The sequence below is a fragment of the Roseomonas sp. CECT 9278 genome, from assembly GCF_918698155.1.
In the GTDB taxonomy this organism is placed as follows: domain Bacteria; phylum Pseudomonadota; class Alphaproteobacteria; order Acetobacterales; family Acetobacteraceae; genus Neoroseomonas.
In genome coordinates this window covers 54,451-112,121 of the sequence record NZ_CAKKLX010000009.1, presented here as the reverse complement: position 1 = coordinate 112,121, position 57,671 = coordinate 54,451, and the positions used below count along the sequence as shown (strand labels likewise).

At 71.3% G+C, this 57,671-nt stretch carries 47 protein-coding genes (2 of these 47 only partly in view); 27 read left to right on the top strand and 20 right to left on the bottom strand.

Annotation, left to right across the window (positions count from 1 at the left end; genetic code table 11):
- Positions 1-96: the 5' end (the start) of a tripartite tricarboxylate transporter substrate binding protein gene (locus tag LQ222_RS08645; protein WP_230165802.1), read on the bottom strand. It extends 867 nt beyond the left edge of the window; only the first 96 of its 963 coding nucleotides appear in the window; it begins with the start codon at positions 94-96; the stop codon falls past the left edge of the window.
- Positions 97-226: 130 nt separating this feature from the next.
- Complete coding sequence (locus LQ222_RS08640) at positions 227-1,156, bottom strand: threonine/serine dehydratase (protein WP_230165801.1); 930 nt, start codon at positions 1,154-1,156, stop codon at positions 227-229.
- 118 nt (positions 1,157-1,274) lie between these two features.
- Between LQ222_RS08640 and LQ222_RS08635 the strand changes: the two genes are divergently transcribed.
- The 12 genes from LQ222_RS08635 to LQ222_RS08580 all read left to right on the top strand — a co-directional run bounded on the left by LQ222_RS08635 (position 1,275) and on the right by LQ222_RS08580 (position 11,558).
- Positions 1,275-1,706 carry an HPr kinase/phosphorylase gene (locus tag LQ222_RS08635; protein ID WP_230165800.1) on the top strand — a complete coding sequence of 144 codons (432 nt, stop codon included), beginning with the start codon at positions 1,275-1,277 and terminating at the stop codon, positions 1,704-1,706.
- A 5-nt stretch (positions 1,707-1,711) separates the two neighbouring features.
- Entirely contained in the window at positions 1,712-2,659 is a 948-nt protein-coding gene (gene rapZ / locus LQ222_RS08630; RefSeq protein ID WP_230165799.1) for an RNase adapter RapZ, read from the top strand.
- Entirely contained in the window at positions 2,656-3,090 is a 435-nt protein-coding gene (locus tag LQ222_RS08625) for a PTS sugar transporter subunit IIA (RefSeq protein WP_230165798.1), read from the top strand. The genes rapZ and LQ222_RS08625 overlap by 4 nt, the downstream gene beginning before the upstream one ends.
- Positions 3,087-3,419 (top strand): HPr family phosphocarrier protein, encoded by a 333-nt coding sequence (locus LQ222_RS08620; RefSeq protein ID WP_230165796.1) that lies wholly within the window; start codon positions 3,087-3,089, stop codon positions 3,417-3,419. The genes LQ222_RS08625 and LQ222_RS08620 overlap by 4 nt, the downstream gene beginning before the upstream one ends.
- Positions 3,409-5,235 (top strand): phosphoenolpyruvate--protein phosphotransferase, encoded by a 1,827-nt coding sequence (gene ptsP / locus LQ222_RS08615; protein ID WP_230165795.1) that lies wholly within the window; start codon positions 3,409-3,411, stop codon positions 5,233-5,235. Before LQ222_RS08620 ends, ptsP begins: the two co-directional genes overlap by 11 nt.
- A gap of 78 nt (positions 5,236-5,313) precedes the next feature.
- Positions 5,314-5,598, top strand: coding sequence for a hypothetical protein (locus tag LQ222_RS08610; protein WP_230165793.1), 285 nt, complete (start codon positions 5,314-5,316; stop codon positions 5,596-5,598).
- A 226-nt stretch (positions 5,599-5,824) separates the two neighbouring features.
- Entirely contained in the window at positions 5,825-6,019 is a 195-nt protein-coding gene (locus tag LQ222_RS08605) for a hypothetical protein (protein ID WP_230165791.1), read from the top strand.
- A 198-nt stretch (positions 6,020-6,217) separates the two neighbouring features.
- A complete protein-coding gene (gene ahcY / locus LQ222_RS08600) occupies positions 6,218-7,621 on the top strand; it encodes an adenosylhomocysteinase (RefSeq protein ID WP_230165790.1) in 1,404 nt (467 codons plus the stop codon).
- A 127-nt stretch (positions 7,622-7,748) separates the two neighbouring features.
- On the top strand, positions 7,749-8,780 hold the full coding sequence (locus tag LQ222_RS08595) for an alpha/beta fold hydrolase (RefSeq protein ID WP_230165789.1): 1,032 nt from the start codon (positions 7,749-7,751) through the stop codon (positions 8,778-8,780).
- The gene (locus tag LQ222_RS08590; RefSeq protein WP_230165788.1) at positions 8,777-10,045 is read left to right on the top strand and encodes an aconitase family protein; all 1,269 of its coding nucleotides are present in this window, start codon (positions 8,777-8,779) and stop codon (positions 10,043-10,045) included. The genes LQ222_RS08595 and LQ222_RS08590 overlap by 4 nt, the downstream gene beginning before the upstream one ends.
- Positions 10,042-10,584, top strand: coding sequence for a hypothetical protein (locus tag LQ222_RS08585; protein ID WP_230165787.1), 543 nt, complete (start codon positions 10,042-10,044; stop codon positions 10,582-10,584). Before LQ222_RS08590 ends, LQ222_RS08585 begins: the two co-directional genes overlap by 4 nt.
- Entirely contained in the window at positions 10,581-11,558 is a 978-nt protein-coding gene (locus LQ222_RS08580; RefSeq protein ID WP_230165786.1) for a tripartite tricarboxylate transporter substrate binding protein, read from the top strand. Before LQ222_RS08585 ends, LQ222_RS08580 begins: the two co-directional genes overlap by 4 nt.
- Before the next feature lies 1 nt (position 11,559).
- On the opposite strand, the gene LQ222_RS08575 is transcribed toward LQ222_RS08580, so the two are convergent.
- Entirely contained in the window at positions 11,560-12,762 is a 1,203-nt protein-coding gene (locus LQ222_RS08575; protein ID WP_230165785.1) for an acetyl-CoA C-acyltransferase, read from the bottom strand.
- Between the two features lie 46 nt (positions 12,763-12,808).
- Complete coding sequence (locus tag LQ222_RS08570) at positions 12,809-13,234, bottom strand: PaaI family thioesterase (protein WP_230165784.1); 426 nt, start codon at positions 13,232-13,234, stop codon at positions 12,809-12,811.
- A gap of 57 nt (positions 13,235-13,291) precedes the next feature.
- On the opposite strand from LQ222_RS08570, the gene LQ222_RS08565 reads away from it, so the two are divergent.
- The gene (locus LQ222_RS08565) at positions 13,292-13,897 is read left to right on the top strand and encodes a glutathione S-transferase family protein (protein ID WP_230165783.1); all 606 of its coding nucleotides are present in this window, start codon (positions 13,292-13,294) and stop codon (positions 13,895-13,897) included.
- On the opposite strand, the gene LQ222_RS08560 is transcribed toward LQ222_RS08565, so the two are convergent.
- The 13 genes from LQ222_RS08560 to mutM all read right to left on the bottom strand — a co-directional run bounded on the left by LQ222_RS08560 (position 13,898) and on the right by mutM (position 31,085).
- Positions 13,898-14,878 (bottom strand): tripartite tricarboxylate transporter substrate binding protein, encoded by a 981-nt coding sequence (locus tag LQ222_RS08560; protein ID WP_230165781.1) that lies wholly within the window; start codon positions 14,876-14,878, stop codon positions 13,898-13,900.
- Positions 14,875-16,977 (bottom strand): hydantoinase/oxoprolinase family protein, encoded by a 2,103-nt coding sequence (locus LQ222_RS08555; protein ID WP_230165779.1) that lies wholly within the window; start codon positions 16,975-16,977, stop codon positions 14,875-14,877. Before LQ222_RS08555 ends, LQ222_RS08560 begins: the two co-directional genes overlap by 4 nt.
- On the bottom strand, positions 16,974-18,620 hold the full coding sequence (locus LQ222_RS08550; RefSeq protein WP_230165777.1) for a hydantoinase B/oxoprolinase family protein: 1,647 nt from the start codon (positions 18,618-18,620) through the stop codon (positions 16,974-16,976). The genes LQ222_RS08555 and LQ222_RS08550 overlap by 4 nt, the downstream gene beginning before the upstream one ends.
- Before the next feature lie 43 nt (positions 18,621-18,663).
- Positions 18,664-19,800, bottom strand: coding sequence for an MFS transporter (locus LQ222_RS08545; RefSeq protein ID WP_230165776.1), 1,137 nt, complete (start codon positions 19,798-19,800; stop codon positions 18,664-18,666).
- A gap of 17 nt (positions 19,801-19,817) precedes the next feature.
- Positions 19,818-21,215 (bottom strand): aminotransferase, encoded by a 1,398-nt coding sequence (locus tag LQ222_RS08540; RefSeq protein WP_230165774.1) that lies wholly within the window; start codon positions 21,213-21,215, stop codon positions 19,818-19,820.
- Between the two features lie 48 nt (positions 21,216-21,263).
- The gene (gene gyrB / locus LQ222_RS08535) at positions 21,264-23,693 is read right to left on the bottom strand and encodes a DNA topoisomerase (ATP-hydrolyzing) subunit B (RefSeq protein ID WP_230165773.1); all 2,430 of its coding nucleotides are present in this window, start codon (positions 23,691-23,693) and stop codon (positions 21,264-21,266) included.
- A gap of 66 nt (positions 23,694-23,759) precedes the next feature.
- The gene (gene recF / locus LQ222_RS08530) at positions 23,760-24,914 is read right to left on the bottom strand and encodes a DNA replication/repair protein RecF (RefSeq protein WP_308071578.1); all 1,155 of its coding nucleotides are present in this window, start codon (positions 24,912-24,914) and stop codon (positions 23,760-23,762) included.
- A gap of 50 nt (positions 24,915-24,964) precedes the next feature.
- Entirely contained in the window at positions 24,965-25,513 is a 549-nt protein-coding gene (locus tag LQ222_RS08525; protein WP_230165771.1) for a TerB family tellurite resistance protein, read from the bottom strand.
- A gap of 24 nt (positions 25,514-25,537) precedes the next feature.
- On the bottom strand, positions 25,538-26,668 hold the full coding sequence (gene dnaN, locus LQ222_RS08520) for a DNA polymerase III subunit beta (RefSeq protein ID WP_230165769.1): 1,131 nt from the start codon (positions 26,666-26,668) through the stop codon (positions 25,538-25,540).
- Positions 26,669-27,246: 578 nt separating this feature from the next.
- A complete protein-coding gene (gene dnaA / locus LQ222_RS08515) occupies positions 27,247-28,683 on the bottom strand; it encodes a chromosomal replication initiator protein DnaA (RefSeq protein ID WP_230165767.1) in 1,437 nt (478 codons plus the stop codon).
- A 268-nt stretch (positions 28,684-28,951) separates the two neighbouring features.
- Entirely contained in the window at positions 28,952-29,230 is a 279-nt protein-coding gene (gene rpsT / locus LQ222_RS08510) for a 30S ribosomal protein S20 (protein ID WP_230165765.1), read from the bottom strand.
- A gap of 138 nt (positions 29,231-29,368) precedes the next feature.
- Entirely contained in the window at positions 29,369-30,145 is a 777-nt protein-coding gene (locus LQ222_RS08505) for an enoyl-CoA hydratase (RefSeq protein WP_230165764.1), read from the bottom strand.
- Between the two features lie 58 nt (positions 30,146-30,203).
- The gene (mutM, locus tag LQ222_RS08500) at positions 30,204-31,085 is read right to left on the bottom strand and encodes a bifunctional DNA-formamidopyrimidine glycosylase/DNA-(apurinic or apyrimidinic site) lyase (RefSeq protein WP_230165763.1); all 882 of its coding nucleotides are present in this window, start codon (positions 31,083-31,085) and stop codon (positions 30,204-30,206) included.
- A 43-nt stretch (positions 31,086-31,128) separates the two neighbouring features.
- On the opposite strand from mutM, the gene LQ222_RS08495 reads away from it, so the two are divergent.
- The 8 genes from LQ222_RS08495 to LQ222_RS08460 all read left to right on the top strand — a co-directional run bounded on the left by LQ222_RS08495 (position 31,129) and on the right by LQ222_RS08460 (position 44,343).
- Positions 31,129-31,878, top strand: coding sequence for a class I SAM-dependent methyltransferase (locus LQ222_RS08495; protein ID WP_230165762.1), 750 nt, complete (start codon positions 31,129-31,131; stop codon positions 31,876-31,878).
- Between the two features lies 1 nt (position 31,879).
- Entirely contained in the window at positions 31,880-33,052 is a 1,173-nt protein-coding gene (gene coaBC, locus LQ222_RS08490; protein WP_230165761.1) for a bifunctional phosphopantothenoylcysteine decarboxylase/phosphopantothenate--cysteine ligase CoaBC, read from the top strand.
- Positions 33,049-33,504 carry a dUTP diphosphatase gene (gene dut / locus LQ222_RS08485; RefSeq protein WP_230165760.1) on the top strand — a complete coding sequence of 152 codons (456 nt, stop codon included), beginning with the start codon at positions 33,049-33,051 and terminating at the stop codon, positions 33,502-33,504. The genes coaBC and dut overlap by 4 nt, the downstream gene beginning before the upstream one ends.
- Positions 33,505-33,836: 332 nt before the next feature.
- Entirely contained in the window at positions 33,837-35,039 is a 1,203-nt protein-coding gene (gene nhaA / locus LQ222_RS08480) for a Na+/H+ antiporter NhaA (protein ID WP_230165759.1), read from the top strand.
- Positions 35,040-35,220: 181 nt separating this feature from the next.
- Positions 35,221-36,660 carry an efflux transporter outer membrane subunit gene (locus LQ222_RS08475; RefSeq protein ID WP_230165758.1) on the top strand — a complete coding sequence of 480 codons (1,440 nt, stop codon included), beginning with the start codon at positions 35,221-35,223 and terminating at the stop codon, positions 36,658-36,660.
- Complete coding sequence (locus tag LQ222_RS08470) at positions 36,657-38,123, top strand: efflux RND transporter periplasmic adaptor subunit (protein ID WP_230165756.1); 1,467 nt, start codon at positions 36,657-36,659, stop codon at positions 38,121-38,123. Before LQ222_RS08475 ends, LQ222_RS08470 begins: the two co-directional genes overlap by 4 nt.
- Positions 38,124-38,129: 6 nt before the next feature.
- Positions 38,130-41,249: an efflux RND transporter permease subunit gene (locus LQ222_RS08465; protein WP_230165755.1), complete on the top strand. Its 3,120-nt coding sequence runs from the start codon at positions 38,130-38,132 to the stop codon at positions 41,247-41,249.
- Between the two features lie 4 nt (positions 41,250-41,253).
- Complete coding sequence (locus tag LQ222_RS08460) at positions 41,254-44,343, top strand: efflux RND transporter permease subunit (RefSeq protein WP_230165754.1); 3,090 nt, start codon at positions 41,254-41,256, stop codon at positions 44,341-44,343.
- Between the two features lie 160 nt (positions 44,344-44,503).
- Here the strand turns inward: LQ222_RS08460 and LQ222_RS08455 are convergent, their stop codons facing one another.
- Complete coding sequence (locus tag LQ222_RS08455) at positions 44,504-45,913, bottom strand: hypothetical protein (protein WP_230165753.1); 1,410 nt, start codon at positions 45,911-45,913, stop codon at positions 44,504-44,506.
- A 270-nt stretch (positions 45,914-46,183) separates the two neighbouring features.
- Between LQ222_RS08455 and purH the strand changes: the two genes are divergently transcribed.
- The 6 genes from purH (at position 46,184) to LQ222_RS08425 (ending at position 53,748) form a co-directional block, all read left to right on the top strand.
- On the top strand, positions 46,184-47,761 hold the full coding sequence (purH, locus tag LQ222_RS08450; RefSeq protein ID WP_230165752.1) for a bifunctional phosphoribosylaminoimidazolecarboxamide formyltransferase/IMP cyclohydrolase: 1,578 nt from the start codon (positions 46,184-46,186) through the stop codon (positions 47,759-47,761).
- Positions 47,762-47,929: 168 nt separating this feature from the next.
- A complete protein-coding gene (locus LQ222_RS08445; RefSeq protein ID WP_230165751.1) occupies positions 47,930-48,538 on the top strand; it encodes a carbonic anhydrase in 609 nt (202 codons plus the stop codon).
- A 139-nt stretch (positions 48,539-48,677) separates the two neighbouring features.
- On the top strand, positions 48,678-49,898 hold the full coding sequence (locus LQ222_RS08440; RefSeq protein WP_230165750.1) for a DNA recombination protein RmuC: 1,221 nt from the start codon (positions 48,678-48,680) through the stop codon (positions 49,896-49,898).
- Positions 49,898-51,148, top strand: coding sequence for a NupC/NupG family nucleoside CNT transporter (locus LQ222_RS08435; protein ID WP_230165749.1), 1,251 nt, complete (start codon positions 49,898-49,900; stop codon positions 51,146-51,148). Before LQ222_RS08440 ends, LQ222_RS08435 begins: the two co-directional genes overlap by 1 nt.
- 36 nt (positions 51,149-51,184) lie before the next feature.
- Positions 51,185-52,516, top strand: coding sequence for an aspartate aminotransferase family protein (locus LQ222_RS08430; RefSeq protein ID WP_230165747.1), 1,332 nt, complete (start codon positions 51,185-51,187; stop codon positions 52,514-52,516).
- Between the two features lie 62 nt (positions 52,517-52,578).
- Positions 52,579-53,748, top strand: a complete 1,170-nt coding sequence (locus LQ222_RS08425; protein ID WP_230165746.1) for a M20 aminoacylase family protein — start codon at positions 52,579-52,581, stop codon at positions 53,746-53,748.
- A gap of 285 nt (positions 53,749-54,033) precedes the next feature.
- Here the strand turns inward: LQ222_RS08425 and addA are convergent, their stop codons facing one another.
- Both addA and addB read right to left on the bottom strand, forming a co-directional pair.
- Positions 54,034-57,504: a double-strand break repair helicase AddA gene (gene addA / locus LQ222_RS08420; RefSeq protein WP_230165745.1), complete on the bottom strand. Its 3,471-nt coding sequence runs from the start codon at positions 57,502-57,504 to the stop codon at positions 54,034-54,036.
- Positions 57,501-57,671, bottom strand: the final stretch of a protein-coding gene (addB, locus tag LQ222_RS08415) for a double-strand break repair protein AddB (protein ID WP_230165744.1). 2,859 nt of this gene lie beyond the right edge of the window; the window shows 171 of its 3,030 coding nt (coding positions 2,860-3,030); the start codon falls outside the window, past its right edge — the gene reads right to left on this strand; it ends in the stop codon at positions 57,501-57,503. Before addB ends, addA begins: the two co-directional genes overlap by 4 nt.

Sequence of the window (57,671 nt, the reverse complement as noted above, 5' to 3'; positions counted from 1 at the left end):
CAACCGGATCTGGCGGTCCGGCCAGGCGCCCTGCGCCCGCGCCGCCACAGGCGCGGCGACCACTCCGAGACCCACCAGGCCGCGTCGTCCGATCATGGGCGGGTCTTCCTTCTCGTCGTCGGCAATTCTAGGCCACATCCCGATCGGAGGAAATCAGCCGGCCGGGTAAAGATACGCGCGAAAACAAGGAACTAGCAGCGAAGGCGCGCGGCCGGACCGCCCGCGTTCACGCCACGACAGAGCCGGGGTCGCAATTCGCCCCGCACACGATCACCCCGACGCACGCCCCGGGGGGTGGGGCGAAGGCGCCGGACAGCACCGCCGACAGCGCGGTCGCCCCGCCCGGTTCGGCCACCACACGCAGCCTGTCCCACAACCAGCGCTGGGCCTGCAGGATGGCGTCGTCCTTCTGCACGATGCACTGCCCGCCGAGCTCGGCCATGATCCGGAACGCCAGGTCGCCGACCCGCCGCGCGCCCAGGCTGTCGGCCGCCACGCCGCCGGTCGGCGCGTCCATCGGCCGGCCGGCCATGGCGGCCACCAGCAAGGTGGGGCATTCATCGGGCTCGACGATCACCACCTTGGCGCGGCCGCGATACCAGGACGCGACACCGCCATACAGCCCGCCCCCGCCGGCCGCGACCAGCACATGCGTCAGCTCCGGGGCATCCTGTTCGAACTCCATCGCCACCGTGCCCTGGCCGGCCAGGACCTCCGGCTGGTCATAGGCATGGATGACCAGCGCGCCGGTGGCGGCCGCGCGCGCCTCGCTGGCCTGGCGGGCGGCGTCATAGGCGGCGCCGCCCACGGTCAGCGTGGCCCCGGTCGCGGCGATGCGGGCGCGCTTGGCCGCGGGGGTGATCTCCGGGACGAAGATCTCGGCCTTGAGGCCCAGCACCTGGGCGGCATGGGCCACCGCCAGCCCGTGATTGCCGCCCGAGGCCGCGACCACGCCCGCCGCCGGCACCTGCGCCGAGAGGATGCGATTGAAGGCGCCACGCGGCTTGAACGACCCGGTGACCTGCAACTGCTCCAGCTTCAGCGCCAGCGGATGGGCAAGCCCGGCCTCGGCGGCCGACAACCGGATGACCGGCGTGCGCCGAACATGCGGGGCGATGCGTTCGGCGGCGGCGCGGATGTCGTCCTGGGTCGGCATGGGCGCAAAGGTCGCATCGCCCCCGGCCGGCGTCCATCCGGTGGCGGGGTCACCCGGTGCTTTTCGCGGTGCCTCACTTCTGCCATGGTCCGCCGCCTGACGGGATGACCCAGCTGGGATGCGTGTCCACGGAAGCTGCGTAGCGCGCGATGGTGCGGCGGTGCTGGTGCTGGGTCCCCCCGGCTCCGGCAAGTCCGACCTTGCGCTGCGCCTGATCGGCCGGGGCTTCCGGCTGGTGGCGGACGACCAGGTCCTGGTGGAGGGGCGGGCCGTCTCCCCGCCGCCGGCGCTGCGCGGGCTGCTTGAGGTCCGCGGCCTTGGCATCTTCGAGGCCCTGCCGGTGGCCGAGGGCGCCCGGCTCGCTCTCGCGGTGGACCTTGTCGCGCCGGAGGGTGTCACGCGGCTGCCGCGCCCGGCCTGCTGGGGCGACGATGCCGTGCCGCGCATCGCGCTGCATGGGTTCGAGGCCTCGGCCTGCGACAAGCTGGCCTGGGCGCTGGACGCCGCGATCGGCCTGCGCGCCCAGCGCGCCGGGGCTTTCGCGGCCTGATGGACATGAAGCTCCCCGCCCGCCGCCAGGTGGTGCTGGTCACCGGGCTGTCCGGAGCCGGCAAGGCCTCGATCCTGCGCGTGCTGGAGGATCTCGGCTACGAGACCGTCGACAATCCGCCGCTGGGCGTGCTCGAGGCGCTGGTCGGCGACGGCGGGCAGCCGCTGGCCGCCGGCGTCGACAGCCGGACGCGGGATTTCGACGCGCCGGCGGCGCTGCGCCTGCTGGACCGGCTGCGCCTGCGGCCCGACATCGCGGTGACGCTGATCTTCGCCACCGCCGAGGCGGACGTGCTGCTGCGCCGCTACACCGAGACCCGGCGGCGGCATCCGCTGGCCCCGGGCGGGCCGCTCGGCCACAACGTGGCGGACGGGATCGCCCGGGAAACCGCCCTGCTGGCGCCGCTGCGCGAGACCGCCGAGCTGGTCGTCGATACCTCCGACCTGCCGCTGCCCGAACTGCGCCGCATGATCGAGCGCCGCTTCGGGGTCGAGGGCGCGGCGGGCATGGGCGTGTCGGTGCTGTCCTTCGCCTATCCGAAGGGCCTCCCGCGCGAGGCGGACCTGGTCTTCGACCTGCGCTTCCTGCGCAATCCGCATTACATCGAGGCGCTGCGGCCGCTCACCGGGCGCGACCCCGCGGTGGCCGCCTTCATCGAGGCAGACCCAGACTTCGCGCCGTTCTGGCGCTGCATGACCGAAATGCTCGCGCCGCTCTTGCCGCGCTACGCGCAGGAGGGGAAGAAGTACCTGACCATCGCCTTCGGCTGCACCGGCGGGAAGCACCGCTCGGTCCTGGCAGCGGAGCGGCTGGCACACCACTTGATTTCACAAGGCTGGCGGGTGGAGCTGTTCCACCGCGAGCTGACGGCCGGCGCGGCGCCGACCCCCCAGGCAGGGGGGCGCGTCGCGGGCCGCGAAGCGGGGCGGGAGGCCCTGACACAGGTATCATGATCGGGATGGTTCTGGTCACCCACGGTCGTCTGGCCGAGGAGTTGCGGCACGCCATGGAGCACGTGGTCGGCCCGCAGCAGGGCGTGGCGACGGTGTGCATCGGCCCCGAGGACGACATGGAGCACACGCGCGCCGATATCCGGCGGTCGATCGATGCGGTCGACCAGGGCGACGGCGTGGTGGTGCTGACCGACATGTTCGGCGGCACGCCGTCGAACCTGGCGATGCAGATGACCGGCCAGGGCCGCCCGGTCGAAGTGCTGGCCGGGGTGAACCTGCCGCTCCTGGTGAAGCTTGCCAGGCTGCGCGGCACCGAACCGCTGGCGGAAGCGGTTGACCATGCCATGGCCGCCGGGCGCAAATACATCGCGAGCGGCAAGGAGGTGGCGGCCGGCGCGCCGCCCCGTCCGAACGGAGGAAGCGGCCAATGAGCGAACGGTCCAACGAGGCCGCCGCGACCAGCGATGGCTGCGGCGGCGACGCCTCGGGCCTGGTGCTCCGGCGGTCCGTGGTGATCCCGAACAGCCGCGGCCTGCATGCGCGCGCCGCCGCCAAGCTGGTGACCACGGCCGAGCGATTCTCCGCCTGCGTCAATGTGCTGCGCAACGGCGAGAGCGTGCCGGCGTGTTCCATCATGGGCCTGATGATGCTGGGCGCCGGCCAGGGCGCCGAGATCGTGATCGAAGCCGAGGGCTGGGACGCCAAGGAAGCCCTCGAGGCGGTCGCCGGCCTGGTCGAGGCCGGCTTCCATGAAGACTGACCCGGCGAAGTCCAAGGCCAAGGCCAAGGGGCGCGAGGTCGCGATCCCCGGCATCGCGGTGTCCCCCGGGGTCGCGATCGGCGCGGTCTTCGACACCTCCGACCCGCCGGCCGAGGCGCCGCGGCGCCGGATCGCGGCCGAGGCGGTCGAGGCCGAGCGGCAGAAGCTCGCCGCCGCCACCGCCTTCTCGCGCAAGCAGATCGGCAAGCTCAAGACCCGCATCGGCGTGCTGCCCGAGGAAGCGCAGGAGGAAATCGCCCCGCTGCTCGATGCCCACCTGATGATGCTGGGCAATTCGCGGCTGATCCGCGGCGCGCGCAAGCGGATCGAGGCCGAGCTCCTGGGCGCCGAGACCGCGGTGGCGGATGAGGCCGAGGGCATCATCGCCGCCATCCATGCCATCAAGGATGACGACAAGGCCGGCCTGGCGCGCCGCGCCACGGAAGTGCGCGACATCGCCCGCCGCCTGGTGCGCAACCTGACCGCCACGCCGTTCCGCAGCCTCAAGGACCTGCCCGAGGGCTGCATCCTGGTGGCCGAGGAACTCACCCCGGCCGATGCCGCGCTGCTGGATCCCGCACGGATCGCCGGTGTCGCCACCGAGGAAGGCGGCGCCGATGGCCACACCGCCATCATGCTGCGCGCCCTGGGTATCCCCGCGGTGCTGGGTGCCCACGGGCTGACCGAGGCCGCGCAGCGCGGCGACCCCGCGGTGCTCGATGGCGCGGCGGGGCGGGTGGTGCTGCATCCCTCCGCCGCGACACTCGCCGAGGCCAAGGACCGCCTGGCCGCCTTCGCGCGCGAACGCACCAAGCTGGGCAAGCTGCGCCGCCTGCCGGCCGAGACCACCGATGGCGAGCAGGTGGAATTGCAGGCGAACCTGGAAATCCCGCAGGAGCTGCCGCTGATCGCGCAGGCCGGCGCGCAGGGCATCGGCCTGCTGCGCACCGAATTCCTGTTCATGAACCGCGAGGACCTGCCCGACGAGGACGCCCAGGTCGAGGCCTATACCCAGGTGGTGGACGCGATGGAGGGCCTGCCGGTCACCATCCGCGTGCTCGACTGGGGCGGCGAGAAGGACATGGAGGCGCTGGCCGAGGGCGTGGTGCCGGTGCATGCCGGCGGCAACCCGGCGCTGGGGCTGCGCGGGTTGCGGATGCTGCTGAAGCGCCCGGAATTGCTGGAGGTACAGTTCGCGGCCGTGCTGCGCGTCGCCTCGGCCGGGGCGGATGGCAATGTGCGGCTGCTGCTGCCGATGGTGACCATCCCCGAAGAAGTGCGCCAGGCGCGCGAGATCTACGAACGCGTGGCCCGCCGCCTGCGCCGGCGCGGCGAACGCCTGCCGGAGAAGCTGCCGCCGCTGGGCGTGATGATCGAGACGCCGGGGGCGGCACTCGCCGCCGACGCCATCGCGCTGGAGGCGGATTTCTTCGCCATCGGCACCAATGACCTGGCGATGTACACGCTGGCGGTGGACCGGGCCGAGGCCGAGGTCTCCCACCTGTACGACCCGCTGCACCCGGCGGTGCTGCGCCTGGTGCAGTTCGCCACCGAAGCCGCGCTGCGGCTGCGCATGCCGGTGTCGATCTGCGGCGAGATGGCGGGCAACCCGCTGCTGACGCCGCTGCTGCTCGGGCTGGGGGTGCGGAGCTTCTCGATGAATGCCTCGGCGATTCCGCGGGTCAAGCAGGCGGTGCGCGGGCTGGATATCGGCGATTGTGCGCGGTTTGCCCGCCGCGTGATGGAACAGTCGGACCCGGCGCGCATCCGGGAACTGGTGGCGGGCTTCGCCGAGGGCATCACCGAACGCGCCTGACGCCGGCGCCGGCCGCGTCGCGGTCGGGAAGACTTGTCCCGCCGGCTGCGTTCCTCCCGCAGCCAGGGAGCCCAAGCCATGCCGCTGACCCGTCGCCTCACGCTGATCGCCGCGGTGGTCGTCACGATCGCGCCCACCCCCGCTGTCAGCGGGAGCCAGTCGTCGGATTCATCCTCGAATTGTTCGAACGGCCGCTGCACGCGGGTGGACCGCATGATGATCGACGACCGATACGGCCGCCGCGGCTGGGTGCGCGAGCAATCCTGGCGCGAGCACGAAGGGCAGACCCCGCGCTGGCGCCACGGGCCACGCCTGCCGGATTGGCGCATCCCGCGGCGCGGGCGCGACGACGATGATGACTGACAGCGTGCCGGCACCGCCATGTGATGTGGCGGGCGCGTGGGGCGCGGCGCCGGCCACACGCAGCGCGGCACGGCAAGGCCAGGGGCAGGCGTGACCGCGCCGCTGCGAAACACTTCATCACTGGCCGCGCGGGCGTGGGGCATGCCATGCCACTGCCATCTTCACGCCCTGCCATCGCCCCGTCAGCGCAGCACGGTCGGGATGCCGCCAAGGGATACCGACCGCCATGCGCACCATCCGCCGTGCCGCCGTCACCGGCCTTTTCGCGATCTGGCTCGCGCCGCTCTCGGCCGCGGCGGAAGCGCCCAATGGCCCATGCTGCCGCGGCGACCGTCCTGCCCGGGCGGAGGCCCCGGCCATGCCAGGCCGCGACGAGCAGGAGAGCGAGACCGAGGACCGCGGCGGCGCGACCCGGCGATAGGCGGCCCGGCCGGGCACGGCGGTCTGGCGGGAGCACGGCGTCCGGGCCGGGGAGAGCGGCAGCTTCGGCGCTTCGACGCACCATCCGCAGACCGCGCCGCATAAAGATATCCTTATACCTTGTCTGCGCCTCTGGCCTCGGCGCGCGCCGCGTGCTACCCGCGCCGCAGTTCCAGACAGACAAGAGAGACCCAAGCGCATGTCCGCAGCCGCCGATTTCGTCGTGAAGGACCTCTCCCTGGCCGACTGGGGCCGGAAGGAAATCTCCATGGCCGAGGACGAGATGCCCGGCCTGATGGCGACCCGCGCCGAATACGGCGCGCAGAAGCCGCTCAAGGGCGCGCGCGTCGCCGGCTGCCTGCACATGACCATCCAGACCGCCGTGCTGATCGAGACGCTGCAGCACCTGGGCGCCGATGTGCGCTGGTCGTCGTGCAACATCTTCTCGACGCAGGACCACGCCGCCGCCGCGATCGCCGCGACCGGCACGCCGGTCTTCGCCATCAAGGGCGAGACGCTGCCGGAATACTGGGAATACGTGCGCCGCACCCTGGAATGGGCCGATGGCGGCACGCCCAACGTGCTGCTGGACGATGGCGGCGACATGACGCTGCTGGTGCATTACGGGCTGCGCGCCGAGCAGGGCGACGTCGCCTTCCTCGAGAAGCCGACGAATGAGGAGGAGGAAGTCTTCTTCGCCCTCATCAAGGACTGCCTGAAGACCAAGCCGGGCTGGTTCGCGCAGCTGGCGAAGAACATCGTCGGCGTGTCGGAGGAGACCACCACCGGCGTGCATCGCCTGTACACCATGGCGAAGGACGGCAAGCTGCTGTTCCCCGCCATCAACGTGAACGACAGCGTCACCAAATCGAAGTTCGACAACCTCTATGGCTGCCGTGAGTCGCTGGTGGATGCGATCCGCCGCGGCACCGACGTGATGATGGCCGGCAAGGTCGCGATGGTCTGCGGCTTCGGCGATGTCGGCAAGGGTTCGGCCGCGTCGCTGCGCAACGCCGGCTGCCGCGTGATGGTCAGCGAGGTCGATCCGATCTGCGCGCTGCAGGCCGCGATGGAAGGCTACGAGGTGGTCACGATGGAGCAGGCCGCCCCGCAGGCGGACATCTTCGTCACCGCGACCGGCAATGTGGACGTCATCACGGTGGACCACATGCGCGCGATGAAGCACCGCGCCATCGTGTGCAACATCGGCCACTTCGACAGCGAGATCCAGGTGTCGGGCCTGCGCAACTTCAAGTGGGACAACATCAAGCCGCAGGTCGACGAGATCGAGTTCCCCGACGGCAAGAAGATGATCCTGCTGTCGGAAGGCCGCCTGGTGAACCTGGGCAATGCCACGGGCCACCCGTCCTTTGTGATGTCCGCGTCCTTCACGAATCAAACGCTCGCGCAGATCGAGCTGTGGACCAACCCGGGCAAGTACGAGAAGAAGGTCTACGTGCTGCCCAAGCACCTGGATGAGAAGGTGGCGATGCTGCACCTGGCGAAGGTCGGTGCGACCCTGACGAAGATGTCGGCGCAGCAGGCCTCGTATATCGGCGTTGCGCCGCAGGGGCCGTTCAAGGCCGAGCAGTACCGCTACTGATGCGCGGCGCGGCGGGCCTGCCCGCCGCGCCCTTCGCCCGTTAGGTCATAAGACCGTATCATAGGGCCTTGCCTCACGCCTGCCGCGGCGCCACGCTCCGTGGCAAAGCAGTTGGGGGAAGCAAGCCATGCCGTCGTCCTGCGCGCGCCTCGTCGTCGCGGCCCTGGCAGTCTGCGGCCTGATGGCCGGGGCGGCTGGCGCGCAGCCGCTGTCGATCGAGCGCTTCGGGTCCTTCCATATCGGCGGCCGGCTGGTCGAGGTGACCGGCAAGCCCGTCATCGAATACACGCCGACGGTCGGCGGCGCGCCGCTGCGCATCGACCCGAACGGCACCTACATGGTCGGGCAGATGTACGCGCAGTTCATGGTGCCCGCACCGGTGCGCGGCACGGCGCCGCTGATGCTCTGGCACGGTGCCTACCTGACCGGCGTGACCTACGAGACCACGCCGGATGGGCGCGAAGGCTGGCAGCACTTCTTCCTGCGCCGCGGTTGGGCGACCTATGTCACCGATGCGGTGGAACGCGGCCGCAGCGGCGCCGCCATGTCGCCCGAGATCTACGGCCGGTCGATCCACCTGCCGACGGTCAACCCGTGGGAGCGTTTCCGCATCGGTGATGGCGCGGGGTCCTTCGCGCGCGGCAGCGTGCTGCAGGGCAACCAGTTCCCGACCGAGCGCGAACAATACCTGTCCTTCATGCGCCAGGTGGTGGCGCGCTACCTCGACACCGATGCGGATGTGATCGCGGCCTATATCGCGCTGCTGGAGCGTGTCGGGCCGTCGGTGGTGGTCGCGCATTCGCAGGGCGGCGCCTTCGCCTGGCAGGTCGCGCAGCGCCGGCCGGACCTGTTCCGCGCGCTGGTGCTGGTCGAACCCGCGGGCACCGGCATTGCCGCCGATGCGGCGCGGCTGAAGGATGTGCCGACGCTGCTGATGTATGGCGACTACGTGGATGCCGATCCGCGCTGGTCCGTCATCCGCCGCAATGCGCGCCGCTTCGCCGATGCGGTGCGCGCCGCCGGCGGCAGCGTCGATGATGTCGACCTGCCGACGCAGGGCATCCGCGGCAACAGCCACATGGTGATGATGGACCGCAACTCCGACCAGGTGGCGGAGGTGGTGCAGGCCTGGCTCGCGGCGCGCGGGCTGTGGCGATGACGGCGCGGACCATCGCGCAAAAGATCATCGCCCGCGCTGCGGGACGCGACACCGTCGAGGTCGGCGACTACGTCACCGTCACCCCTGACTACGTGGCCTGCCAGGAACTGTTCTGGCCCGGCCACAAGCGCAACCTGGAACGCATCGGTGTCGATCGCATCCCGCGCCCGGACAAGGCGGTGATGGTGATCGACCATTCGACCTCCGCCGCCATGGGCTCGCATCACCATGAGACGCACCGCACGCTGCGCGACTGGTGCGACGCGCAGGGCATCGCGAATTTCTTCGGCCCCGGCAACGGGCTGCGGCATCTGGTGCTGACCGAACGCGGCTTCGCGCGGCCGGGCACGCTGGTCTTTTCCGACGAAGGGAACATCGCAAGCATCGGCGCGCTGGGCGCGCTGAACATCCCGATCTCGACCGAGGTGATCGTCGCGCTGATCCAGGATTCCAACTGGCTGGCCGTGCCGCCGTCGGCGCGCATCACATTGTCCGGACGGCTGGGCTTTGGCGTGACGGCGCGGGATCTGATCCAGACCATCCTGCGCGACACCACGCCGGACGGGCGGCTGCTGCAATGCTGCGTGGAATTCGATGGCGAGGGCGTCGCGGCGCTGTCGCTCGACGACCGGCAGACGGTGCTCGCCTCGCTGTTCCACAGCGGCGCCTATACCGGGATCATGGCGCCGGATGCGGTGGCGCTGGACTACGTCCGCGCGCGTGACGGCGGGCGGCCTTGGGAGGTCGTGCGCGCAGATGCCGATGCGGACTACGCCGCGCGCATGACCTACGACCTTGGTGCGATCGCGCCGATGGTGACGGTGCCGCCGGATGCGCATGGTGCCGTGCCGGTGAGCGATGCGGCGGGGCAGCGCATCGACCAGGCCACCATCGGATCCTGCGCGGGCAACCGAATCGAGGACATGCGTGACGCCGCGCGCCTGCTGCGCGGGCGGCAGGTCGCGCCGCATGTCACGCTCTACATCACGCCCGGCAGCCGCGAAGTGTACGCGACCGCGGCGCGCGAGGGGCTGCTGGAAGTGTTTGCCGAAGCCGGCGGCGTCGTGCTGGCGCCCGGCTGCACCACCTGCTGGGGCTACCAGGGCGTGCTGAACGACAATGAGGTCCTGCTCTCCACCCAGCAGTTCAACTACCAGGGGCGCAACGGCGCGCGCACGTCGCGCGTGTTCCTGGCCGGACCGCTGACGGTCGCGGCCTCGGCCATCGCCGGGCGCATCACCGACCCGCGGGCGATGCTGGCATGACCCCGCGCGGCCGCGCCTGGGTGTTCGGCGACGATGTCTCCGGCGATGACGGCATCATCGAATTCGCCATCATCCGCGACAGCTTCGGCAAGGAGTTCGACGAGGACGCGCTGCGCGCCATGTGCTTCCGCCACCTGCGCCCGGACTTTCCCGCGCAGGTGCGGCCCGGCGACATCGTGGTGGGCGGCCGCAACTTCGCGCATCACAACCATGTCGAGGTCTCGGTCGCGATCCGCGCCAGCGGCATCGCCGTGGTGGTCGTGGAATCCTGTGATTCCGGCTTCCTGCGTCGCGCGCTGAACAATGGCTTGCCGGTGATGATCTGCCCTGGCATCGCCGCCGCGGTGCAGGACGGCGACATCATCGGCGCCGATCCCGCCACGGGCGAGGTCACGCTGGCGTCGGGCGCGCTGCTGCGTTCGAAGCCCTTCTCCGAACGCATGGTGCAGATCTGGCGGGCCGGCGGGACGATCCCGCTGCTCGAACGCGAATTCGCCGCGCGGCGCGCCGCCGCGCCAGGCCAGGGAGACGCCGCATGATGCCGACCCGTCGCTTGCTGCTCGCCGCCGCCGCGCTGGCCGCACCGGGCATCGCCCGCGCGCAGGCCTTCCCCGACCGGCCGGTGCGCGTGCTGGTGCCCTTCCCGCCCGGCGGCAATGTGGATTTCACGGCGCGCCTGCTCGCACCCGCGTTGCAGGCGGCACTCGGCCAGCCGGTGATCATCGAGAATCGCGGCGGCGCCGGCGGCATCGTCGGCACGGAAGCGGTGGCGCGCGCGCGGCCGGACGGCACGCTGGTGCTGCTCGGATCGACCGGGCCGCTGTCGCTGTTTCCCGTCGCGATGGCCTCGCTGCCCTATGACCCGCTGCGCGACCTGGCGCCGATCGGCATCGCCTATCGCGTGCCGATCGTGTTGATGGTCGGCAGGCAGATGGCGGTGCGCGACCTGGCGGATTTCGTGGCGCAGGCGAAGGCGCGGCCGGGGGCATTGTCGGCCGGCAGCGCCGGCATCGGTTCCGGCGCGCACCTGGCGATCGAGATGTTCAACGCCGCCACCGGCGCGGGCATCGTGCATGTGCCCTATCGCGGCACCGGCCCGGCGCATTCCGACCTGATCGCCGGCACGATCCCGGTGGTGTTCGACCAGCTCTCCAGCGCTCTGCCGCTGCAGGCCGACGGGCGCGCGCGCATCCTCGCCATCGCTTCCGCCGCGCGGTCGCCGCTGCTGCCCGATGTGCCGACGCTGCGCGAGGCCGGGATCGTCGAGCCGGAACTGAGCACCACGCTCGGCCTGCTCGCGCCCGCGGCCACGCCCGACGCCATCATCGGACGCTGGCGCGAGGCGCTGGTCGCCGCCATGGGCGACGCGACGATCCGCCAGCGGCTGCTCGGCCTCGGCGCCGCGATCCCGCCCGCCGCGCAGATCACCCCGGCGCGCTACGCCGCGGTGATCCGCGAGGAAACCGAGACCAACCGGCGCGCCGTGCAGCTCGGCAACATCCGGCTGGAATAGCTCACGCCACCTCGAACAAGCCGGCGGCACCCTGGCCGCCGCCGACGCACATCGTCACCACCACGTACTTCGCGCCACGACGCTTGCCTTCGATCAGCGCATGCCCCGCCATGCGCGCGCCCGACATGCCATAGGGATGGCCGATCGAGATCGCGCCACCATCCACGTTCAGGCGTTCCTGCGGAATGCCCAGGCGGTCGCGGCAGAAAATCACCTGGCAGGCGAAGGCCTCGTTCAATTCCCACAGGCCGATGTCGTCGATCTTCAAGCCATGCTGCGCCAGCAGCTTCGGCACGGCGAAGACCGGGCCGATGCCCATCTCGCCCGGATCGCAGCCCGCCACCGCCATGCCGCGATAGATGCCGAGCGGATGCAGGCCGCGGCGCGATGCCTCGGCTTCCTCCATCAGCACGGCAGCCGATGCGCCATCGCTGAGCTGGCTGGCATTGCCGGCGGTGATGAAGCGGCCCTCCTTCACCACCATGCCGTCCTTGAACACCGGCTTCAGCGACTTCAGGCCCTCCAGCGTCGTGTCGGCGCGGTTGCCCTCGTCGCGGGCCAGCGTGGTGGGCACGTCCTTGCTCTCGCCGGTCTCGCGATTCACCAGCTTCATCACGCTGGGCAAGGGCACGATCTCGTCGTCGAAGGCGCCGCGCGCCTGGGCGGCCGCCGTGCGCATCTGGCTGGCGAAGGCGTAGTCGTCCTGCGCGTCGCGCGACACGCCATAGCGGTCGGCGACGATCTCGGCGGTCTCCAGCATCGACATGTACAGCGCGGGCACGCGCTCCATCAGCGCGGGATCCGCGCGGCGGAACCAGTTGGCCTTGTCGTTCTGCACGAGCGAGATGGATTCCAGCCCGCCGCCGACCGCGACCTGCATCCCGTCGTGCAGGATCTGCTTCGCTGCGGTCGCGATCGCCATGAGGCCGGAGGAACATTGCCGATCCAGCGACATGCCCGGCACGGAGTCCGGCAGCCCCGCCGCCAGCGCGACCTGGCGCCCGACATTCGACCCCTGGCAGCCCTGCTGGAGCGCCGCGCCCATGATGACGTCCTCGACCTCCGCCGGGTCGAGCCGCGCGCGTTCGACGGCGGCGCGCACCGCGTGCCCGCCCAGCGTCTGCGCGTTGGTGTCGTTGAAGGCCCCGCGATAGGCACGCCCGATCGGCGTGCGGGCGGTCGAGACGATGACGGCGCTGCGCATTGGCGCTTCCCTCCCCTGGGCGTTGCGCCGAGGGTAGCGCAACCGGCTAGGGCGCGCCCAGCCGCTTCCACACGCCATCAGCGGTGGCGACGATGCGATCGCCCACCGTGATCTGGCCGCGCACGAACACCACGGATCGCGTGGCGCGCACGGCCTCCGCGCGGGCTTCCAGGAATTCGCCGGCGCGCGCGCCCGAGACGAAATGCGTGTTGAGCTGGATGGTCACCACCGGCCCGCGCGCCGCAGCTTCCCAGCACGTCACGCCCAGGATCTGGTCGAGGAAGGTGACCAGCATGCCGCCATGGATGATGCCATGCGCGTTGCCGTGGCGCGGTTCGGCCACCAGGCCATAGGACCATCCGCCATCGGACTTCCTGGACCAGAACGGGCCGACCAGGGTCGGGAACCCTTCATCGTGCCAGTTGAGGATCTTCCAGCCATGGGCAGCGGGGTCGAAGGGCGTGTCGGTCATGCGCATGGATTCGCGCAGTGGGCTGGCGGCGTCAATCCGCGGTGGTAGCGTGGCGCCATGAAACTGTACCACGCGCCCGGTTCCCCCTATGCCCGCATCGCCCGGATGGCGGTGATCGAGCTCGGCCTGCAGGACCGCGTCGCGGTCGAGGAAGCGACGTTGCGCGACCCGGCCTCGGTGCTGCTGCCGCACAACCCGGTGGGGCGCGTGCCCTCGCTGGTGCTGGCGGATGGTACCACCATCACCGAGACCACCCCGGTGCTGATGGTGCTGGATTCACTGGTGCCGCAAGGGCAGCGGCTGCTGCCTGGCGCGGACCGCCCGCGCGCGCTGGCCGGGTACGGGCGCGTGCTCGGCATGATGGACGGCATCGCGGTGTGGAACCGTGAATTGCGGCGCCCGGAGCATGAGCGCTCGCCCGGCGTCATCGCACTGGAGGCGCTGCGCGCGGTGCGCGTGGCCGATGCGCTGGAGCGCGATGTCGCGACCGGCGCCTTCGCGGCGCGCGACGCGGCGTGGTTCGCGCTGGTCGCGCTGCTGGGCTATTGCGAACGTCGCCACACGGTCTTCGCGTGGCGACTGGCGCGCCCCGCGCTTGCCGCGCTGTTCGATGCCGCGCAGACGCGCCCAAGCGTCGCGCAGACCGTTCCGCCGGCCCGCTGATCAGCCCGGCATGCGAATGCCACGGGCGCGAATCAGCCCGCCCCATTTCTCCGATTCCGCGGTCCAGTAGGCGGCGAATTCCGCCGGGCTGCTGCCGACCGGATCGGCGCCCTGCGCGATGATTTGCTGGCGGAAGGCCGCATCCGTCACCGCCGCGCGCACCGCCTGCGACAGCCGCGTGGCGATGGGTTCCGGCAGGTTGGCCGGCGCCATCAGCGCCATGTCGGTCGAGGATTCGAAACCCGCTACGCCCGCTTCCTGCAGCGTGGGTACATCCTGCGCGAGCGGCGATCGCGTGGCGGTGCTCACGGCCAGCAGCTTCAGCGTGCCGGCGGCGCGATGCGGCAGCGCGGTGATGGCGTCGATGAAGGACATCTTCGTCTCGCCGGCGATCACCGCCTGCGCGGATGGCGCGCCGCCGCGATAGGGCACGTGCACCATGTTCAGCCCCGCCGCCGCCATCAGCAGTTCCGTCGCCAGGTGGCTGGTGGCGCCGATGCCGGCGGAGGAGAAATTCACCTCGCCCGGCCGTGCGCGGACATAGGCGAGGAAGTCCTGGATCGTGTTCACCGGCACGGACGGGTGCACGCAGACCGACTGCGCCGTGCGCGCCACCAGCGAGATGCCGGTGAAGGCCGCGCGATTGTCGTAGGGCAGCGGGCTGATCAGATGCGGCGCGATCGCATAGGTGCTGTTGGTCGCGAACAGCAGCGTATATCCATCCGGCCGCTGCTGCGCGACGTGATTGTGGCCGATGGTGCCCGACGCGCCGGCGCGGTTCTCGACCACGAACGTCTGGCCGAACACCTGGCCGAAGCGCTGCGCGAAGAGCCGCGTCATGGTGTCGGACGATCCGCCCGCGGGCCACGGGTTCACCATGGTGACCGGGCGCGTCGGCCAGGGCGCCTGGGCATGTGCGGCGTGCAGGGCGGGCAGGGCGAACGCGCCGGCCAGCAGCGAACGGCGATGCAGCGTGGTCATGGCGAAGCCTCCTGGGGGGTCGGAAGATCGATGACGAGGTTGCGGAAGGCATCGACCGTCGCGGTCGCGCCAGGCGGGATCGCGCAGGTGGATTCGCGTTCCTCCACCAGCGCGGGGCCGGCAAAACGCGCGCCGGGGGCCAGCGCGTAGCGGTCGATCACGGCGCAATCCTGCCAGCCATGGTGTTCGAACAGGGCACGCCTCATGCCGCGCTGCGCGGTGCGGCCCTCGATGATGTTGGCGCCCTTCATGTCGATGTTGCGGCCCGGTGCGGCCGCGGCGAGGCGCCAGGTCAGCGCCTCGATCGGCAGTTCATCCAGCGCGCGGCCGAAGCGTTCGCGGTAGGACGCGAGGAAGGAGTCGCGGATCGCCGGCAGGTCGGCGACGGTCGGCGTGAGCGTCGGCAGCGGCACCGGAATCTCGAAGCCCTGGCCGACATAGCGCATGTCGGCCGCCGGGCGGAACGCGATGGTCGCGGGATCGGCGCCGGCGCCGGTCAGCAGCGCGCGCGCTTCCTCCGCCATCTCGGCATACAGCGACGCCACCTTGGCCCAGTCGATGCGCTCGATCCGCCCGACCAGCGATCGCACCAGGTCGGTCGCCGGCGGCGCCACCAGGAAGCCCAGCGCGGAGGCCACGCCCGCGCCGAGCGGCACCACCACGCGCCGCATCTTGAGCAGCCGCGCGAGGTCGCAGGCATGGACAGGACCTGCGCCGCCGAAGGCGATGAGGGTGTAGCGGCGCGGGTCGCGGCCCTTCTCGGCGAGGTGCATGCGCGTCGCCGCCGCCATGGTCTCGTCCACGATGCGGCGAATGCCGAGCGCGGCATCATCAGGCGTGACGTTCAGCGACGTCGCGAGCCGGTCGGTCACCGCGCGCTTCACCGCATCGATGTCGAGCGCCATCTCGCCGCCGAGGAAATAGGACGGGTCGAGCCGGCCGAGCACCAGGTCGGAATCGGTCACGGTCGGTTCCGTGCCGCCGCGCCCGTAGCAGATCGGCCCGGGCTTCGCGCCGGCGCTGCGCGGGCCGACCTTCATCAGGCCGGAGCCTTCCTCGACCCGCGCGATGGACCCACCACCGGCGCCGATCTCGATCATGTCGACGACCGACACCTTCAGCGGCAGGCCGGACCCCTTCTGGAAGCGCCGCACGCGCCCCGCTTCGAACTCGAACTTGCGGTCGGGTGCGCCGTTCTCGATCAGGCACATCTTCGCGGTGGTGCCGCCCATGTCGTAGGACACGACGTGATCCAGGCCGGATTGCCTCGCGAGCCACGACGCCGCCATGGCACCCGCGGCCGGGCCGGATTCGATCAGGCGGATCGGGTAGTCCTTGGCTTCCTGCACGGAGGCGATGCCGCCACCCGACAGCATGACGTACAGCGCGCCGGCCACACCCATCTCGGCCAGCCGTGCTTCCAGGCGGTCGAGGTAGCGCAGCATGCGCGGCTGCACATAGGCGTTCGCGCAGGCGGTGGAGATGCGTTCGAATTCGCGGATCTCGGGTGCGACCGACGACGACAGCGTGATGGCAATGCCCGGATGCGCCGCGCGCACGATCTCCGCCGCCCGGCGTTCGTGCCGCGGGTCGCGCCAGGCATGCATGAAGCCGATGGCGATGGCCTCGACACCTTCGGCGACCAGCGCATCGGCCTGGCGGCGCACGGCGGCTTCATCGAGCGGCTTCAGTTCCTCCCCATGCACATCGAGCCGCCCCGGCACTTCCAGGCGCAGCGCGCGCGGCACCAGCGTGGGCGCGGGTTCGAGGAACAGGTCATACAGGTCGTAGCGGGTTTCCTTGCCGATCTCGATGGAATCGCGGAAGCCCTCGGTGGTCAGCAGGCCGACCTTGCAGCCGGTGCGCTCGATGATGGTGTTGGTGACCAGCGTCGTGCCGTGCACCACCGAATGAAGGGCTACGGGCGGCAGGCCGGTTTCCTCCAGCAGCCGCGCAATGCCGGCGATGATGGCCTCGGACGGATCATCCGGCGTGGTCAGCCGCTTCCCGGTGGCGACCAGATTGCGCGTGGGGTCGTGCAGCACGAAATCGGTGAAGGTGCCGCCGACATCGACGCCGATGCGTGCCGTCGCGGTCATGCCTTCACCCCGTAGTCGCGCGCTGCGCCCTCGGGCGTGACATAGCCATTGCGGATATCCTCGGCGAGCGCGGCCGGGTCGCGGTCCTTCGGGTCGCCGTAGCCGCCGCCCCCGGCATAGTGCATCCGCAGCCGCGCACCCGCCGCGACCGTCGTGCGCGATTTCGGATGCGGCCGCGTGCCGTCCGCGAGTTCGATCACCGCCGAAGCCCCCGCCCCACCACCGAGCACGCCTTGCGCCGGATGGTCCCGCCGATCCGACAGCAGCGACAGCCGCACGGCATCCGGTGCGCGGACCTCGATCTCGACATCCTGCCCGAGCCCGCCTCGGAACTGCCCGGCGCCGCCGGAATCCGGCAGCAGCTGCTTCTTCCACACCACCAGCGGTGCGACGGATTCATACGCCTCGATCGACCCGGCGCCGACATTCGTTGGGAAGGCCGTGGTCGGCAGCCCGTCGCGATGCGGCGACGCACCCATGCCACCACTGGCGAACAGCACCTGCGAGAACCGGTCGCCCTCGCGGTCATGCCCGCTGAACAGCGCGCGCATGGTCGGCGCGCCGCCGCATTCGCCGATGATCCTGTCTGGCATCACCGGCGCCAGCGCCTTGTAGATGGCACCCGCCAGCAGATGGCCCGTGAGCTGCCGTGCCGAACACGGAGCAGGAAAGCGTGGGTTCAGGATGCTGCCGTCGGGCGCGCTGACGGTGACCGCCTGGTAGGAACCCTCGTTGCGCGGCGTGAAGGGATCCAGCGCGCATTTCACCGGATAGACCGAATAGGCATGCGTGTAGTTCATCACGCAGTTGATGCCGCGATCGACCTGCGGCGAGGTGCCGGCATAGTCGATGTGCATGGTGTCGCCGCGGATGGTGACCTCGCACTCGATGCGCGTGATCGCCTCGTCGAAGCCATCGGCTTCCAGCGTGCTGCGCCAGGTGCCGTCGGGCAGTGCCGCGATGGCGCGGCGCATCGCCGCATCGGTGCGGGTGGACAGCGCCCGCGACAATCCCTGCAAATCCGGCAGGCCGGTGTCGGACAGGAACTCCGCCACGCCCTGCGCGCAGACCTGGTTGGCGACGACCTGCGCCTCCAGGTCGCCCATCACCTGGCGTGGGACGCGCACGTTGGACAGCAGCACATCCACCAGGTCGCCGTTGCGCGTGCCCTCGCGATACAGGCGCAGCGGCGGGATGCGGATGCCTTCCTCGAACAACTCGCGGCAATCGGCCGACCACAGCGATCCGCCGACATCGGGCGAATGCGCAATGGATCCGGCGAAGCCGACCAGCGCGGCGCGATGGAAAATGGGCGTGACCGCGGTGAAGTCCGGCAGGTGGCCGGTGGCGAGCCAGGGGTCGTTGGTGATGACGCAATCGCCCGGCCGCCAGGTCTCGGCCGGGAAGCGTTCCAGGAAGTGCTTCGTGGTCTTGGGCAGGATGCAGGAGAAGGACGCGATGCCGCCGGTATTCTCGGACACGCTGTCGCCGTTGCGGTCCATCAGCACCGTGGCGAAGTCGTTCGATTCGCGCACGATGGTGGAGAAGGCGGTGCGCAGCAGCCCGGTCGCGGCCTCGTCGGCGATGGAGATCAACCGCGACCAATGGATTTCGAGGCTGATGGGATCGAATGCGTCGGTCATGGGCAGAATGGTTCCCGCGCCACGCGGTTTACGCAACCCCCGCTCACCGACGCGCCAGCGCCAGGGCCGCGCCGATCAGCGCCGAGACCGCCGCCAGCGGCCCGAAGCCCGCGAAACCGAAGTTCACCATCACCCAGCCGCCGATCGCCGCCGCACCCAGCCAGCCGAAGCTCGCCGAGGTGACGTTCAGCCCAAGCACCGTGCCACGCACCTCGTCGGGCACATTCGCCAGTGCCGCCATCAGCGACGGCCGCGCGATGGCGTTGACGAAGATGTAGGCGAAGCCCATCGCGACGGTCGCGAACAGCCCCGGCGTCCAGGCGTAGAGCACCAGCGCCAGCAGCGCGGACCCGACCATGGCGCCGGCGAACACATGCAGCCGGTTCGGCAGCCGGTCCGCCATCTGCCCGCCCACGACGGTGCCGAGAATATTGCCCAGCGCGATCACCGCCAGCGGGATCGCGACACCCGCCGGCGTCAGCCGATAGGAGACCTGCAGGAAGGTCGCGAAATACACCACCGAGACGCCGTAGCAGACGCGTTCCGCCACCCCCATCGCGAGCAGGCGCAGCACCGGGCCGGTCATGGCGCCACGCAGGCTGGGCCGCGCGGCAGAGGCAGCGCGCACGGCAACAGGGCGCAGCGTTGTCGCGAACAGCCCCACCGCCGCCAGCAGCGCGATCGCGCCGACACCCAGGCTGACGCCGCGCCAGCCGATGAAGCTGCCCGCCCAGGCCGCCAACGGCACGCCCACCAGCAGCGACAGCGACTGTCCCGACATCACCCAGCCCAGCGCGCGCCCGCGCTGGCGGTCCACCGTGCGTGCCGAGGCCTCGGTCATCACCACGCCAGTGTAGCCACCCGCGAAGGCCCCCGCGAGCGAGACGGCCAGCACCATCGCCAGGTAGTCCGGCGCCGCCGCCACGCCGGCCAGGCACAGCGCAAGCCCGATCGGCCCGCCGACCAGGAAGGGCCTGCGCCCCCAGCGATCCGATGCCGCGCCCGCCACCAGCGACGTGATGCCCCAGGCGATCGACGTCAGTGCCATCAGGTTCGCCACCATCGGCAGGCTGGTGGAGAGGTCGCGCGCCATGTCGATCAGGAAGGGCGCGCGCGTCGTGCCGCTCGATGACGCGGCGAACATGCCCAGGCACGCTGCGGCCAGCAGCGCCCAGGGCATGCGCGGCAGGGGTTGTGTCAGGCGCCGGCCATCTTCGCGACGGTATGCGCCAGCGCGCGGTCCAGCACCTCGACCAGCGTGTCGCATTCGGTGCGCGTGATCACCAGCGGCGGCGACAGCACGATGGTGTTGGAATGCCGCGACCCGCCGCCGGAGCGCCCGACGATCACGCCATTCGCCTTGCAGAATTCCACCACGCCGCCGACCAGCGCGCCGTCGAGCTGGGTCTTGGAATCACGATCCGTCACCAGCTCGATGCCGATCAGCAGCCCCTTGCCGCGGATGTCGCCGGTGATGCCGTGCTTCCACAGCGCGGCCTGCAGCTGGTCCATCAGGTAGGCGCCCATGCTGGCGGCGCGCTGGGGCAGCTGTTCCTCGAGCATGATCTCGATGTTGCGCACCGCCACCGCCGCCGCGGCCGGGTGCCCGCCATAGGTGTTCACCTGCATCACCTGGCGCGATTCCGCGACCTCGCCGAGGAAGGATTCGAAGACGCGGTTCTTCACCACGGTGGCCGCGATCGGCAGGTAGGCGGAGACGATCCCCTTCGCCACCGCCATGATGTCCGGGCTGATGCCGTAGTGCTGGTGGCCGAACATCTTTCCCGTGCGGCCGAAGCCGTTGATCACCTCGTCGACATGCAGCAGCACGTCATATTTGCGGCAGATCGCTTCGACCTTGGGCAGGTAGTCGTCGGGCGGCACCGCGACGCCGACGCCCGACATGATCGGCTCCACGATCACTTCCGCGACCGTCTGCGGACCCTCGGACTGGATGGTCGCCTCGATCGCGGTGGCGCAGGCCGTCTTGCAGGACGGGTATTCCAGCCCGTAGGGGCAGCGGTAGCAGGTCGGTGCGGGCACATGGATGAACTCGCCCGCGAAGGGTTCGAACTTCATCTTGCGTTCGCCCATGCCGCCGGCCGCCAGCGTGGCGAGCGTGGTGCCGTGATAGGCGTAGTGGCGCGCGATGGTCTTGAAGCGGAACTGGCCGGGGAATTCGTGCTTGGCGTATTGGCGGGCGACCTTGAAGCCGGCCTCGTTCGCCTCGGAGCCCGAATTCACGAAATAGGTGTGGTAGTCGCCGCCCATCAGCGTGTTGATCTGCTCGGCCAGGCGCGCGGCGGGCAGGTTCATGGCCGTGTGCGGGTAGTAGGCCATCTGCTCCATCTGCTCGGCGGCGATCTGCGCGAGCTCGGTGCGGCCATAGCCGATGTTCACGCACCACAGCCCGGCCATGGCATCGAGGTACGATGTGCCGTCGGCATCGGTGATGGTCGACCCGCGCGCGCCGGTCACCACCATCTGCGACTTCTCCAGCGCCTTGTGCTGGAGGATCGGGTGCATGACGTTCTGCAGGTCCTGCGCGACGACGCGCCGGCGTTCCTCGGGATCGGGCTGGTTGGTGAGCGACATGGGAACACCTCGCGGCTGCTGGGGTGCCCGATGGTTGCGCAACCAGCCTCAGACGTCCAGGTTCGCCACCTTCAGCGCATTGCCCACGATGAAGTCGCGCCGGGGTTCCACCAGGTCGCCCATCAGGGTGGAGAAGACCTGCTCGGCGTCCTCCACATCCTCGATCCGCACCTTCAGCAGGGTACGCACCGCCGGGTCCAGCGTGGTCTTCCAGAGCTGGTCGGGGTTCATCTCGCCCAGGCCCTTGAACCGCTGGATCGCCAGGCCGCGGCGGCCCTCGGCGATCAGCCGGTCGAAGGCGAGCATCGGGCCATGGACCGCGACCTCGTTGGAACCGAGCAGCAGCGCCGCCGGTTCCGCGCCGGCGAAGTCGGCCGCCAGCCGGTCGCGGCGTTCATCCAGCCAGCGTGCCTCGGCGCTGCGCAGCGCGGTCGCATCCAGCGTGTGGCGTTCGTTCACGCCGCGCACGGTGCGCGCCAGCGTCAAACCGTTCTCGCCGCTGCTGATGACCCAGCCGCGCTCGTTCTCCGGCGCCAGGGCGTTCAGCCGCGCGGCCAGCGCCTGCGCCGCCGCGGTGGCGCGGTCGGCATCGAGCGTCAGCGCGCCGGCCACCGCGGCCTGCTCGACGATGTCGCCCGGCACCTGGCCGGCCAGACGCCGGATGCGCGATGTCGCCTGGCGATGGAATTCGACCTCGGCCTGGAGGTCCGTCGCGGTCAGCAGGCGTCCGTCAAAGAAGCGGATCGACGCACCACCCGTCGCCTTCTCGAGCAGGTAGTCCTCGAGCGCGCGGTCGTCCTTGAGGTAGCGTTCCTCGTTGCCACGCTTGGCGCGATAGAGCGGCGGCTGCGCGATATACAGGTTCCCGCGCTCCAGCAGCTCCGGCATCTGGCGGAAGAAGAAGGTCAGCAACAGCGTGCGGATGTGCGAACCGTCCACGTCTGCGTCGGTCATGATGACGATGCGGTGGTAGCGCAGCTTGTTCGCATCGAAGCCGCCCTCGGACGGATCACCGCGGCCGATGCCGGTGCCCAGCGCGGTGATCAGCGTGCCGATCTCCTGGCTGCCGAGCATCTTGTCGAAGCGCGCGCGCTCGACATTCAGGATCTTGCCCTTGAGCGGCAGGATCGCCTGGAAGGCGCGGTCGCGCCCCTGCTTGGCGGAGCCGCCGGCGCTGTCACCCTCGACGATGAACAGTTCCGACTTCGCCGGGTCGCGTTCCTGGCAATCGGCCAGCTTGCCGGGCAGCGAGGACACATCCAGCACGCCCTTGCGCCGCGTCAGCTCGCGCGCCTTGCGCGCGGCTTCCCGCGCGGCGGCGGCGTCCATGATCTTGCTGACGACGTCCTTGGCTTCCTTCGGATGCGTCTCGAACCAATGGGTCAGCGCGTCGGCCACCGCGGTATGCACGATCGGCTGCACTTCGGAGGAGACCAGCTTCTCCTTGGTCTGGCTGCTGAACTTCGGGTCCGGCACCTTCACCGAAAGCACCGCGGTCAGCCCCTCGCGCATATCCTCGCCGGCGAGCGCGAATTTCTCCTTCTTCGCAAGCCCCTCGGCCACCTTGCCCACCACGCGCGTCAGCGCCTGGCGGAAGCCGGCCAGGTGCGTGCCGCCGTCGCGCTGCGGGATGTTGTTGGTGAAGCAGAGCATCGTCTCGTGGTAGCTGTCGTTCCAGCGCACCGCGATCTCGACGCGCATGCCGTCGTGATCCTTCGACATCACGCTGATCGGCTGCGCGAAGACCGGCGTCTTGCCGCGGTCGAGCCACTCCACGAAGGCGACCAGGCCGCCATCGAACTTGAACACCGCTTCCTGCACATCGGTATGGCGTTCGTCGCGCAGCGTGATCGCCAGGCCGGAATTCAGGAAGCCCAACTCGCGCAGGCGCCGTTCCAGCACCGCGAAGTCGAACTCCACCTTGGTGAAGGTGCCCGCCGACGGCTTGAAGGTCACCTCGGTGCCGTTCGGATGATCCGACGGGCCGACCAGCGTGCAGGGCACCACCGTCTCGCCGTGTTCGAAGCGCAGGCGGTGCTCCTGGCCCTCGCGCCAGATGCGCACTTCCATCCATTCGGACAGCGCGTTCACGACCGCCGCACCCACGCCGTGCAACCCGCCCGAGACCTTGTAGGAATTCTGGTTGAACTTGCCGCCGGCATGCAGGCGCGTCAGCACGACTTCGGCCGCGGAGATGCCTTCCTCGGCGTGGATGTCGGTCGGGATGCCGCGGCCGTCGTCGCGCACGGTCACGCTGCCGTCGCCGTTCAGCGTGACATGGCAGGACGTCGCGAAGCCGGCCTGCGCCTCATCGACCGCGTTGTCGATGATCTCGAAGGCCATGTGGTGCAGGCCCGATCCATCATCGGTGTCGCCGATGTACATGCCGGGCCGCTTGCGCACGGCTTCGAGGCCGCGGAGCACGGTGATGGAGGCGCTGTCGTAGGCGTCGGATTCGGGACGCGCGGGCTCGCTCATGCGGCGCGCTCACTCCTGCTGGAAAGGGGATCTGAAGCGTGTTTGCAATATAGGCGTTTCCGCCCCTCAAGGCGACCCGGTTTCGCCCGCCGGCAGCAGGATTCCGGGCCGCGCCACGACGATGTCCGCGATGCCCCGCAACGGGCGGAAAACCTCGGTTTCCGTGCCGGTCAGGAAGACCTGCGCGGGCAGCGCCGCCAGCGCGGCGAACAGCGCCTCCCGCCGCGCGGTATCGAGGTGCGCCGCCACCTCGTCCAGCAGCAGCAGCGGGGCGAAGCCGCGCGCCTCGGCGATCAGCGCGGCATGGGCCAGCACGGTCGAGATCAGCAGCGCCTTCTGCTCGCCGGTCGAGCAGATCTCGGCGACCTGGTCCTTCGGCACATGCACCAGCGTCATGTCCGCGCGATGCGCGCCGCGCGCAGCCCCCCCGGCAGCGGCATCGCGCCGCCGGTCAGCCGCCAGCGCCACGCGCAGCGCATCCTCGACCGCCAGCGCGGGCTGCCCCGCGAGCGCCGCGGCGATCGGACAGACCAGCTCCATGCGTGCCGCGGGAAACACCCCCGTCGCCGCGCCGGAGGCCATCACCGCGTTCAGCCTCAGCGCCAGCGCGCGCCGCGCGGCGGTGGCGGCGACCGCGTGGCGTGCCATCGCATCCTCCAGCCCGGCGAGCCAGCGCGCATCCCCGCGCCCCTGCGCCAGCAGCCGGTTGCGCTGGGACATCGCGTTGTCATGCGCCGCGACCTCCCGCGCATGCGTCGGCTCCAGCGCCCAGGCCAAGCGATCCAGGAAGCGCCGCCGCCCCGACGCGCCCTCCTGGAACAGCCGGTCCATCTGCGGCGTCAGCCACACCGCGGCCACGCGATCCGCCAGCTCCGACTGCGTGCGCAGCGGCTGGCCATCGAGGCGAAAGACGCGGCGGTCCGAGGTGCCTTCGGGGTGAGACCCGGTGCCAAGATCGAAGGCGCCCGCTGGCGTGTCGAAGCGTCCCGCCGCCGCCCAGGGCCGCGCCGCGCCATCCACGCGCCGCCCGAGTTCCCCCATGCGCGCCCCACGCAGCCCCCGCCCGGGACCGATCAGCGAGATCGCCTCCAGCAGGTTGGTCTTGCCCACGCCGTTCTCGCCGGCGATCGCGACGATCGCCGCGTCGAAGCCTGCGTCGAGCGACGACCAGGAGCGGAAATCGGCAAGTCGCAGGCGAATGAGGCGGAGCATCGGCTGCATGTGGTGCGGTGCTCCTCGTCAGGCGCGCCGCAACCGACGCGGCCTGCGGGCTACCGAGGCCGGGCGGTCTCGGATGGCGGCAGTTCGAGGCGCTCGCGCAGCCGCTCCAGCGCATCGACCTGGCTGTCGGTCGGCGGTCCGTCCACGGCGGCGACGCTCCAGGCCATGTCCAGCAATTGCTGGCGCTCGACCGGCTGCAGCTTCTCGCGCCAGAGCTTCGCCAGGGCGCGCGACATGTCGTTCGGTTCGGTCACCTGCCCGGCCGCCCAGATGGCGTAGGTGGTCATGCCATCCGGATCGCTCACGCCGATGCGCGTCGCCAGGTGCTGCCGGATGATGTCCTCGGCCTTGCGGCTCGGCGCCATGCCCTTCTGCGCGGCGATGCCCGCCATCATGATGGCGGCGGCCAGGGCCGGGTCGTCCACCGCGGTCAGGGTCGATCCTTCGACCTTGGTCCTGAAGCGGTGCCGCCGGAACGCGCCCCGTGCGCGCTCAGCGACATCGATGACGTCGCGCGCTGCCTCGGCACCCTGGCGCATCCGGAACCACCAGAAGGCGAAGCCGCCGGCCATCGCGGCGATCAGCATCAGGATGTGCATGGCGTGATCGCCCGGACCCGCGGACTACACCCGCATGGGCATCAGCACATACAGCGCCTCGGGCTTCGCGGCGTCCTTCACGATGGTCGGCGCCGCACCGTCGGCGAACAGGAATTCCAGGCTCTCGCCGATCTGCGCGGTGATGTCGGTCAGGTAGCGCGCCTGGAAGCCGATCTCGAGCGGCGTGCTTTCGTAGGACACCGCATCGCCGTCCAGCTCCTCCTGCGCCTGGCCCTGCTCCGGGCTGGCGGCCGAGAGCAGCAGGTTGTTTCGAGAGATGGACAGCTTCACCGGCCGCGAGCGCTCCGACGAAATCGCCGCGACGCGCGCCACCGCTTCCTCGAAATCCTTCTTCGGCACGGTCAGCTTCTTGTCGTTGCCGCGCGGGATGACGCGCTCGTATTCCGGGAAGGTGCCGTCGATCAGCTTCGAGGTCAGCGAGACGGTGCCCAACGCGAAGCGGATCTTGGTGTCGGACAGGCGGATCTCGATCTCGTCCTGCGTTTCCTCGGCCAGCTTGCGGACCTCGTTGACGGTCTTGCGCGGCACGATCACGCCGGGCATGCCCTTGGCACCCTCGGGCAGCGGTTCCTCGACACGCGCCAGGCGATGGCCGTCGGTGGCCACCGCGCGCAGCACCGCGGTGCCATCGCTGTCCGCCGCGTGCAGGTAGATGCCGTTCAGGTAGTAGCGCGTTTCCTCGGTGCTGATCGCGAAGCGCGTGCGGTCGATCAGGTCGCGCAGCACGCCGGCCTTGATGGCGAACTTCGTCGGCATCTTGCCCTCGGTCATCGAGGGGAAGTCGTCGACCGGCAGCACGGACAGCGTGGTGTTGAACTTGCCCGCGCGCAGCGAGAGCGGTCCATCGCCGCCGCCATGGTCGAACTCCACGCGCGCGCCCTCGGCCAGCTTTCGCACGATCTCGTACAGCGTCGAGGCCGGCGCCGTGGTCCGGCCGCCGCGCGTGACGGTCACGCCGGCGACATCCTCGACCACCGCGATCTCCATGTCGGTGGCGGTGAGCGTCAGGCTGCCTTCGGTCTTGGCGTCGATCAGCACATTCGCGAGGATGGGGATGGTGTTGCGCCGCTCCACCACGCTCTGCACATGCGCGAGAGCCTTGAGCAGCACTGCCCGGTCGACCGTGAACTTCATCGCTGCACCCGACGCCCCGATCCTGTGGCAGCCGCCGCATCGCAGGATGCGGGACCGCCGGTGTCCCCCGTGGTTCCCCCGCGGACACCGGGGCCGAATCGGCCCGCGCGGCGGCCGGCCGAGGGGGCCGCACCATATCAGCGGGATTCCGGGGGGGAAAGGCGGGAATGCCACGCCAAAAGGGCGGAAATCCAGGCCGGTGCCCAGAATCGGAAGGATCGTGCGGATGCACGATCCGCCAGTGCACGGCGCGCAAGCCAAGCCGCCGGAGGCGGCGCCCGGCGCCCGAGGAACCGCACAAACACCCGGATCGTGCGGATGCACGATCCGCGAGCGCACGGCGCGACCGCGCCCAGACCATCGACGGCCGCCAATGCGTCCGTGCACGGCGCGCAAGCCCGCCGCCGGAGCCGGAGCCGGCGCCCGAGGAACCGCACAAACACCCGGATCGTGCGGATGCACGATCCGCGAGCGCACGGCGCGACCGCGCCCAGAACCCCACAGGCCGCCAATGCGCCAGTGCACGGCGCGCAAGCCAAGCCGCCGGAGGCGGCGCCCGGCGCCTGAGGGCAAAAAATCTACGTCTCGAGCATCCGCCGCAGCAGCTCGACATCCTCGGCAAAGGCGGAATCCGCCTGCATCAGCTCGGAGATGCGCGACACCGCATGCATCACCGTGGTGTGGTCGCGGTTGCCGAAGCGCCGGCCGATCTCGGGCAGCGAGCGCGAGGTCAGCTGCTTCGCCAGGTACATCGCAACCTGGCGCGGCCGCGCCACGGCGCGCGCGCGCCGCGCGCTGCTCATGTCGGTCAGGCGGATGTTGTAGTGCTCGGCGACCTTGCGCTGGATTTCCTCGATCGTGACGCGGCGATCATGCGCGCGCAGGATGTCCTGCAGCACTTCCTGCGCGTTCTCGAGCGTGATGGCGCGGCCGAACAGGTTGGCATGCGCGATCAGGCGGTTCAGCGCGCCGTCCAGTTCACGGATGTTGGACGTGATCTTGTGCGCGAGGAATTCCTGCACGTTCTTCGGTACCTCGACGCCTGCGGCCATGGCCTTGGCGCCCAGGATCGACAGGCGGAGCTCGAAGGTGGTGGCGTGGATGTCGGCGACGATGCCGCAGCCCAGCCGCGTGCGCAGCCGGTCCTCGAGCCCATTCAGGTCCGAGGGCGACTTGTCGGCGCTGACGACGATCTGCTTGCCGGCATCGACCAGCGCATTGAAGGTGTGGAAGAACTCCTCCTGCGTATTGTCCTTGCCGATCAGGAACTGCAGGTCGTCGACCATCAGCACGTCGACCGACCGCAGGCTCTCCTTGAACTCCATGGTGGACTGGCTGCGCAGCGCGGCGATGAAGCGGTACATGAACTTCTCGGCGCTCATGTAGGCCACATTGCGCGCCGGTTCGCCATCGCGGATCGCCCAGGCGACCGCGTGCATCAGGTGGGTCTTGCCCAGGCCCACGCCGCCATACAGGAACAGCGGGTTGAAGCCGGGCAGCGCGGGCTTCTCGGCCACGCGCCGCGCGCAGGCATGGGCGAATTCGTTGGGCTTGCCGACGACGAAGGTGTCGAAGGTGAAGCGCGGGTCGAGCGGCGCCGACCAGTCGCCGCGCGCATCGCCGCTGCGCGCGGCCGCCTTGCCGGCGGAGAGCGGTTCCGCGAGGCCGTGGCGCCGCGGCGGCCCGTCACGACCGGCGGGCGCCGCGTCCTCGGCATCCTCGACCGGGCGCTGCGGGCCCAGCCGGACATCCACGCGGCGCACCGCGGGGCTTTCCTGCTGCCACAGCGCGCTGAGACGATCGCCATAATGGCTGCGCACCCAGTCGCGCAGGAAGCGGGTCGGCAACACCACGACGGCCTCGTCGCCCTCGATGGCCGCGAGCGTCATCTGGCGCAGCCAGGTGCGGTATTCGACCTCGCCCACTTCCTCGCGAAGACGGCCACGGATGCGCGCCCAGGCCTCTCCCATCGCCGCGGCGGAGAGCGACGGACCCGACCCGGCTGGCTTCTCCATGCGACCCCCTGCCCCCTCGTGCATATACCGGGGTGCTTTCCCCGGACCCCTCGCCGCAGCCCCTGCCGGGCCGTCGGTCGAGCCACCCCCCATACAACGCCTCCGAGACTAGGCCTCGGCGCGTGCAGCACAAACAACAAATCCGTAATGCGCCTGGGTCAACAAACAACGCACGCAGAACGGCGGCCGCGATTCATCATCGCGACTCCCGTTCTGCAAGTATTGAAAGTGTCGTGACTTCGCGACCGCTATCCGGGTCGCGACGTTTTCAGGAAGCCGCGGCGGTTCCCAGCGACTTCACGCGCGCGGACAGGCGCGAAACCTTCCGCGCGACCGTGTTCGCATGCAGCGTGCCCTTGGTCACCGCGCGCTGCAGCTCGGGCTGCGCCGCGCGGAAGGCTTCCTGCGCGGCGGCCTTGTCGCCGGTCGCGATGGCTTCCTCCAGCTTGCGCACGAAGCTGCGCACGCGCGACTTGCGCGCCTTGTTGCGCGCAACGCGCTTCACGTTCTGGCGGATGCGCTTGCGCGCGGACGCGGTGTTCGCCATGGGGCTTGCGGCTCACATCAATCAGAGGTTCTAGGCTATCGCGCACCGAAGGCCGGCCGCGACGAAGGCGGCGGTTCTAATGCGGTCCGGCGCGGCGCGTCAAGCGGGCGGTGCGCCGGACCATCGGGCTGCGCCCGCTCAACGGTTGCCGAAGGCCGGCTTGCGCTTCTCCGCGAAGGCCGACATGCCCTCCTTCTGGTCCTCGGTCGCGAACAGGCTGAGGAACAGCCGGCGCTCAGTGCGCACGCCCTCGGTCAGGCCGCCTTCGAAGGCGGCGTTCACCGCTTCCTTGGCCATCGCGACCGAGGGCGCGGACAGCGCGGCGATCTTGGCGCCGATCTTCACCGCCTCGGCCAGCAGGTCGGCGGCCGGCACCACGCGGGTCACCAGGCTGGCACGCTCGGCCTCCACAGCGTCCATCATGCGGCCGGTCAGGATCATCTCCATGGCCTTGGACTTGCCGACCGCGCGCGTCAGCCGCTGCGAGCCGCCGGCACCCGGGATGATGCCGAGGTTGATCTCCGGCTGGCCGAACTTCGCGGTATCGGCGGCGATGATCAGGTCGCACATCATCGCCAATTCGCACCCGCCGCCCAGCGCGAAGCCGGCCACCGCGGCGATGACAGGCTTCCTGATCTCGAGCACCGTCTCCCAGCGCTCGGCGATGAAGTCGTTGAAATAGACCGCGGGGAAGGTGCGGTCCTTCATCTCCTTGATGTCGGCGCCGGCGGCGAAGGCCTTCTCGCTGCCGGTCAGCACGATGGCGGCGATCGCCGGGTCGGCATCGTAGCCGCGCAGCGCCTGGCCGAGCTCGGTCATCAGCTGGTCGCACAGGGCGTTGAGCGCCTGCGGGCGGTTCAGCCGGATGATGGCGACGCGCCCCTCGGTCTCGGTCAGGATCATCTCGTAGGGCATGTGCCGCCTTCCTTGCCGTGTGTGTGCCCCGCGGCTGTAGCGCAGCGCGGCCGGCGCCTCAACGCTGCGCCCGCGCGCAGAAAAAGGTGGACCGGCCGGATTGCACGATGCGCTGGATGGGGGCGGCGCAATGCGGGCAGGGCGCGCCCTCCCGCCCATAGACCGCGAAGGTGTCCTGGAAGCGGCCCAGTTCCCCATCGGCGCGGACATAGTCGCGCAGGGAAGACCCGCCGGCGCCGATGGATTCGGCCAGCACCGCCTTGATGGCGGGCACCAGCCGCGCTGCGCGCACCCCAGCCACGCTGGCCGCCAGCCGCCGGGGCGAGATGCCGGCGCGGAACAGCGCCTCGCAGACATAGATGTTGCCCAGCCCCGCCACCACGCCCTGGTCCAGCAGCGCCGCCTTGATCGGCGTATGCCGACCGACCAGCGCGGCCGACAGCACGGCATCCGTGAAGCCCTCCTCCAGCGGCTCCGGCCCGAGGCCAGCCAGCAGCCGGTGCGAATCCTCCGCCGCCGTCGCCACCAGGTCGACCGACCCGAAGCGGCGGGGGTCCACGAAGCCGACGCGCCAGCCATGGTCGGTCGCGATCACCAGGTGCTCATGCGCCTCGGGCGGCGCATTGTGACCGCGCGTATCGGAGGCCGCGCCCAACGGACCCAGCCGCGCCACCGGCGCCGCCCCGGCCGGGCGCGCCACCATGCGGCCGGACATGCCCAGGTGGATCAGCAGGCTCTCGCCGCCCTCCAGGCGCATCAGCATGTATTTCGCGCGGCGGCGGAACGACAGCACGCGCCGGCCCTCCATCCGGCGCACCAGGCCGGCCGGGAAGGGGAAGCGCAGGTCGGGTCGGCGCTGCTCGACCTCGGTGATGCGCTGCCCCTCCAGGACCGCGGCCAGGCCACGCATCACGGTCTCCACTTCGGGCAATTCGGGCATGGTGCCTCCCCTTTCGCGTCCGGCACGCTATGTTGCCGGCATCATGAGCGACAGCCCCCAGGACCAGGCCGATTTCGGCTTCCGCACCGTGCCCCGCGCCGAGAAGGCGTCGATGGTGCGCGATGTCTTCGAAAGCGTGGCGCCGCGCTACGACGTGATGAACGACCTGATGTCGCTCGGCATCCACCGGGTGTGGAAGCGCATCTTCGTCAATGCCATCGCGTGTTCGCCGCGCGAGACGCTGCTCGACCTCGCCGGCGGCACCGGGGACATCGCCTTCCTGGCGAAGGAACGCGGCGCCGGGCGCGTCATCCTGACCGACGTGAACCCCGCCATGCTGGAGGTCGCGCAGACCCGCGCCCTGGACCGCGGCCTGGCCGAGGGCATCGCCTTCATGGTGGTGGATGCCGAACGCATCCCGCTGCCCGACCGCAGCGTCGAGAAGATCTCGATGGCCTTCGGCCTGCGCAACTGCACCGACAAGGACGCGGTGCTGCGCGAGGCCCGGCGCGTGCTGCGCCCGGGCGGGCGGTTCCATTGCCTGGAATTCTCGCGCCTGGAAGTCTCGGCGCTGGTGCCGCTGTATGACGCCTGGTCCTTCAAGGCGCTGCCGGCGATCGGCGAGCGCGTGGCCAAGGACCGCGACAGCTACGAATACCTGGCCGAAAGCATCCGCATGTTCCCCGACCAGGAGACGCTGGCCGGCATGATGCGCAAGGCCGGGCTGGAGAAGGTCGCGGTGCGCAACCTGTCGGGCGGCATCGTCGCGATCCATACCGGGTGGCGGCTGTAGCGTGCGGGTCCTGCTGGTCGTCTCGGGATCGGTCGCCGCCTACAAGGCGTTGGAGCTGACGCGCCTGCTGCGGCGCGACGGCGCGCAGGTGATGGCGGTGCTGACCGCCGGCGGCGCGCGCTTCGTCACCAAGGAAGCCCTGGCCGCGATCACCGGCGAACGCGTGCATGACGACCTCTGGGCCGCCGAGGCGGAGATCGGCCATATCCGCCTGGCGCGCTGGCCGGATTTGGTCGCCGTCGTGCCGGCCTCGGCCGACCTGCTGGCGAAGATGGCGCATGGCATTACCGACGACCTAGCGACCTGCGTGCTGCTGGCGACGCGCGCGCGGGTGCTGGTGGCACCCGCGATGAACCCCGCCATGTGGGGCCACCCGGCGACGCAGGCCAATGTCGCGACGCTGCGCGGGCGTGGCGTGGCGATCATAGGCCCCGATGACGGGCCGATGGCCGAACCGGAATCCGGCCCCGGCCGCCTGGTGGAACCGCCCGCGCTGCGCGACGCCATCGCCGCCGCGCTGGCCGATGGGCCGCTGAAGGGGCGCCACGTCATCGTCACCTCCGGCCCGACGCATGAGGCGATCGACCCGGTGCGCTACATCGCCAACCGTTCCTCCGGCAAGCAGGGCCACGCCATCGCCGCCGCGCTCGCTGCGCTGGGCGCGCGCGTCACGCTGGTCAGCGGCCCCGTGTCCCAGCCCGACCCGCCCGGCGTCACCGTGGCGCGGGTCGAATCCGCCCGCGACATGCTGGCCGCCGTGCAGGCTGCGCTGCCCGCCGATGCCGCCATCTGCGCCGCCGCCGTGGCCGATTGGCGCACCGCGCGCGAGGCCACGCAGAAGATGAAGAAGGTGCCGGGCGAAGCGCCGCCGCCGCTCGACCTCGCGCTGAACCCCGACATCCTTGCCACGCTGGCAGCCCCCGGCCCGCGCCGCCCGGCCCTGGTGGTCGGCTTCGCCGCCGAGACCGAGGCGCTGGTGGACAACGCGATCGCCAAGCGCGCGCGCAAGGGCTGCGACTGGATCGTGGCCAACGACGTCTCGGGCGACGTCATGGGCGGCGCCGAGAACGCCGTCCATCTGGTCACGCCGGCCGGCGTCGAGGACTGGCCGCGCCTGCCCAAGCCGGAGGTCGCACGCCGCCTCGCCGCGCGCATTGCAAAGGCCCTGGCATGACCGCCACGCCCGTCATCGACGTGGTGCGCCTGCCCCATGCCGAGGGCCTGCCGCTGCCCGCCTATGCCACCGATGGCGCGGCCGGGATGGACCTGCTGGCGGCCGTCGCGGCGCCGCTGGTGATCCCGCCGGGCGGCCGCGCGCTGGTGCCCACGGGGCTGACCATCGCGCTGCCGCACGGCTACGAACTGCAGGTGCGCCCGCGCTCCGGCCTGGCGCTGAAACACGGCATCACCCTGCCCAACAGCCCCGGCACGATCGACGAGGACTACCGCGGCGAGCTCGGCGTCATCGTGCTGAACACCGGCGCCGAGCCCTTCACGGTGGAGCGCGGCATGCGCATCGCGCAGGCGGTGATCGCGCCCGTGGTGCGCGCCGCCTGGCGGGAGGTCGCCACGCTGCCCGCCACCGCGCGCGGCGCCGGCGGCTTCGGATCGACCGGGACCACCTAGGGCATGCTGCGTTCGCTCGCGCTCACTTCGCAAGCTCCAGCCTGTTGTTTTCAGGGCATCTTCACGCGTTCAGACTGAACGCGATCTGCTCTGGCGGCCGCGCAGCGCGGCAGGGCGCGGCCGGACCCGCCATGCCGCAGGCGGCCCCGGCATCCCGCCGCGGCGCCGCGGGGTTGCGAAGACCGGCGCGGGATGCGAGACCGTCGGTGGGTGTCAGGCTGCGCCATGCAGTCGGGCAGGGTCATCGTGCCGGTCGGGCCGCCGGCACCGGAGATCCGTGCCCATGCCCTGCCTCATCGCTCCCCCGTATGTTCGCGTCGCGGAGACCCGTCGTGGTTGAGGCGCCGCGCGGCACCGCCCGGCGGCCCGTCTCGGTCCTGCGCAGCTTCCTCGACAGCGAGGCGGCGGGCGGGCTGATCCTGATGGCAACGGCGGCCTGCGCGCTGTTCATCGCCAATTCACCGCTCGCCCCCGCCTATTTCGCCGCGCTCGGCGTCTATGTCGGCCCGATGAACATCGGCCATTGGGTCAATGACGGGCTGATGGCGGTGTTCTTCCTGCTCGTCGGCCTCGAGATCAAGCGCGAGATGCTCGACGGGCAGCTCGCCTCCTGGTCGAACCGCGCCCTGCCGGGGATCGCGGCGGCGGGCGGGATGGTGGTGCCGGCGCTGGTCTTCCTCGCCTTCAATGCCGGGTCGCCGGAGACGGCGCGCGGCTGGGCGATCCCGACGGCGACCGACATCGCCTTCGCGCTCGGCGTCATGTCGCTGCTGGGGCCGCGCGTGCCGGCGGCGCTGAAGGTGTTCCTCGCGGCGCTCGCGATCCTCGACGACCTCGGCGCCGTCATCATCATCGCGCTGTTCTATTCGGGCCAGTTGTCGACGCTGGACCTGGCGCTGGCCGCCGCCGCCCTGGCGGTGCTGTTCGGCATGAACCGCGCCGGTGTCGCGCGGCTCTGGCCCTTCCTGCTGGTCGGGCTGGTGCTGTGGTTCTTCGTGCTGCGGTCGGGCGTGCATGCCACCATCGCCGGCGTGCTGCTGGCGCTGGCCATTCCACTGCGCCCGGCGCCGGCGCGGCCGGACGACATGGCGAGCTCCCTGCTGCACCGGCTTGAACATGCGCTGCACAAGCCGGTCGCCTTCCTGGTCGTGCCGGTCTTCGGCTTCGCCAATGCCGGCGTCTCCTTCGCCGGGCTCACGCTGGAGACCGCGCTGCAGCCGCTGACGCTCGGCATCGCGCTCGGGCTGTTCCTGGGCAAGCTGGTCGGCGTGTTCGGCGCCTCGGCGTTGGCGATCCTGCTCGGCGTCGCCTCCCTGCCGTTCCGCGCATCCTGGATGCACATGGTCGGCGTCGCGCTGCTCTGCGGCATCGGCTTCACCATGAGCCTGTTCATCGGGCTGCTGGCCTTCGCCGACTACCCACAGCAACAGGCGCAGGCGAAGATCGGCATCCTGGCCGGGTCGCTGGTCGCCGGCGTCCTGGGCTGGCTGGTGCTGCGCCTGGCGCCCACCCCGCGGGAGGTCCGGCCGGGGTGACCGCGAGACCGCGCCCCGGCGCCCACGCGCCGGCGTGTCGGTCCCGCAGCCCGCCGGGGCCACGGCTGAACCACAACGCCACGTGCCGTTGCCATTCGATACTGGCCGGCCGTGCCCCGACGGGCCACATAGGGGGACCAGGGATGACCCGAGGTCCACCCACCCCCCGATGCCCGTTTCCGTGCCATCCCACCCAACCCCGCGCCGCATCGGCGCAGCGCGTCTGCTGGCGGCCGTGGCGCTGCCGCTGGGCGCCTGCGCCCTGCCGATCGAGCCTGCGGATTCCGGCATGGTCGTGCCGGCGCGCTTCGTCTCCGCCGCCATGCCGGCTGCTGCGCCAGCACCCGACGCGACATGGTGGCGGGCGTTCCAGGCGCCCGAGCTCGACCGCCTGATGGCGGCCTCGATGGCGGGGAATTTCGACCTGGCCGTCGCCGTGGCGCGCATCCGCCAGGCCGACGAGGCCCTGCGCATCACCGGCGCCGAGCTGCTGCCCTTCGTCGGCGCCAGCGGGTCGGTCGCGCGCAGCCGCGGCACCTCGGCCACGCCCGGCACGCCGGCCAATGCCGGGCGGCGCTATGGCGGCACCATCGCCGCCAGCTACCAGATCGATTTCTGGGGCGGCCTGCGCGCCCAGACCCAGGCCGCGCGCGACGATGTCCGCGCCGCGGAATTCGCCATGGGCACGGTCACGCTGACCACCCAGGCCGCGGTCGCCGGCACCCTGTTCGACCTGTACGGCGCGCAGGAACTGCTCGCGATCCAGAACGACAACCTGCGCCTGGCGGAACGCACGCTGGCCATCCTGCGCCAACGCCTGGCGGCGGGCACCGCCACCGGCCTTGATGTGGCGCAGCAGGAGAACGTGGTGGCGCAGCAGCGCGCGCAGATCCCGCCGGTGCAGCAGACGGTCGAGGCGAATACCTTCGCCCTCGCCACCCTCGCCGGCGTGACGCCGGACCAGGTAAGCGTCGCCACGGAACGCCTCGCGCGCATCCGCGTGCCGGTGGTCTCGCCCGGCCTGCCTGCCGACCTGCTCCAGCGCCGCCCCGATGTGCGCCAGGCCGAGGCCAACCTCGCCGCCGCCAGCGCCGATGTCACGGCGGCGCGCGCCGCGCTGTTCCCGAACATCACCCTGACCGCCGAGGGCGGCCTGCAAAGCATCGCCCTGCAGACCTTCCTGCGCCCGGGTGCGACCGTCTACAGCATCGCCGCCAGCCTGACCCAGACGCTGTTCGATGGCGGCGCCTTGCGCGCGCAGCTGGCGCTGACCCGCGCACGGCGGGAGGAGCTGCTGGCGAATTACCGACGCGCCATCCTGGTGGCGTTGCAGGATGCCGAGACCAGCCTCTCGGCGCTGGCCAGCGCGCAGGAATCGGCGCGGCTGCAAGCGGCACGGGCAGCGGCGGCCGAACGCGCCTATGCTATCGCCGAGACGCAGTTCCGTGTGGGAACGATCGACCTGCTGACCGTGCTCAACACCCAGGCCAGCCTGTTCAGCGCGCGGCTGGCGCTGGCGCAGGCGCAGGCCACGCGGCTCCAGGCCGCGGCCGCGCTGTTCACCGCGCTGGGCGGCGGCTGGAGCGTGGACGCCGCGCGTGCCGGGAGCCCGACCCGATGAACGAACTGCCCCGCCCGCCGGTGCCCACCACGCCGGCGACCCAGACCGAGGCCCCGGCACGCCGGCGTCGCGCCTGGCCCTGGCTGCTGCTGTTGGCGCTGCTGGGCGGCGGCGGCTGGTATGCCTGGCAGCGCGGCTGGCTGCCCTGGGTCGGGCAGCCGACGCCCGCCGCCACCGCGCCGCCGGCCGGCTTCGGCCCGTCGGGCGGGGCGCGCGGGCGCGGGGGCATCGCGGTGCCGGTCACCGCCGCGGCCGCGGCGGTCGACGACCTGCCCATCCTGCTCGATGCGCTGGGCACCGTGCAGGCGTCCAACACCATCACCGTCGTGCCGCAGGTCGCCGGCCGCATCACCGAGATCGCCTTCACCGAGGGCCAGGAGATCCGCGCCGGCGAGGTGCTGGTGCGCATCGACCCACGCAGCTACCAGGCGGCGCTCGACCAGGCGGTCGCCACCAAGGCGCAGCGCGAGGCGCAGCTGGCCAATGCGCGGCTCGACCTGCAGCGCTACACGCAGCTGGTGCGCGCCAATGGCGCGTCGCAGCAGCAGCTCGACACCCAGCGCGCCGCGGTGGCGCAGCTGGAAGCGCAGGTGCAGTTCGACCAGGCGACGATCGACAACGCGCAGGTGCAGCTGGAGCACACCACCATCCGCGCGCCCTTCGACGGCCGCGTCGGGTTGCGCCAGGTCGATGTCGGCAACCTGGTGCAGTCCAGTTCCAGCGGCATCGTCACGGTCACCCAGATCCGCCCCATCAGCGTCACCTTCACCCTGCCGCAGCAGGCGCTGCCCCAGGTGATGCAGGCGATCGCCGCCGGTCCCGTGCAGGTCGAGGCGCGGCTGCCCGACCCCGGCATCCCGCGCGTCGATGCCACCCCGCCGGCCCCCAATCCGATCGGCATGCTGGTCACCATCGACAACCAGGTGGATGCGGCGACCGGCACGCTGCGGCTGAAGGCGACCTTCCCGAACGACGACCAGCGGCTGTGGCCCGGCGCCTTCGTGAATGTCAGGCTGCAGGTCGCGCTGCTGCGCGGCGTGACGACCATTCCGCTGGTCGCGGTGCAGCGCGGGCCGGATGGCGCCTTCGCCTTCGTGGTGCAGCCCGACAACACGGTGCGGCAGCGGCCGCTCACGCTCGGCGTCGTCTCCGGCACGCAGGCGATGGTGCGGTCAGGGTTGCGGCCGGGCGAACAGGTCGTGACCTCGGGCGCGCTGCGGCTGACCGATGGCGTGCCGGTGCAGGTCGCGGCCCCGGTGGTGCCGCCCGCATCGCAGCCGCAGCGCCGCCGCCCGCCGGGGCAAGGGGCCGGCCAGGGACAACGCCCCGGCACCGGTGAGGCCCGCCCCGAAGGCGCGCCGCCTGCCGGTTCGCGTCCGGACGGCGCGCGGCGCGAGGGTGCTCGCCCCGCTGCTGCTGCCCCGCCGGCCGAAGCACCCCCCGGCGCCGCGTCGCCGCGCTGACGCGCGATGAACATCTCCGCCCCCTTCATCGCGCGGCCGATCGCGACATCGCTGCTGGCGATCGCGGTGCTGATCGCCGGGATCTACGGCTACATGCGCCTGCCGGTGTCGTCGCTGCCGGAGGTGGATTTCCCCACCATCCAGGTCACGACGCAGTTGCCCGGCGCATCGCCCGACACGGTGGCGGTGCTGGTCACCGCGTCGCTCGAACGCCAGCTCGCGCAGATCGCGGGGCTGACGGAGATCGTCTCGGTCAGCGGGCCCGGCGTCAGCCGCATCACGCTGCAGTTCAACCTGGGGCGCGACATCGACGATGCCGCGCAGGACGTGCAGGCCGCGATCAACGCGGCGCGCGGCACGCTGCCATCGACGCTGCCCTACCCGCCGACCTACGCCAAGGTGAACCCGGCCGATCCGCCGATCCTGACGCTGGCGCTGACATCGGACACGCTGCCGGTCGCGCGGCTGTCGGATGTCGTGGACACGCTGCTGGCGCAGCGCCTCGCGCAGGTGGGTGGCGTCGGGCGCGTGGCGGTGCAGGGCAACATGCGCCCGGCGGTGCGCCTCCAGGTCGATCCGCGCCGGCTGGCGGCCTACAACCTGGGCCTGGAGGATGTGCGCAGCGCCATCGCCGCAGCCAATGTCGCGGGTCCGAAGGGATCGGTGGACGGGCCGCAACAGGCCTCCGCGGTCATGGCCAACGACCAGGTGACCACGGCGCAGGGGTTCGAGGACCTTGTCATCGCATGGCGCGGCGACGCACCGGTGCGCCTGCGCGATGTCGGCGCGGCGGTCGAGGACCTCGAGAACACGCTGACCGCCGCCTGGTACAATGGCCGCCCGGCCATCCTGCTGGACGTGCAGCGCCAGCCGGGTGCCAACATCGTCGCGACGGTGGGCGCATTGCGCGCGCAGCTGGTATCCCTGGAACGCGCGCTGCCCGCTGGCACGCAACTCTCCATCGTGGCGGACCGCACCGAGATGATCCGCGCCTCGGTCGCCGAGGTGCAGCTCACCCTGGTCCTTGCGATCGTGCTGGTGGTGCTGGTGATCTTCCTGTTCCTGCGCACCTGGCGCGCAACCATCGTGCCGGGCGTGGCGCTGCCGCTGTCGATCGTGGGCACCTTCGGCGTCATGGCGCTGGCCGGCTTCACCATCGACAACCTGTCGCTGATGGCGCTGGTCATCGCCACCGGCTTCATCGTCGACGACGCCATCGTGATGATCGAGAACGTCGTGCGCTTCGTCGAGAAAGGCATGCCGCCGCTCCAGGCGGCCTATGAAGGGGCGCGGCAGATCGGCTTCACGATCGTCTCGCTGACGCTCTCGCTGATCGCGGTGTTCATCCCGCTGCTGTTCATGGAAGGCGTGGTCGGGCGCCTGTTCCGCGAATTCGCCATCGTCATGTCCGTCTCGGTGCTGGTGTCGATGGCGGTGTCGCTGACGCTGACGCCGATGATGTGCGCCTACCTCCTGCGCCCCGCCGAGGAGGAGCGGCCCGGCATCGTCAACCGCACCTTCGAGGCCGGCTTCGAACGGCTGCGGCGCGGCTATGCCACGACCCTCGCCTGGGCGCTGCGCCGCGAAGGTGCGATGCTGCTGCTGGCGCTGCTGACACTCGGCGGCACGGTCGGGCTGTACGTCGCCATGCCCAAGGGGTTCCTGCCGTTGCAGGACACCGGGATCATCGCTATCACCACCGAGGCGCCGCAGGACGTCTCCTTCCGCCGCATGTCCGCGCTGCAGCGCCAGGTGGCCGACATCGTGGCGCAGGACCCGGACGTGGTCTCGGTCGCCTCGGTCGCGGGCGCGGGCACCATCAATGCGGCGCAGAACACCGGCCGGCTGACCGTGGTGCTGCGCCCGCGCGCCGACCGCAGCGCGACTACCCAGGCGGTGATCGACCGCCTCGCGCCGCGCCTCGCCGCGCTGCCGGGCATCGTCGCCTATCCGCAGATGGTGCAGGACATCCAGATCGGCACGCGGGCCTCCAGCACGCAGTACCAGTACAGCGTGATGAACGCCTCGCAGGCGGAGCTCGCCACCTGGGCGCCACGGCTGCTGGACGCGCTGCGCGCCCTGCCGGAGCTGCGCGACGTCGCCACCGACCAGCGCGAGGACGGGCTGCGCCTGGCGCTCGATGTCGACCGCACCCGCGCGGCGCGCCTGGGCGTCACGATGCAGGCGATCGACGATGCGCTCTACAGCGCCTTCGGCCAACGCCAGATCAGCACCATCTACGGCCAGGCCAACCAGTACCGCGTGGTGCTGGAAGTGGACCCGGCGCTGGCCGGCGACCCCGCCATCATCGGCCAGCTCCGCGTGCCGGGCAGCGCCACGGTCAACGGCACCACCACCACCGCGCAGGTTCCGCTGGCGGAACTGGCCAGCATCAGCCGCGTGCCCGGGCCGCTCACCGTCACGCGGCAGGACCAGTTCCCGGCGGTGACGCTGTCCTTCAACCTGGCGCCCGGCGTCGCCCTGGGCGATGCGGTACAGGCCATCGCGCGGGCCGAAAGCGCGCTCGGCATGCCGGATTCCATGGTCGGCAGCTACGGCGGCGACGCCGCGGAATTCCAGCGCTCGCTGGCCGGCCAGGGCTGGCTGATCCTCGCCGCCATCGTGGTCATCTACATCGTGCTCGGCGTGCTGTACGAGAGCGTGATCCACCCCATCACGATCCTCTCGACCTTGCCCTCCGCCGGCATCGGCGCGCTGGTGGCGCTGTGGATCTTCGGGCTCGACCTGAACGTGGTGGGGCTGATCGGCATCGTGCTGCTGATGGGCATCGTGAAGAAGAACGCGATCATGATGATCGACTTCGCGATCGAGGCGCAGCGCGACCACGGCATGACCCCGCGCGAGGCGATCACCGAGGCCGCGATCCTGCGCTTCCGCCCCATCATGATGACGACGCTGGCCGCCATCCTGGGCGCGGTGCCGCTGGTCCTGGGCCATGGCGCGGGCAGCGAGCTGCGCCTGCCGCTCGGCATCTCGGTCATCGGCGGACTGCTGCTGAGCCAGGTGATCACGCTCTACACCACGCCTGTGATCTACCTGGCGATGGAGGATTTGCGCGCTTGGGCCACGCGCCGCACCGCGCCGCGCGCGCAGCCGGCCGAATAGCGCCGTGTCGATCTCCGCCCCCTTCATCGCGCGGCCGATCGGCACGACGCTGCTGGCGATCGGCCTCGCGCTCGCGGGGATCGTGGCGTACTTCAACCTGGCGGTCGCGCCGCTGCCGCGCGTCGATTTCCCGACAATCGCGGTCAGCGCCAGCCAGCCGGGCGCCGATCCCACCATCATGGCGTCGTCCGTCGCCGCACCGCTTGAACGGCGGCTGGGCGAGATCCCCGGCGTGACCGAGCTGACCTCGACCTCCAGCCTCGGCAGCACGACGGTGATCGTGCAGTTCGACCTGTCGCGCTCGATCGCCTCGGCGGCGCGCGACGTGCAGGCGGCGATCAACGCGGCGGGGCCGGACCTGCCCTCGGGGCTGACGGCACCGCCCTCCTTCCGACGGCTCAACCCGGCCGATGCGCCGGTGCTGATCCTGGCGCTGACCTCCGACACGGTCGCGCCCGGCGTGATCTACGACGCGGCGGACAGCCTGCTGGCGCCGCGCATCGCGCAGGTGCCGGGCACCGCGCAGGTCAGCCTTTCGGGCGCCGAGCAACCGGCCATCCGCGTCTCGGTGGACCCCGCGGCGGCGGCGGCCGCCGGCGTCTCCTTCGAGCAGATCCGCACGGCCATTGCGCGCGCCAATGTCACCCAGGCGACCGGCTTCATCGACGGGCCGGACCAGTCGGCGACCATCGCGGTCAACGACCGGCTCGCCACGCCGGAGGAATTCGGCGCCATCATCGTGCGCCGGCAGGGCGATGCGCTGGTGCGGCTGGACGGCGTCGCGCGCGTCGACCAGGGCCCGCGCGACCGCCGCCAGGCCGGCCTGTACAACGGCCGTCCCGCGGTGATCGTGACCATCTTCAAGCAGGCCGACGCCAATGTGCTGGAGGTGGTGGACGGCATCAACGCGCTGCTGCCCGACCTCCAGCGCTGGATGCCCGCGGGCATCGACGTGACCGTCATGCGCGACCGCTCGCTGACCATCCGCGCCAGCGTGAAGGAGGTCGAGCACGCGCTCATCATCTCCATCATCCTGGTGGTGCTGGTGGTGGCGCTGTTCCTGCGGCAGCCCTCGGCGATCCTGGCCGCCAGCGTCGCGGTGCCGCTCTCGCTGCTGGGCACGCTCGGGTGCATGTGGCTGGCGGGCTTCTCGCTCAACAACTTCACGCTGATGGCGCTGACCATCTCGGTCGGCTTCGTCATCGACGACGCCATCGTGATGATCGAGAACATGGCCCGCTTCACCGACCGCGGCCTGCGGCCGATGCAGGCGGCGCTGGAAGGCGCGCGGCAGATCGGCTTCACCGTCGTCTCGATCAGCCTGTCGCTGATCGCGGTCTTCATCCCGCTGCTGTTCATGTCCGGCATCGTCGGTCGCATGCTGCGCGAATTCGCCGCCACCTTGTCGATCGCGGTGGCGATCTCGGCACTGATCTCGCTGACCGTGACACCCATGGTGGCGGCGCACCTGGCGCGCAGCGCACCGCGCCCACCGGGGCTGCTGGGCCGCGGCTTCGAACGCGCGATGGCCGCGCTGACCGCTGGCTACCTGCGGTCGCTGGCGGTCGCGCTGCGCTGGCGGCGAGTCATGCTGGTGGTCACCATCGGGCTGATCGGCGTGACGGTGTGGCTCTATACCGTGGTGCCGCGCGGCTTCATGCCGGACCAGGATAGCGGGCTGATCTTCGGCAGCGTGCAGGCGCAGCCCGACACCTCCTTCCAGCAGATGACGATCTACCAACGCCTGGTGATGGACGTGATCCGCGCCGATCCGGCGGTCGAGAACGTCTCCGCCTCGATCGGCGGCGGCGGCTTCTTCGGCAGCGCGTCCAATGTGCGGCTGCAGGTCTCGCTGGTGCCCGAAGCGCAGCGCCCCGGGGTGAAGGCCAACGACGTCATCAACCGGCTGCGCCGTCCGCTCGCGGCGGTCTCGGGCGTGCAGACCTTCATGCGCCCGGTCTCGGACATCGTCATCGGCGGGCGGCAGGGCAATTCATCCTACCAGTACGTGCTGCTCAGCCCGAACCTCGACGACCTGTTCACCTGGAGCGAGGCGCTGGTGCGCCAGCTGCGCACGGTGCCGCAGGTGACCGACATTTCCTCCGACCAGCAGCGCACCGGGCTGGTCAGCCGCCTCATCATCGACCGCGACGCGGCGGCGCGCCTGGGGGTCTCGGTCGCCGCCTTCGGCACCGCGTTGAACAATGCCTTCTCGCAGCGGCAGGTCTCGACCATCTACCGCAGCCGCAACCAGTACCGCGTGATCCTGGAAGTCGATCCGGCGCTGACGCAGGCGCCCGAGGATCTCGACCGCATCTTCCTACCCGGCCGCGACGGGCCCGTGCCGCTCGGTGCGGTCGCACGGCTGGAACGCGGCATCTCGCCGCGATCGATCACCCACCAGGGCCTGTTCCCGGCGGCGACGATCAGCTTCAACCTGGCCGAGGGCGTCTCGCTCGGCGAGGCCTCGACGGCCATCGAGAAGGCGGCGCTCGACATCCAGATGCCGGCCACCATCCGCGGCGAATTCGCCGGCAATGCGCGCACCTTCCAGAACTTCCAGGCCGGCTTGCCGCTGCTGATCCTGGCGGCGGTGCTGGCGATCTACATCGTGCTCGGCGTGCTGTACGAAAGCCTGGTGCACCCCATCACCATCCTCTCGACGCTGCCCACGGCGGGGATCGGCGCGCTGGTCGCGCTGCTCGTCACCGGCCTGTCCTTCACCCTGATCGCGCTGATCGGCGTGATCCTGCTGATGGGCATCGTGAAGAAGAACGCGATCATGATGGTGGACTTCGCCATCGAGCATCGCCGCGACCACGGCGCCAGCGCGCATGACGCGATCCTGCTCGCCTGCCGCGAACGCTTCCGGCCGATCCTGATGACCACCCTGGCCGCGCTGTTCGGCGCCATCCCGCTGGTGCTGGCCACCGGCCCCGGGGCCGAGCTGCGCGCACCGCTGGGCATCACGATCATCGGCGGGATGATCCTGTCGCAGGTGCTGACGCTCTACACCACGCCCGTGGTCTACCTGGCGCTGGACCGGTTGGCGCCGGCGGCGGCGGGGCGCTGGCGGCGCGTGGCGCTGCCATAGAGGGTCCGGGCGCATCGGCCAGCGCGGCCGGCGACCCCCGCCTGCGCGCGCTGTTCGTGCAAGTCGGGGGACCCGCCCGCCGTACCGCTGCGCGCCGCGGGAACTGCTGCCGCAGCCGCTTTCACGCGGCAGGATGACATCACCCGATCCGGGCGCCGCCCTACTCGCCCGGCAGGTCGCCGGTGAACCAGGCCTCCGCGCGGTCCATGCCGACCGGCCCTTCCGCCAATACATGCATCGCCTGGGCGCCGCGCAGCAGCGCCGGGCGATCGAGCGCCAGGCTCAGCAGCCGCCCAGCCGCCGACAGCCGCACCACGTCGCCATCCGCGCGCAGCACCACCACGCTGCGCCGTCGGTCGCGTTCGCGCAGCGCCACGCGCCAGGCCCCGCCGGGCAGGGCCGAGACGCGCAGCGGCTGCGCGCCATCCCGCAGGTCCGGGTCCAGGGCCGCGCGGAGCGTCGGCATCCTGTCGAGCAGAGGCTGCGGCGCCGCCGCCAGTTGCCAGGCCGGCGGCGCCGCGGACTGGCCGAGCGCCTCGTGCGCGGCGGGGCGGAACGCCTGTTCCGCCGCGGCCGCGCGGAACCGCTCCAGGAAGCCGGCCGGCAGTTCCGGGCTGAAGGCCAACGCCACGCCGCCACCCGGCGCGCCGACCACCCGCGTATCCGCCAACGCGCGCCCCAGCGCAGCGCGTTCGTCACGTGACAGCGCATGGCGGGCGCGGATGGCTTCCGCCAGGGCGACGATCTCCTCTGCGCGGCGGCTCCGGAGCCAGGCCACGCCGCGCTCCCGGGCCAGCGCCAGCACCGCGTCCAGCGCCGGCGCCGTGTGGTAGGCCAGCGCCGGCGCCAGCACGATCCGCCCCTCCCGACCCAGCGTCCCGCGGCGAAAATTCGCCACCACCGCGATCTGGCGCAGGTTCGCGATCTCCCGCAGCACGGCGGCGGGGTTGGCGACCGGCGCACCGCGCAGGAATTCCAGCGCGGCGATGGCATCGGCGAAGACCTCGAAGCCGTGCCGGCTGTCGCCGATCAGCGGTCCCGACCCGGCCAGCGCCAGCTGCGACAGCGTCGAGACCCGCAGCGACCGGTCCCGGCAATGACCGATCTCGTGGTCCAGCGTGAAGCGGTCCAGCGCAGCGTCGTCGAGGTGGCGGACCGCGATGCGCGCGGGATCCGGGGCGCCCTGCGCGCCGGCATGCCGCACCCCGGCCATCAGCGCCGCCGCCGCGGGGGCGCCCAGCGCCGAGGCCGGACCACCGATGGTGACGCGGCAGAAGCCGCCGTTGCGCGCCGCCCAGGCCTCGAAGGTGTCGTCGGGAAGGCCGGTATCCTCGCCGGGGGCGATGCGCCGCGCATCGGCCTGCTGGGCGCCGAACCAGGCGGCATCGGCAAGCAGCGATGGCTCGACCCCGCGCCCGAAGCCGGCGGCGCCCAGGCGCAGGTCGCGGATCTCGACGCGCAGCCCGACCAGGCGCGACGCCGCGTGGTCGGTCAGGTGCAGGGCTGCGCGCGGCGGGGGCTCGGCCGCGGCGGGCAGGGCAAGCAGCAGCAGGGCGGGCAGCAGGCGCATCGGCCGCAGCATCGCGGGACGGAGGCTGCCAAACCGTTAGGGCGGATGCCGACCGGGTGCCGCCATCGGTTCGGGCGACGACGCTCGTGACACTGCGGCGCTGGCGGGGTTGGCGCGCGGAACCGGCCCTGGATCGGGATCGAGCGACGCGCAGCGCCCGGCATGCGCCACCCGCCCGCTTCCCCGGGACGGCAGCCCGGGCGGTCCCCGGCGCCCCGGTCGCCGCGCCCGCGATGGACGTCCCGCCCGCCCGGGTCTAATGCGCCGGCCATGAGCGACATCCTCCCCATCCGCCGCGCCCTGCTCTCGGTTTCCGACAAGGCGGGGCTGGTCGAATTCGGCCGCTTCCTCGCCGCAGGCGGCGTCGAGATCCTGTCCACCGGCGGCACCGCCCGCACGCTGCGCGAGGCCGGCGTCCCGGTGAAGGACGTGTCCGAGCACACCGGCTTCCCCGAGATCCTGGACGGGCGGGTCAAGACCCTGGTCCCGCAGGTCCATGGCGGGCTGCTCGGCCGGCGCGACCTGGCGGAACACCTGGCGCAGATGGAGCAGCATGGGCTGGCGCCGATCGACCTGGTGGCGGTGAATCTCTATCCCTTCGAGGCGACCGTCGCCGCCGGCGCATCCTTCGATGACTGCATCGAGAACATCGACATCGGCGGGCCGGCGATGATCCGCTCCGCCGCCAAGAACCACGCCGGTGTCGCGGTGCTGACGGAACCCGCGCATTTCGAACAGGTGCAGGCCGAGATCGCAGCGCAGGGCGGCACCACTCTCGCGACGCGCCGGCGGCTCGCCGCTGCGGCCTATGCGCGCACGGCGGCGTATGACGCCGCGATCTCGGGCTGGTTCGCGCGGCAGGAAGGCCAGGATTTCCCGCCGCGGCTGTCGCTGCCGGGCGCGCTGCGCCAGGGCCTGCGCTATGGCGAGAATCCGCACCAGAACGCCGCTTTCTATGTCGACGGCACGAACCGCCCGGGCATCGCGACGGCGACGCAGGTGCAGGGCAAGGAGCTGTCGTACAACAACCTGAACGACACCGACGCCGCCTATGAATGCGTGGCGGAGTTCGACCGGCCCGCCATCGTCATCGTGAAGCACGCCAACCCCTGCGGCGTGGCCGTCGCGGGCGACCTGGCCGGCGCCTGGGATACGGCGCTGCTGTGCGACCCGGTCTCGGCCTTCGGCGGCATCGTCGCGGCCAACCGCAGGCTGGATGCCGCGGCGGCCGAAAAGATCACCGCCATCTTCACCGAGGTGGTCATCGCCCCCGATGCGGATGACGCGGCGAAGGCGATCTTCGCGCGCAAGAAGAACCTGCGCCTGCTGCTGACCGGCGGCCTGCCGGACGCCACCGCACCAGGGCTGGCGTTCAAATCCGTCGCGGGCGGGTTCCTCGCGCAGTCGCGCGATGCGGGTCGCGTCACCGAGGAGAGGCTGAAGGTGGTGACGCAGCGCGCGCCCACCGCGCAGGAGATGGCCGACCTGATCTTCGCCTTCCGCGTGTGCAAGCACGTGAAGTCGAACGCCATCGTCTATGCCAAGGGCCTGGCGACGGTGGGCATCGGCGCGGGGCAGATGAACCGTGTCGAAAGCAGCCGCATCGCCGCCTGGAAGTCCGAGGCCGCGGCCAAGGCGGCAGGCATCGGGCGCCCGCTGGCGGAGGGCTCGGTGGTGGCCTCCGACGCCTTCTTCCCCTTCGCGGATGGGCTGGAGACGGCGGCGGCGGCCGGCGCCACGGCGGTGATCCAGCCCGGCGGATCGATGCGCGATGCCGAGGTGATCGCGGCGGCCGACAAGGCCGGCCTCGCGATGGTGTTCACCGGCATGCGGCATTTCAGGCACTGATCATGGCCGGGAGTGGTTGGCTGCCCTCAGGCGCCGGGCGCCGGCATCCGCCGGCTTGGCTTGCGCGCCACGCACTGGCGCGCCCGGTGTGGCTGGCGGTCCGGGCACGGTCGCGCCTTGCGCTCCAGGATCGTGCCGCCGTGCGACCTGCAGGATAGGAGCTTCGGCATGGACGAACTGATCGCCGGCTATCGCCGCTTCCGCGCCGAGACCTGGCCGCGCGAACGCGCGCGCTTCGAGGAACTCGCCGCGCAGGGGCAGCGCCCGCACACCATGGTGATCGCCTGTTCCGACAGCCGGGTCGATCCGCAGATGATCTTCTCCGCCGGGCCGGGCGAGCTGTTCGTGCTGCGCAACGTCGCCAACCTGGTCCCGCCCTACATGCCCGATGCGCTGTTCCACGGCACCAGCGCGGCGGTGGAATTCGCCGTGCGGGTGCTGAAGGTCGACCGCATCGTGGTGATGGGCCATGCGCTGTGCGGCGGCATCCGCGCCGTGCTGGAAGGCGTCCCGCCGGAGGCGGCGGATTTCGTCGCAGGCTGGATCCGCATCGCCGGGCGCGCGCGCGAAGTGGCGCTACGCTGCGATGTGCCGGAGCAGCGCCAGGAGGTCGCGGAGCACGAGGCGGTGCGCATCTCGCTTGCCAACCTGATGACCTTTCCCTGGGTCATCGAGGCGGTGGCGGAGGGCCGGCTCACCCTGCATGGCGCACATTTCGGCGTGGCGACCGGGCGGCTGGTGCTGGTGCCGGCAGCGGGACCGGCGGCGGCTGCCTGAACACCGCCCGCGACGCTTGCCTGAACACCGCCCGCGACGCTTGCCTGAACACCGCCCGCGGTGATGCCTTGGTGACCCTCGCGCCCCGCCCGCGGCGGTGCGAGACTTGGCCGCCCGACCCCGATTCGCCCGGAGACGCATGGACGACCGGCTCATCCTCGGCCTTCTGCCGCCCGACGCCGCGCTGCCGATGGCGATCCTGGTCGCGGCCGTACTGCTGGTGCTCGCCATCCTGCTGCGCCGGCCGGCGCCGGACCCCGTGCTGGGGCAGATCCTCGGGCGCGTCGATGCGGTGGCCGCGGCGCAGGACCGCCAGGCCGACCGGGTCGCCGCACTGGAAGGCGACATCGCCGAGCGCGTGAACGCCGTGGTGCTCGACCAGACACGCGTGCTGAGCGAGGCCGTGAAGGAGCAGGTGGCGCGCATCTCGGCGCAGGAAGCCGCACTCGCGGACCGCATGACAGGCGCGGAGAAATCGCTCACCGAGGCGATCAAGGCGCAGAACGAGAGCCTGACGCTCGCGCTGTCGGGCCAGACCGAACGCGTGACGCAGTCGCTCGGCGCGACGACCACCGAGATCCGCGAACGACTCGCGGTGATCGACGCCGCGCGCGGGAACATCGAGGCCCTGGGCGCGCAGGTCGGCACGCTGTCCTCCATCCTGGGCAACAAGCAGGCCCGCGGCGCCTTCGGGGAGGCGCAGATGGAGCAGATCATCGCCGACCGCCTGCCGGCCGAGGCCTATGCGCTGCAGGCCACGCTGTCGAACGGCAAGCGCGCCGACTGCCTGATCCATCTGCCGAACCCGCCCGGCCCCATCGCGATCGATTCCAAGTTCCCGCTCGAATCCTGGCTGGCCCTGCGCGAGGCGCCCGATGATGCGACGCGCGCCGCGGCATTGAAGCGCCTGGCGGCCGATGTGCAGAAGCACGTGAAGGACGTGGCCGAGCGCTACATCATCCCCGGCGAGACGGCCGATGGCGCGCTGATCTTCGTGCCTTCCGAAGCCATCTACGCGGAGCTGCACACCAGCCTGGTGCCGGTGGTGAGCGATGCGACGCGGCGCGGCGTGTACATCGTCTCGCCGACCACGCTGTGGGCCGTGCTCGGCACCATGCGCGCGTTGCTGCGCGACGTGCGGCTGCGGCAGGAGGCCGGAAAGATCCGCCGGGAGCTCGACCGGCTGCTGGCCGATGTCGGACGGCTCGATGACCGCACCGAGAGCCTGCGCCGCCATTTCGGCCAGGCCCAGAAGGACATCGACATGATCGAGACCTCCTCCGCCGCCATCAAGCGTGGCGGGCAGCGCCTGGCCGATCTCGAGATGGACGAACCCGAGCCGCCCAAGGTGCTGCCCTGATGAACACGCTGCAGATTCAATCCGCCGCCGGGCTGCTGCTGCTGGCGGCGCTGGCCTGGGCGCTGGGCGGGTTCCGGCGCGGCGTGTCGTGGCGCGTGGTGGTGGCGGGGCTGGCGTTGCAGCTGCTGCTCGCCGCGGTGCTGTTGAACGTGCCGCTGGCGCGCGCGGCCTTCGCACTGATCGGCGATGGCGTGAATGCGCTCGCCACCGCCACCAAGGCCGGCACCGCGCTGGTCTTCGGCTACCTGGGCGGCGGGCCGCTGCCGTTCCAGGAACCTTTCCCAGGTGCGTCCTTCATCCTGTTCTTCCAGGCACTGCCGCTGGTGCTGGTGGTCGGTGCGCTGTCCTCAGTGCTGTATCATTGGGGCATCCTGCCCGCGATCGTGCGGGTCATGGCGCGCGCGCTCGGCTGGCTGTTCGGCCTGGGCGGCGCGGCCGGCTTCGGCGTGGCGGCGAACGTGTTCGTGGGCATGGTCGAGGCCCCGCTGATGATCCGCGCCTGGCTGGCGCGGCTGACGCGATCGGAACTGTTTGTCGTGATGACGGCCGGCCTCGCCACCATCAGCGGCAATACGCTGGTCGTCTATGCGCTGCTCATCGCGCCGGTGGTGCCGGATGCGGCGGGGCAGTTGCTGACGGCGTCGCTGGTCTCGGCGCCGGCGGCGATCCTGGTGGCGCTGCTGATGATGCCGCCCGCGCCGGGCGAGGTGGCGACGGCGGGCGACGAGGGCATTCCGGAGAAGCTCTACGATTCCTCGATGGATGCGCTGGTGCGCGGCACGCAGGACGGGCTGAACCTGCTGCTCGGGATCATGGCGTCGCTGATCGTCTTCGTGGCGATCGTCGCGCTGGTGAACCTGGCGCTGGAGCCACTGACCGGTTTCACCTTGCAGCGCGCGATGGGGTGGGTGTTGTGGCCGGTGGCCTGGGCCATGGGCGTGCCGGCGGCGGAGGCGGCGACGGTCGGGGCCTCGCTCGGCACCAAGATGATCGTCAACGAATTCGTGTCCTACCTGGAGCTGGCGCAGTCCGGCGGCGCCGGGCTGTCCGATCGCTCGCGGCTGATCCTGACCTATGCGCTGTGCGGCTTCACCAACCTGGGCGCGGTCGGGATCATGGTGGGCGGCATGTCGGCGATGTGCCCGGAGCGGCGGACCGACATCGTGAAGCTGGGGCTGCCGTCGCTGGTGTCCGGCACGATCGCCTGCTGCATGACCGGCGCGGTGGTGGGCGTGCTGACAGCGCCCTGACGCCGGTGCAGGATGGCGGGCGAAGGAGCCCTCTCCATGACCCACATCGTCCACCGCAACCTGCGCGAGGCCCCGCCCGTCGCCGTCTCCGGCCGCGGCATCTGGCTGCGGGACGCATCGGGCCATGAGGTGATCGATGGCTCCGGCGGTGCCGCCGTCGCCTGCCTCGGCCACGGCCATCCGCATGTGATCCAGGCCATGAAGGACCAGATCGACCGGCTCTGCTATGCCCACACAGCGCTGTTCAGCGCCGGCAGCGCCGAACAGCTCGCGGACATGCTGGTCGGCCACGCGCCGGGCGGCCTGACCCACGCGTATTTCGTGTCGTCGGGATCCGAGGGCATGGAGGCCGCGCTCAAGATCGCGCGCCAATGGGCGCTGGAAGCCGGGCAGCCGCAGCGCACGAAGTTCATCGCGCGGCGCCAGTCCTATCACGGCAATACGCTCGGTGCGCTGGCCGCGGGCGGCAACGCGATGCGCCGCGCGCCCTATGCGCCGATCCTGTCGGACGCCTTCAGCCATGTCTCGCCCTGCTTCGCCTATCGCGACCGGCGCGATGGCGAGACCGATGCCGACTACGTCGCGCGCCTGGCCGCGGAACTCGAAGCCGAATTCCAGCGCCTCGGCCCGCAGAACGTGATCGCCTTCTGCGCGGAAACGGTCGTCGGCGCGACACTCGGCTGCGCCACCGCGCTGCCCGGCTACTTCCCGGCCATGAAGGCGGTGTGCGACCGCCACGGCGCGCTGCTGATCCTCGATGAAGTCATGTCCGGCATGGGCCGCACCGGCACGCTGCACGCCTGGGAACAGGAAGGCGTGTCGCCCGACATCCAGGTCATCGCCAAGGGCCTGGGCGGCGGCTACCAGCCGATCGGCGGCATCCTGGTGCATGGCCGCGTGATCGACGCGCTGACGAAGGGTTCCGGCACCTTCAAGCATGGCCATACCTACCAGGCGCATCCGGTCGCCTGCGCGGCGGCGCTGGCGGTGCAGGAGGTCATCCGCGACGAGAAGCTGCTCGACAACGTGACCGCCATGGGCGCGCTGCTGGAACAGGGGCTGGTCGAACGCCTCGGCAACCACGCGAAGGTCGGCGACATCCGCGGCCGTGGCCTGTTCTGGGCTGTGGAGCTGGTGACTGACCGCGCCGCGAAATCCACCTTCGACCCGGCGCTGGCGGTCAACGAACGCGTCAAGAAGGAAGCCTTCGCGCGCGGCCTGGCCTGCTACCCGATGGGCGGCACCATCGACGGCAAGCATGGCGACCACGTCATCCTGGCCCCGCCCTACGTCACCAACGCCGCCGAGATCGCGATGATCGTCGAGCGCTTCGGCGATGCGGTGGACGCCGCGGTCGCCGGCTTGTGACGCGCCGCACGCACGCCGGCTGAAATCACGCTACGCTCACCTGACCGAACGGGGACACGACCTTGCCGATCTACAACCGCATCGCCGATTTCCAGCCCGAGCTCGCGGCCACGCGCCGCGACATCCACGCGCATCCGGAGATGGGGTTCCAGGAACACCGCACCTCGGAGCTGGTGGCGCAGCAACTGGCGGCCTGGGGGATCGAGGTGCATCGCGGCATCGCCGGCACCGGCCTGGTCGGCGTGCTCCGCAGCGGTTCCTCGAAGCGCAGCATCGGCCTGCGCGCCGACATGGACTGCCTGCCCATGCAGGAAGCCAACGACATGCCGCACCGGTCCACCACGCCCGGCCAGATGCATGCCTGCGGCCATGACGGGCACACCACCATGCTGCTGGGTGCCGCGCGCTACCTGGCCGAGACGAAGAACTTCGACGGCACCGTCCACTTCATTTTCCAGCCGGCGGAGGAAGGCGGCGGCGGCGGCCGCGTGATGGTGGAAGAAGGCCTTTTCGACCGCTTCCCCACCGACCAGGTCTATGCCCTGCACAACGACCCGGAACTGCCCCTGGGCGAGGCGCGCATCACCGCCGGCCCGGTGCTGGCCGCCGCCGACCGCATCAGCATCACCATCCATGGCAAGGGCGGCCATGCCTCGCGCCCGCAGATCTGCATCGACCCCGTGCTGGTCGGCGCGCAGATCGTGGTGGCGGCGCAGTCCATCGTCTCGCGATCGATGGACCCGATCGACACCGCGGTGGTCAGCCTGTGCCAGTTCCACGCCGGTTCGGCCGGCAATGTCATCCCCGAGATCGCCGAGCTCAACGGTACCGTGCGCACCTTCCGGACCGAGGTGCAGGACATGGTGGAAGCGCGCCTCGGCACCATCGTGAAGGCCATCGCGGAAGCGCATGGCGCGCGTGCGGAACTCGCCTTCACGCGCGGCTATCCGCCCACCATCAACCACGAGGCCGAAACGCTGCGCGCGCAGGCCGCCGCGGCAGCGGTGCTTGGGGATACGCGCATCCACCGCAACGCGCCCCCGCGCATGGGGGCGGAGGATTTCTCCTACATGCTGCAGAAGTGCCCGGGCGCCTTCATCGGCATCGGCCAGGGCGATGGCGGGCGGCATACGGTCGGCCTGCACAATCCGCGCTTCGACTTCAACGACGACCTGATCCCGCTCGGCGCCTCGGTCTTCGCCAGGCTCGTGGAGCAAGAGCTCGCTCGCTGAGTCGTTTTGCGCCCTCAAGCGCCGGGCGCCGCCTCTGGCGGCTTGGCTTGCGCGCCACGCACTGGCGCGCCTGGCATCGCTGACGGTCTGGGCGCGGTCGCGCTTTGCGCTCCCGGATCGTGCAGCCGCACGATCCGCATTTTGCGCCCTCGGGTGCCGGGCGCCGGCCTGCGCCGCCCTGGCTTTCACGCCACGCACTGGCGCACTGCGCGCGACTGACGGTCCGGGCGCTGTCGCGCCGTGCGCTCCCGGATCGCGCCGTCGCGCGATCAGATTCTGGCGCAATCACGGCGCCGGCGCGTGCCGGTCCAGCAATGCGTCCGGCAACGCCATGACCCTCGCGCCATAGGTCCAGACCAGCGCGCATTCCACCCGCCGGCCGGGAAACGCCGCACGCAGCAGCGCGCGATACGCCGCCATCTGCCGCAGATACAGCGGCGCCACCGCCGCCACATCCATCGGCGGCGGCCGGTTGGTCTTGTAGTCCAGCACCAGCACGCGACCGGGCTCCACCAGCAACCGGTCCACCTGGCCGGCAATCAGCCGCCCGCCGACGCGCCCGGCCAGCGGCGCCTCCGCCAGGCTGCCGGGGCCGAGCGCCGCCGCGACCAGCGGGGCTTCCAGCAGCGCGGTCACCTCGTGCAGCACCGCCGACTGCTCCGCCGCATCCAGCCCATGCCCCGGCCGCGCCAGGTAGCGCCGCGCGACATCCGCGCGCATCGCGGGCGCGTGGTCCGGCAGGTGCTGCAACAACGCATGCACCAATCGGCCGCGACGGAAGCGCAGGCCGCGCGGATCGTCGGAGGGTCGCGGCGGCGCGGCGGGCGTCTCCTCCTCGCCGGGCAAGGCCGACGGCGCCACCGCCCCTTCCGGCGTCTCGACCCGCGCCGGCACACGCGCCCAGCCAGGCAACGCGGTCGCGGCAGCCGCGACCCGTGGCGGGTCCTCGATGCGCGGCGGCGCGGTCTGCGGCGCTTCCAGCCGGTGCACGACGGCGTCGGCCGGGAACATCTCCTCCGGCCCGCCGAAGGGGTCCGCCTGCGCGCCGTCCAGTCGAGAGAAGCCCTGTTCGACCAGTCGATACCAGCAGCCGCCCGGCACTGCGCGCCGCCCCTGCCAGCCGCAGACCACCAGGCGATCCTCCGCGCGCGTCAGCGCCACATACAGCAGCCGGTGCTGCTCGCGCGCCTCGGCATCCTTGTCGTCCTGGCGGCGGTCGGACAGCGCGGTGGCGGCGAAGCCCTTCTGCTTCGGCGCCCAGGCCGGCAGGTCGTCCTCGATCCAGCGCAGCGCGGCGCGGTCGGGCGGGTCGCCGGTGGTGTCGGGCAGGATGACGATCGGCGCCTGCAGGCCCTTGGCGCCATGCACGGTCATGATGCGCACGGCGTCGCCCACGCCTTCCGCCTCGCGCTTCACCTCCGCACCGCCCTGCCGCAGGCGGTGCACGAAGCCCTGCAGGGACGGCGGATGCGCGCGCTCATGCTCCAGCGCGGCGTTCAGGAACTCGTCCATCGGATCCGCCGCATCGGGGCCGAGCCGGGCGAGCATCCGCGCCCGCCCGGCGCGCGCGTCGATCGGCCCCGGCCCGCCCAGCACGTCGGCGAACAGCGCATGCGGCGTCGCGAAATCGGCGCGCGCCATCTGCTGCGCGATCCAGTCCGCCACGCGGCCAAGGCGCGTCTCGGCGCCACGATGCGCCGACAGCGCACCCCACAGCGACCCCTGCCGTGGCTGCGCCAGCGCGTAGACCTCGTCCTCGTCCAGCCCGACCAGCGGGGACTTCAGCAGCGCGGCAAGCGTGAGGTCGTCCTCCGGCAGCAGCATCACATCGGCCAGCGCCAGCAGGTCCTGCACGGCGATCTGCTCGGCCAGCACCATGCGGTCCACGCCGCCAACCGGAATGCGGAGGTCCTTCAGCGCCCGCACCAGCGCCGCCAGGAAGCCGCCGCGCGCGCGGGATCGCAGCAGCACCAGGATATCCCCCGGCCGCACCGGCCGCCCCTCCGGCTGGTCCGCGCCGCGCTCGACGCGCGCGGGCAGCGTCTCGTGGTCCAGCATGAAGCGGATGCGCTGCGCGAGCAGCCCGGCCAGGCGCGGCGCCGCACCTTCGCCATCCACCGGCGCATCGGGCGGGGCCCAGGGTGGCGGGGCCTCGGCCGCGCCGACCTCCAGCAGCGGCCACAATTCCACGCTGCCGGCGTGGCCGGCGCGATCGGCGTAATGGCGCAGCGGCGCCTCGCCCTGGACCACGCCCTCGCGCGCCTCGCCGCCGGCAAACACGGCATCGACCAGCGCCAGCACCGGCGCGGTGGACCGGAACGACACGTCGAGCGGCACCGGGCGGAAATCCAGCCCGGCGCGTGGCACGACATCGCCGTAATGCGCGCGCTCCCGCGCGAAGCCCTCGGCATCGGCGCCCTGGAAGCCGTAGATCGACTGCTTGACGTCGCCCACCGCGAAGACGGTGCGGCCCTGCTCGCGCGCACCCTCGCCGGCGAAGAACTCGCCGGTCAGCGCGCGCACGATGCCCCATTGGTCGGGGTTGGAATCCTGCGCCTCGTCCAGCAGAACATGATCGAGCCCGCCATCCAGCTTGAACAGCACCCAGGCGCTGCCCGGATCCTCCAGCAGGCGCTCGGCACCACGGATCAGGTCGTCGTAGTCGAGCATGCCGGCGCGCGCCTTGGCGGCCTCGTAGCGGCGCAGGACCGGCGTGCCGATCGCCAGCAGCGCCATGGTGGCGGCCAGCACGCGGGCGGCGGCGCGGGCCTGCTCGGCCGCCTGCACGCGCTCCGCCTCCGCCGTCAGCGTGTCCTGGATGAAGGGCGCGTCGGCGCCGGCCTTCTGCGTCGCGAACCTCTTGCGCGGCTCGTTCTTTTCGGTGAGCAGCAGGCCGCGCCACCCCTCCCAATGCGCTGCGCGCGCGGTGGCATCGCGCGCCAGCCAGGCGGCGATCTCAGTGCCACGCGCCTGGTCGTTGGCGTTGCCGCTGGCGCGCAGCAGCGCACCGGCGCGCGGCACCGACGCACCCACGCCCGTACAGGCCGCATCCAGCACCGCATCCTCGGTGGCCTCGCCCGGCAGCAAGCCCAGCGCATGCGCCAGCGCGCCCTCGAACCCCGCCAGCCCCTGGCGCGCATCCACCGCGCGCAGCAGCCGCCCGCGCGTCGCCGCCAGCGTCCCGACCACCTCGGCAAATCGCGTCGGCGGCACCAGCCGCGCGAGGTGATCGAGCGCCGCGCGATCCGGCCTGCCGGCCAGCACCGCCTCGCGCTCGCGCGCCAGCATCGCGCGTGCATCCTGGTCCTCGACCACCGCGAATTGCGGTGCGAGCCCGGCTTCCAGCGGGAAGGCGCGCAGCAGCGACTGTGCAAAAGCATGGATGGTGGAAATCCGCATCCCGCCCGGCTGCTCCAGCACGCGCACGAACAGCGCGCGCGCCGCGGTACGCTCCGCGGCATCCGGCACGCGCCCGGTCAGCGCGCCCAGCGCGGCGTCCAGCGCCGCATCCTCCGCCGTCGCCCAGCCACCCAGGGCGCGCGCCAGGCGCGTCGCCATCTCGGCCGCCGCCGCCTTGGTGAAGGTCAGGCACAGGATGCGGCCGGGCTCGACACCCGCCAGCAACAGGCGCAGCACGCGGTCGGTCAGCAGCTTGGTCTTGCCCGACCCGGCCGACGCCTCCACCCAGGCCGAAGCCGCCGGGTCCGATGCGCGGGACTGCGCGTGTTCGGCGCGTTGGCGGGGCGACTCGCTCATGCCTCGCCCTCCCCGGCCGACCATTCGTCCACCCGCGCCAGGTGGTCGTAGTCGCCGCCCGCCGCGCTGCGCGACGGATGCGGGCGCGAGGCAAACGGCGCGTCACCCAGCAGCCAGCGCGCCGCGAGATGCTCCAGCCGCTCCTGCGCGATCGCCGCATAGTCCAG

Bases quoted from the DNA above. Each gene is read 5' to 3' on its own strand.
- LQ222_RS08435 (WP_230165749.1), top strand. From the start codon at position 49,898: ATGAACACGCTGCAGATTCAATCCGCCGCCGGGCTGCTGCTGCTGGCG.
- LQ222_RS08575 (WP_230165785.1), bottom strand. From the start codon at position 12,762: ATGCGCAGCGCCGTCATCGTCTCGACCGCCCGCACGCCGATCGGGCGT.
- LQ222_RS08635 (WP_230165800.1), top strand. From the start codon at position 1,275: ATGCGTGTCCACGGAAGCTGCGTAGCGCGCGATGGTGCGGCGGTGCTG.
- LQ222_RS08445 (WP_230165751.1), top strand. From the start codon at position 47,930: ATGGACGAACTGATCGCCGGCTATCGCCGCTTCCGCGCCGAGACCTGG.
- LQ222_RS08470 (WP_230165756.1), top strand. From the start codon at position 36,657: ATGAACGAACTGCCCCGCCCGCCGGTGCCCACCACGCCGGCGACCCAG.
- LQ222_RS08590 (WP_230165788.1), top strand. From the start codon at position 8,777: ATGACGGCGCGGACCATCGCGCAAAAGATCATCGCCCGCGCTGCGGGA.
- ptsP (WP_230165795.1), top strand. From the start codon at position 3,409: ATGAAGACTGACCCGGCGAAGTCCAAGGCCAAGGCCAAGGGGCGCGAG.
- dnaA (WP_230165767.1), bottom strand. From the start codon at position 28,683: ATGGAGAAGCCAGCCGGGTCGGGTCCGTCGCTCTCCGCCGCGGCGATG.
- LQ222_RS08620 (WP_230165796.1), top strand. From the start codon at position 3,087: ATGAGCGAACGGTCCAACGAGGCCGCCGCGACCAGCGATGGCTGCGGC.
- LQ222_RS08570 (WP_230165784.1), bottom strand. From the start codon at position 13,234: ATGACCGACACGCCCTTCGACCCCGCTGCCCATGGCTGGAAGATCCTC.
- ahcY (WP_230165790.1), top strand. From the start codon at position 6,218: ATGTCCGCAGCCGCCGATTTCGTCGTGAAGGACCTCTCCCTGGCCGAC.
- gyrB (WP_230165773.1), bottom strand. From the start codon at position 23,693: ATGAGCGAGCCCGCGCGTCCCGAATCCGACGCCTACGACAGCGCCTCC.
- rpsT (WP_230165765.1), bottom strand. From the start codon at position 29,230: ATGGCGAACACCGCGTCCGCGCGCAAGCGCATCCGCCAGAACGTGAAG.
- LQ222_RS08640 (WP_230165801.1), bottom strand. From the start codon at position 1,156: ATGCCGACCCAGGACGACATCCGCGCCGCCGCCGAACGCATCGCCCCG.
- LQ222_RS08440 (WP_230165750.1), top strand. From the start codon at position 48,678: ATGGACGACCGGCTCATCCTCGGCCTTCTGCCGCCCGACGCCGCGCTG.
- LQ222_RS08555 (WP_230165779.1), bottom strand. From the start codon at position 16,977: ATGACCGCGACGGCACGCATCGGCGTCGATGTCGGCGGCACCTTCACC.
- dnaN (WP_230165769.1), bottom strand. From the start codon at position 26,668: ATGAAGTTCACGGTCGACCGGGCAGTGCTGCTCAAGGCTCTCGCGCAT.
- LQ222_RS08465 (WP_230165755.1), top strand. From the start codon at position 38,130: ATGAACATCTCCGCCCCCTTCATCGCGCGGCCGATCGCGACATCGCTG.
- rapZ (WP_230165799.1), top strand. From the start codon at position 1,712: ATGAAGCTCCCCGCCCGCCGCCAGGTGGTGCTGGTCACCGGGCTGTCC.
- LQ222_RS08625 (WP_230165798.1), top strand. From the start codon at position 2,656: ATGATCGGGATGGTTCTGGTCACCCACGGTCGTCTGGCCGAGGAGTTG.
- LQ222_RS08505 (WP_230165764.1), bottom strand. From the start codon at position 30,145: ATGCCCTACGAGATGATCCTGACCGAGACCGAGGGGCGCGTCGCCATC.
- LQ222_RS08585 (WP_230165787.1), top strand. From the start codon at position 10,042: ATGACCCCGCGCGGCCGCGCCTGGGTGTTCGGCGACGATGTCTCCGGC.
- LQ222_RS08550 (WP_230165777.1), bottom strand. From the start codon at position 18,620: ATGACCGACGCATTCGATCCCATCAGCCTCGAAATCCATTGGTCGCGG.
- LQ222_RS08545 (WP_230165776.1), bottom strand. From the start codon at position 19,800: ATGCCCTGGGCGCTGCTGGCCGCAGCGTGCCTGGGCATGTTCGCCGCG.
- LQ222_RS08610 (WP_230165793.1), top strand. From the start codon at position 5,314: ATGCCGCTGACCCGTCGCCTCACGCTGATCGCCGCGGTGGTCGTCACG.
- addA (WP_230165745.1), bottom strand. From the start codon at position 57,504: ATGAGCGAGTCGCCCCGCCAACGCGCCGAACACGCGCAGTCCCGCGCA.
- LQ222_RS08495 (WP_230165762.1), top strand. From the start codon at position 31,129: ATGAGCGACAGCCCCCAGGACCAGGCCGATTTCGGCTTCCGCACCGTG.
- LQ222_RS08525 (WP_230165771.1), bottom strand. From the start codon at position 25,513: ATGCACATCCTGATGCTGATCGCCGCGATGGCCGGCGGCTTCGCCTTC.
- LQ222_RS08430 (WP_230165747.1), top strand. From the start codon at position 51,185: ATGACCCACATCGTCCACCGCAACCTGCGCGAGGCCCCGCCCGTCGCC.
- recF (WP_308071578.1), bottom strand. From the start codon at position 24,914: ATGCAGCCGATGCTCCGCCTCATTCGCCTGCGACTTGCCGATTTCCGC.
- dut (WP_230165760.1), top strand. From the start codon at position 33,049: ATGACCGCCACGCCCGTCATCGACGTGGTGCGCCTGCCCCATGCCGAG.
- LQ222_RS08565 (WP_230165783.1), top strand. From the start codon at position 13,292: ATGAAACTGTACCACGCGCCCGGTTCCCCCTATGCCCGCATCGCCCGG.
- LQ222_RS08580 (WP_230165786.1), top strand. From the start codon at position 10,581: ATGATGCCGACCCGTCGCTTGCTGCTCGCCGCCGCCGCGCTGGCCGCA.
- mutM (WP_230165763.1), bottom strand. From the start codon at position 31,085: ATGCCCGAATTGCCCGAAGTGGAGACCGTGATGCGTGGCCTGGCCGCG.
- LQ222_RS08560 (WP_230165781.1), bottom strand. From the start codon at position 14,878: ATGACCACGCTGCATCGCCGTTCGCTGCTGGCCGGCGCGTTCGCCCTG.
- LQ222_RS08595 (WP_230165789.1), top strand. From the start codon at position 7,749: ATGCCGTCGTCCTGCGCGCGCCTCGTCGTCGCGGCCCTGGCAGTCTGC.
- LQ222_RS08540 (WP_230165774.1), bottom strand. From the start codon at position 21,215: ATGTCGCTCACCAACCAGCCCGATCCCGAGGAACGCCGGCGCGTCGTC.
- LQ222_RS08605 (WP_230165791.1), top strand. From the start codon at position 5,825: ATGCGCACCATCCGCCGTGCCGCCGTCACCGGCCTTTTCGCGATCTGG.
- purH (WP_230165752.1), top strand. From the start codon at position 46,184: ATGAGCGACATCCTCCCCATCCGCCGCGCCCTGCTCTCGGTTTCCGAC.
- LQ222_RS08455 (WP_230165753.1), bottom strand. From the start codon at position 45,913: ATGCGCCTGCTGCCCGCCCTGCTGCTGCTTGCCCTGCCCGCCGCGGCC.